Origin of the sequence: Flavobacterium sp. N1719 (genome assembly GCF_025947045.1) — a bacterium.
Taxonomy (GTDB): Bacteria; Bacteroidota; Bacteroidia; order Flavobacteriales; family Flavobacteriaceae; genus Flavobacterium; species Flavobacterium stagni.
This window is the reverse complement of record NZ_CP109993.1, coordinates 1,441,788-1,499,458: the sequence shown is the minus strand read 5'-3', so window position 1 is coordinate 1,499,458 and position 57,671 is coordinate 1,441,788. Positions and strand designations below refer to the sequence as shown.

Sequence of the window (57,671 nt, the reverse complement as noted above, 5' to 3'; positions counted from 1 at the left end):
TTCTTGTTCGTAATAGCCTTCACCAAAAACATCAATTGAAAATTGCAAATCAGATTGACGTTGCACAACTAAGCGCACTGCTTCAATCACATCTTGGATTCCTTTATCTTTTCTCAAATGGGAGGCGATAATAAATTTGCCATGAAAGTCAACTTGTGTTCGTTTCACAAACTTTTCCGTATGCAATCCATTAAAGATTACTTGAGTTCGGGATCGAATTTGTGACCCAAATTCGGCAATCATTTGTTGGCGCGAATATTCAGAAACTCCAATAAATCGATCGATAAATGAAGAATATAAGGCTCCTTTTAAACGTTTTTGCAAGCGTTTTTTCAATGGATATCCTCCAACGGGACGTGGATTGTGATCCACAACAATGAGTTGGGCACCAAACTTTTTCTTAATTGCTTTTAATGTTGGCGTACACAATTCGATGAAATGGGTAATGATTACTTCGTATTGTGGAGCTGCGTGATGCAAAAAATAGTTTTCGACATTGGTATTCCCACTGAAAAACCGGGTCAAATTTGCATAACCTTGGTGGGAACTGTCATTTGGGAAAAACCAATCAACTGCAATTTGATGTTGTTTGCAATAGGCGTCAAACTGCCAGAAAAAATAGTCCATCCCTCCTACGCGTTCGGGTAAAAGCGCATAATCACAGAGGACTGCTATTTTCGACGGTATTTGCTTAGCACCACTCATACAATTGTTGCGCCATACGGTTACTGATTCCGGCTAACGGTGTACACACTTCGATTTCAATTAGTTGTTGTCGTTCTTTGGCATCGGTTTGTGGGTGGACTAAATAGGTATTCAAAGCCGCGATTAACTCTGATTCTTGTGTAGCAATTCGGGTTGCTTTACAATCCAATACCGTTTTAATATGAGCGTATTTCAGGAATCGACTATCGTTGTACAACCCATTGGTTTCGGTTCCAAAAACCGTGTTGATCACGGGTTTTCCGAACAACATAAAATCCAAACTCATGGTAGACAACATATTAACATTGATATCGGAATGTTCAATAATAGCGCGCAAATCAAAAATATCTTCTTCCGAAGGAATGCGTTGCGACCACATTTGGTCATGACTGGAACGGGTTTGAATCCACTTGGGATTGTTCCAAATAATTTCAGGATAAGCCGAACGAATCGCTTCAAATCGCGACGGTTCTTCTGCAGGTGAAGTTCGCACTAATAATTGGGCTTCCTGTTCTAGTTTCCCGTTACGAATTGCTTCTGCAATGGTTTTAATTACCAAAGGATCGTTACCTCCAATGGATTTATCGGCACAACTAAAACAAATGATTTTTTTGGCTGGATCCAATTGGAACCGCTTCAAAAACGCCTCGCGTTCGGTTTGGTAATGGGGTAAAAAATAGGGTTCAAATTGCGGAGTTCCTACAATTTTAACGCCTTCAGGATTGGTATTGGGATAAAATTGAAGCAATTCATCTTTCATCAACTGACTCCATACTAGAAAATAGTCGAAAGTCCCCAACATTCTCCCTTTCGACGCCAAATTATCCCAACTGAAAATAAAGGAACACGTCGGGATTTTCACGCGCTGTGCTGCATATAAAAAAGGCGCCAAATACGAAGGCCGTTGGTGGGTAAAAAACACCAAATCCGGTTGGTCTTTCTTTAAAAGTTGGATATACGACTGCGTGATTTTATTTTTAGAAAAAGCCAAAAACTGTAGTTTCTCTGCAAAGAGAATGGTTCCGTTCGAACTGTAAATTCGGGATAAAATATAGAAAAACTTGACCACCAAATTCTTCAAGCTGTTGGTTTTGGGATAATTGGTGCGATTGTTATCGCTCATCCCAAAATTACTTTTGCTTTTTTCCATGTGGGCAATTTCCTTCCATTTTCTAAAAATAAAAGAAACATGACCTTCATGATACACTTCCAATTCATGCACGGTAACTTGTGGATATTGTTCAAGGGCATAAATGGAGGCGGGCAATCCTGAATAGATAATGATTTGATCAAATTGCTGAACCGCTTCTTGCATGAAATTACTCATGATGAAATTACGGTACCCAACTCCATCTGTGATGACGATTCCCAGTTTTTTCATGATTTTAATTTATGGCGAATTTTTGCGAGCAACTTTTTGCATCGCTGTTCCATAGCAAAAGTACTTTTTTTGAAAATAATGGGCGAATCCATAGGTTGGGATTTATGCTCTGGTACTTCTTTTAAAAAAGCATTGATTCGATCGGTATGTTTGGTGTTAATTCCATAACTCCGCGCATACCAGGTATGGGTTAAGATTTTTTCTCCGTTTACATAAACCGAATTAGCAATACCGTCGGGTTCTGTTGTAGATTCTAAAAACAAAAAACGATGTCCTTGCCGACGCAACCAAAAATAGAAACAATAGTATTGTTCAAACGTACTTTCAGCATCATAAGCATACGGCAATTGGGAAAGATCATCGGAGAACTCCCCTGCACGACAAAATTGGTTGTTTTGAATGGTGGCTTTATGATAAATCTTTTCAATAGCCTTAAAATTTAGGATTGAAAAGAAGGTATTAATCGCATAGGGATTGTAATTTCTGTGCGCAATGACGCCACCATCACGAACACCGCATACGGAGTAATTTTGCTTTTCCATGATTTCAATCAATGAAAAAACAGCATCGGGTTGGGTGAAAAGTACATCTTCATCCGCCATAATCAGCCATTCGATCCCTTTCCCTTTTAATTTTTGAAAAAGATAATGCAAACTGTGAATTCCGTGCATTCCATTACGGCCATCAATTATATACTTTTGAATCCCTTGTGGAAACAAAGGAGCTGATTTTTCATACAACTCAAAATTGATTACCGTAGAAAGGAGTGCAATCTTCGACTTATCCATTCTTCACCGTATTGTTTGTCAAATAATTGGACGCTTCATTATTATCCCCTTTGTAAATAAAAATCATATTGTGATAAAAATGCATGGAGGTAATATGCGCATCATAATAACTGCGTTGGTAATCGGGTATCATGAACTCGGCATGATTCAATCCGTCAATCAAAGATTTAAAATACTGATAAATCGTTCCTTCTTGATTAAAATTTTGAGATGTCCCCCCATAATGTTCCCAATAGGAAGTTTGTGTATCTTCAATCACGTAAATCCCACCTTTTTTCAATTTGGGAAATAAAAACTCAAACGACTGAATCACGTGTTCGTTGATATGACTCCCATCGTCAATTATTAAATCAAGTTCGCCGGTAGTAGCAATTACTTTTTGCAGAAAATCAAAGTCTACCTGACTTCCTTGAAAGATTTTTATACGAGATTCTTGCTGGGGTGATTTGTCATAAATATCCAAGGAAAATATTTTACCAAACGGAAAATAGGACTTCCACATTCGCAATGAATTCCCACCCGAATAGGGTGACTCATAACCGCCTACACCAATTTCAAGCAATTTTATACGTTTAAAACGATAAGGCTTAAAATGCGTCTGATAATGTGGGGTATAAAAATGTCCGCCCCATTTATCGGTTTTAAATATAATCGCCCGTCGGGTCAAATTCCCAAAAGCAAAAAAACCTAAAAAGGCTTTCCATTTGTTCTTGATTTTTTGCTTGGTTCTAAAATGAATATTTTTCTTTATTGCTTGAATCATTTGACCGAAATTCTAAAGTGATTTATGGAGTAAAAACAGACTGTTTACCCATTGCCAAATATAGAAACTATTATCATTATTTCCTTTACAATATTGGTCCCAAATCGCCAAAACTTGTTCACAATTGACAAAGTCAAATTTTGAAAATTCGTGCACATACTCCTTAAATTCAGCTTGCAAAGTTTTACCAATCCATTCTCGTTGGGGCGTTTGTAGCGCTTTTTTGGGAGCAAATACGATGGTATTATCAAATTTATCTTTAACAATTTCACGCAGCATCCATTTGGAATCGGTGCCATTGTGTTTCATGGATGCTTTTTGAGCAAATGCCAATTCGACCAAACGGTAATCCAAAAAGGGTTCCCGTAATTCAATACCATACATCATACTGATTCGGTCGTTAAAGCGTAAAGCTCTTGGGATTTTTGTATAAAACAAATCGCGGTATTGAAGATTTTGGAGCGCATTATCAAATGGAGTTCCATAATTTTCAGTGCGTTTTTGGCGCAAAAAGTCTTTATGAATGATTTCAGGATGCACCGGACTCGTAGTCACGCCTTGAATTAACGAGTTGTTCCCCGAAAAATAATAATCATATCCTGCCCAAGCTTCATCCATGCCTTGGCCATCCAAAATTACAGGGATATTTTTATTTCGCGCCTGTTCAAAAAGTAAACTGTAGGCTAAGGTGGGAAAACCACCAAAAGGTTCGTCTTGGAAATAACTAATTTTTTCAATTAATTCGGGAACAGCCCCCGGAGTAAAGAGGACTTTATTTAAATCGTAGCCTGTATTGGCAACCAAATTTTCTACCCACTCCAATTCGTCATAACGGGCATCATTACTGTAAAAAGTAAACGCATCTATTTTTTGTTCCGATGGCAAATGCGCATTCACCATGGCTAGTAAAATAGAAGAATCCAAACCGCCACTGATATTCATCCCAATGGGAACATCGGCTCTAAAGCGCAAACGAATGGCATCGTGCAACAAAGCTTCGTAGGATTCTCGTAATTCACCTTCTGATAATTGTGGAGTAGTCTGAATATTTTTTATAAAATCATACCATGACTTAGGCTCGATTTTAAAATTGGCAAGGGAAATCACCGTATAATGTCCACCCCGTAATTGTTGAATTCCGTCCCAAAACGTTTCATCGGGCATCCCGTAGGAACCTTTTAAAAAGTAAGCGGCCCAAACCGGCGTATGCATTACTTTGGGAATTCCCACATGAAACAAAGATTTTATTTCACTGGCAAAATAGAAACTTCCTTCGTGAAAACTATAGTAAAGTGGTTTGACCCCAAATCGGTCTCGAGCCAAAAACAATTCTTGTTTTACCGTATCCCAAATGGCGATACTGAACATCCCGTTCAATTTGGGAAGCATGGCTTGTCCCCATTTTTGGTAGGCCGCTAATAAGACTTCTGAATCGGAGGTTGTGGTAAATCGAAACTCAGAAAGTTCTTTTTGGAGTTCTTTGTAATTATATATTTCACCATTAAACACCATGACATACCGTTTATCGTGGCTATACATGGGTTGGTTGGCCGCCGTTGATAAATCGATTATGCTTAGTCGATTATGTCCTAGTGCTATTTGGGGTTGCACCCAAAATTGTTCTGCATCTGGACCGCGATGGCGTTGTTTTTCAAGTAATTGGGTAATCGTATTCTCTGAAGCTGCAGCTCCTAACACACCGGCAATTCCGCACATTAGCTGTTTTCTTTCAATTGTTGTATTAATTGTTCCGCTTTATCCCAATCGGACAGGGTATCAATGTTGACAAAGGTAGTTGGATTGGACAAAACAAAGCCTAATTTTTCACCAAAAAATGATCCTTTTTCAAGCCATTCGGTTCGGGTTAAATATACCGCACCATCTCGAAAATAGGCATTGGGTAACTCTTGGCGTCTTTTGATGATTTCTTTTTCGCCAGTGGCAATGTGTAACGCACCCTTTTCATCGGCTTCAAAAACCCAATGGGGATTAAATTCGTGTGGAACAGGGAGCATACTCACAACGGCATCCCAATTTTCCGATTTTAGTTTTTGAATGCATTCCGAAATCAAATGGGGCGCTCGAAATGGCGTCGTGGGTTGCAACAAACAAACGGCGTCAAAGGTTTCACCTTTTTCTTTATAAAAATCCAACGCATGTTGCACAACACCTATACTGGAAGCCGAATCTGTAGCTAATGAAGCCGGACGAATAAAGGGAATTTCTGCTCCCCATTCTTTCCCCACAGCAGCGATTTGTTCGCAATCGGTAGACAAAATTACTCTTGAAAAAAGGGAAACTTCTAAAGCCTGTTCGATTGTATACGCCAACAAGGGTTTGCCACCTAATAATTTGGTATTTTTTCCGGGTACACCTTTGGAACCACTTCGTGCCGGTATAAGGGCCAAAATGTTCATTAGTACATGATTGTTTTATGGAATTGTAAAGGTACCGTAGCTAAGGCATCGGCTATTTTCTTACCGGCATCACCTCCACCATAAACCGCTGATGAAGCGGGTCGTGGTTGTGAAATAATGGTTTGAATAGCCTGTGTAATTTCTTGTTGATCATAACGAACATCGATGACGTTGTGGCCACGGTCGCGTTTATTTTGACGGGAACCAATATTGATGACCGGAACACCCATGAAGGCGCATTCGCGAATACCCACACTGGAATTTCCGATCAATCCTTTAGAATTTTGCAACAAATTGAGAAAATCCATGCCGTCCATATTTTTGAAAAAATGGACATTATCCAACTGATTTTTCTCACGGAAACTACGAATCCCTGTTGAAGTTCCGTCAGCACCCGCATCGACATTCGGCCAAAACCACAAACAAGGAATATCCAATTGTGCCACGGCTTTCAGGGTTTCTTCGATATGTCGACGTGAATCTTGATATTCATTGGTCACAGGATGCTGCATCACCACCAAATACCCGTTGGACAAATCGGGTTGACGCCCTACTCCACCGTATTTTTGATAAGGATCAAAAGTGAGTCCTTTGTATTGTATTACTTCATTGGCCAAATCAATTGACGGACAGCCCGTATTGAAAACCATTTCCGGATTTTCTCCCAATTTAATGACACGTTCACGAGCACTTTCTGAGGCCACAAAATGGTAATCGGATAATTTAGTGATGGAATGGCGAACTTTTTCATCAATATTACCCGTCACTTCACCGCCTTGAATATGCGCCAATGGAATATTCATGTACGATGCAGAGACCGCTGTAGCCATGGTTTCAAAACGATCGGCAACGGTAACCACTATATCGGGACGCATATTGTCAAATACGGAAGATAATTCAAGAATTCCGATGCCCGTTGTTTTCGCGGCAGCGGTTAAATTTTCCCCTTCCAAAACATTAAAGACTTTTGCAGCAATGGTAAATCCGTCTTTTTCGATAAAATTCACGGCAGAACCATAACGATCCAACAGAGCGGAAGCAGCAATAATGAGTTGCAATTCCAACTGGGGATGTTCTTTAATCGCTTGTAGTAAGGATTTTACGCGACTATATGAAGGACGGGCGGTAATTACTACCGCTATTTTTCGTGTATTCATTGCAAATCTTCTTCGTTTAAGAAATCCCATTGCGGTTTATCAAAAGTAAGTTTTTTACCTAAAACCTTGTGGAAATCTTGTGCATTAATGCCATAACCCATGGGTTTTTTTGCTTCCAAATCGGCAAAAGTTAGGATATGACCTGCGGGTAAATTTTTATTAATGGCTAATGATTTTCCAAACATTTTCTTCAAATCATTGTAAGGTGTTGTATCATTTTTGTCTACAGGATGGGCCAAAGCGACTTCGATTTGTCGAATGGCGTGCACCAATTCTTGGGTTTCGTCGATGGTGAGAGACGAACCCGAGTCGGGGCCAAATTGTCGGCGATCGAATACCACATGAAATTCGACCAATGTCGCCCCCAAACTCACGGCAGCGATAGAAGTTGCTTTTTGCGCCGAATGATCGGAATACCCGACTGGTACATTGTAGCGCTCTTTCAATTCTTGAATCACGTTGAGTCCGAACCGTTCCGGTGGCGTAGGATAGGATGTTGTGCATTGCATTAAAGCAAATTCGGCTTCACGTTCTCGCAAAAAAGCAACGGTAGCATCCAAATCGGCATAACTGCTCATCCCCGAAGAGACAATTAACGGCTTTCCGGTTTGCACAATTTTTTCTAATAGCAAATGATTTAAAACTTCGCCCGAACCAATTTTGTAGCGATTTACTCCCAGGGATTCCAACCAATCAACGGCTTGGTTACTAAAAGGCGAACATAAAAATTCCAAGCCTTTTGCTTCACAGTGTGCTTTGATTCCTTGCCACTGTTCAAAAGTAAAACCCATTCGTTGCCAATAGTCGTAACGGGTAACATCTTCTTTAGAGAATTGAACCCGAAAAGGTTCGTGCGCACTACTCTCGGCTTCGGCAATATGCATTTGAAACTTAACGGCATCCACTCCGGTTGTAGCCAATGCATCAATATAGGAATAAAGTAAGCCGAGACTTCCTTCATGGGCTTGTCCAATTTCGGCAATAATATAAACGGCCTTATTTGTCATGGTTTTCGTCACTGGGTTTCCAATAGAGTTTGGTTTCAGGTAAATTAAAATAGTTTCGGTATTCTTCACGTGAAAACCGATTACTATGTTTCATCAATTTCCCAAAGTTACGGATTACATCGCTTAGTGCCTGAAAAATTGCGAGGGTTGCTTTCCAATCGCCTTTGAGCGTTCGTTTTGAAAATTGCACCCAGAACGTATAGGCCAATCGATTAGGAATAATCCGTTTGGGATAAAACAAAAAATACAAATACCAACCTGAGCGAAGACTTCTACGAATTCGCACTTGATAATCGGCATTTTTTTTACGTGCCAACAAGTCGACGCGGTGGTTGACCAATATTTCGGGGAAATAATGGACTTGTTTGTTGATTTTATAAAGGTGGTAAGACGCAAAATCTTCTTCCCCATAAAAGAAAAACCATTCAGGATAGGGCGGAATTTTATGCCAATCAGAAACGCGCCATACATGGGCACCGCCGGCAAAACTTTTTACACGATGGGGTTGTTGCTGCGTTGCAGTGGATTCAGGCTCATATTTCGCCCAAAATATTCGGAAACTAAGGACACTGCACTCGGGATGATTTTGAAAATACGTTTCTATTTTTTCCAATGGATTTTGCGTTATAAAATGCAAATCATCGTCCAAAGAAATCGCGTATTCCGCTTGGGTGGCAGCCATGAGTCGGTTACGACTGTAAATCAAACCTTGGGTCGTTTCGTTGCGTAACCGTTGAATGTTGGGATACTGTTGGGCTAAAAAATCAGTAGTCCCGTCTTCAGAAGCATCATCACAAACTAGACACTCCACATCAGGGCGTTCCAATAAATACCCAATTTTTTTTAGGGTAAAATCCAGATCTTCCTTACGGTTTTTAGTCGTAAAAAGCAGTGCAAACTTTTTCATTTTACAATTCCTGAAGGGCTACCATTTGCGCAAAAGAAGGCGAATTTTGAATAAGCTCTTGGTAATTTCCTGTCGCATCCACTTTACCATCTTTCAAAAGTACAATCGTATCCGCATGTTTAATGGTCGACAAACGGTGCGCAATAATGATGATGGTGAGTTGTCCCTTTAAATTTTCTATACTTTCTTGAATGAATTTTTCCGTTTGAGAATCCAAGGCAGAAGTGGCTTCATCCAATATTAAAATTTCAATGTTTTTATACAATTCACGGGCAATGGACAAGCGTTGACGTTGTCCACCCGACATGACCACGCCGCTATCGCCCAATAACGTATCTTCGCCGCCATCACTTTTTTGAAGGAATTCTTCCAAATCCACTTTTTTTATTGCTTCGAAAAAACGGAGCAGATTGGCCTCATTTTTCTCATCCCAAAAAGTCACATTATTGAAAAGGGTGTCGTTAAACACAACGGTTTCTTGTGCAATGAATCCGATTTTTTTCCGGAAAGAAGCCAGTTGCATTTCGCTCAAAGATTGACCATCCACAGCAACTGTCCCTGAAGAGGGCTTCAACAAACCACAAACCAAATTGACTAAGGTTGTTTTTCCCGAACCACTTTTACCGACTATAGCTACTGAATTGTTTTTGGGGATTTTTAAGTCAATTGCATCCAATATTGGTTTACCCGAAGAATACGTGAAAGAGACCTTTTCAAAAGAGATTTCCTTTTCTAACGATTGAAAAACTTCTTTGCCCGACTTTTCTGAATTGGATTTTAATTCGTTCAAAAACGTTTCATAATGATTGACAGAACCAACGTATTTTAGAAAGGCCGTCCAACTTTGCTGTACACTCATCAAACTACCAAAGGCGCGGTAAAAGAAAAGGAGAATGATAATAATGGCATTGAATTTTCCATTAAGTACATTCATTTGTATAAATATCGCCAATGCAAGAAAAAGGATAATTATCGGTTCGCGAAAAGCCATCACTTTTGCCGATGTCCTTCCTAATACAACGACTTGTTTTTCGATAGCCAGTACTTTATCATTGATTTTTGTCAAATAACGGGAAAGTAAGGCCGTTGATTTTAAGTATTTATAATTGGCCGTTTTTTGAAGTACCAATCCCGAGAGTTCGTTGTTTTGATGGGTAATCTTTAAAGACAAAGCTTCCGAACTTTTGTATAAGGATTTAAAAACCAATCGGGATAACCAGCCTCCAATAATCACAATTAAACTAAACTTTGGATTGGTCAGGAAGGATAAAAACAGATAGACAAAAACAAAAGTTAAGCTTTGAATTAGAGAGATGTATTGGGCGAAGGCGTTATTAATATTTAATATTTCCCCTGTTACACTATTTTGAATCGTACCGTAATTGACTGTTACAAACTTCGCGTATTCAACTTGAGAGATGGCTTCTAGTAATTTATAGCGAATTCTTTTCACAAAATAAGAGGTAGCCAAAACACGATAAAAGATATCAATGTAACGGAAAACCGCTTTTAAACTAAAGAAGATAATCATGATGATCAATACCGCGTTTACGGTAGGTTGCACCCCAATCCAATCAAAAAACTGAATGAAATAGGACGATTTTTGCCCTACATTTCCCGTCTCTTCACCCGATGCAATTTGAAAAAGTGGAATAAATACGGATAAACTCAGTGCGTCCACAAGACTGTAGCAAATGCTAATCATAAGAATCAACAACATCCGTATCTTTAAAATTTGATAAAAGAAATGCAGATACTTAAATTGCGATTTTAGTAATGCTTTGAGTTTGTTTCCCATCCTAGTTTATTACGCGTCAAATTTAGGAAACATATTTTGATAGTCTTATTCGAATTGTAATTTAATTACATTTACATCAAATTTCAAATATGTTTTTTTTTAAGAAAAATAAACTTCAATTGTCATCCTTGTTTGAAAACGGATACCACGACATTCACAATCATTTGTTACCGGGTGTAGATGATGGTGCTGCTGACATTACGACTACGAAGAATTTGTTTGAAAAAATGAAGCAATTGGGCATTACATCTTGTGTGATGACCCCACATATCATGTCCCAAGTATGGGAAAATACAAATACTGGGTTAACAGAAACGTTTAATTCCTTAAAAAAAGATTCCTTTTTTGAAGGGAAAAACATTCATTTGGGGGCAGAATATATGCTGGACGACCAATTTAGAAATCATTTACAGCAAGGACCTTTGTTAACTATAAAAGATGATTTTGTATTAATTGAAATGTCGTATCATCATCCGCCACTCCAACTCTTTGATTTTCTTTTTGAGATACAAGTTGAGGGCTATCGTCCTATTTTAGCACATCCTGAACGCTATAATTTCTATCACGGACGCATGGAGGATTATAAAAAACTAAAAAAAGCGGGGTGTTTATTTCAACTTAATTTACTCTCCGTTACGGGATATTATGGTTTTCCTGTTGCAAAAACCGCTGAATTGCTATTAAGTGCCGGCCTGTACGATTTCTCAGGAACGGACATTCATCATGATCGCCACTTGGATGCCTTTTCGAATCCGATTCGCATAAAAAAACAGGAGTTGTTACAACCCCTGCTTACTAATAATATGCTTTTAAAAAAATAATTTATTTTTTTCCGCCTTTGAAAAATTGTAAAACCTTATCGGTAAAGGTTATTTTTTTCTCTTCAACACCATAGCCATAACCGTAGCCGTACCCATAGCCATAGCCATAGCCATAACCGTAGCCGTAGCCATATCCGTAGCCGTAACCATAGGTGCGTTGTACCTCTGTATCATTTAACACCACCGACATATTGGGAAGTTTTCCTTCTTTGTATATCGATTCTGCAAATCGCAGCATACGTTTATCAAGGTAGTTGGCACGAATCACATAGATAAATGCATCAGCATATTTTGAAATCAAGAAGGTATCGGTTACTACACTCACAGGAGCTGTATCTACAATGATATAATCAAATTCCTGCTTTAATTCGGCAAACATATCTTCTACCTTTTTATGCATCAATAACTCAACCGGATTGGGTGGAATCACACCGGATGGCAATGCAAAAAAGTTGTCATAACCATTTATTTTAGCTAAATAATCTTTGATGTTTTCTCCCGACTTTGATAAGTAATTGGTGATTCCTTTGTTGGGAAGATTTACATAAACGTCCAACTTAGGATTTCGAATATCCATACCCACTACCAATACTTTTTTACCGGATAAAGCAATTGTTGTCGCTAAATTTATAGCAATAAATGTTTTCCCCTCTTTGGGCACAGAAGAAGTTACAAAAATTGTTTTACACGTTTTTTCGGCAACTTCCGAAAGCATAAATTCCAAATTAGTTCGGATAATTCGTATCGCTTCGGCAGAACTAGAACGGCTATTGGAACTAATAATTTCTTCATTGTTTTGTGCCTTAGGTAAATCTCCTAAGAATGGAATGGACACATTACGTTCAACATCCATGCGGGTTTTTACTTTGGTATCTAAAACAAATCGGATGAACAATACTAATATTGGAATTAACAATCCAAGAATAAAACCAATAACATAAACTAAAGAAGCTTTGATCGAGATAGGCCCTGTTGCAAAAGCCCTGTCAATAATTTTGGCCTTGGGTGAAGTTACAGCTAATGAAATTTCGGTTTCTTCACGCTTTTGCAACAAATAGAGATACAATGTTTCTTTAATTTTTTGTTGACGTGCAATTTCATTGTAAAAACGATCATTGGTAGGGAAATCATAGACTTTTCCTTGGTATAAATTCCGTTGCCCCGCCAAATCATTTTTCTTGATATTCAAATCTTTTTGATGGCTGATGATACTACTGATAATATTCATTTTCAACTCATCCAATTCTTTATCAAGCACACGAACCTTAGGGTTGTTTTCTGTTGCTGAAGTAAGCATCCCTTTGCGTAACAATTCAACCTCATTAAAACGGTTGATGTTGGCCACTAACGTGGGAGAAGCCGTAATAACGTTGGTCGGAATTAATCCGCCTTTTTTTAATTTTTTGACTTCTTGCAATAAATAATCACTGACTTTAAGTTCGGTTTCAATATCCAAAACGGATTTATTGTACTCGAGTTTCGAACTTAAACTCACTTCCGCATCGGCCTCTAAATACGTTAGTCCACGTTGTTTTTTAAATTGCTCAGCGTTGCTTTCAACACCTCCTAATTCTTTGGTGATAATTTCTAATCGTTTATTAATGAACTCTTTGGTAAACTCCGCGACTTGATTACGGTCGCGAACTGCATCTTCATTATATTGATCAATGACTGCGTTGAGATAATCAATACCGCGCTGTTGAATTAAATCATTGACCGATAAGTAAATAATATTGGTTTTTTCTTGCCCAACAACTACTAAATTCGCCATCAAAGCATTGGAAACCGATTCCAAATTATTTTTTACAATTAAAATATCATTGGTTACCCCAGAAGGCAGCGGATATTCTAATTGTAACAGATATTCACCAATGGGGCAAGCTATTTTTTGACCAAAACGGTATTTTTTTACATTGTTACGATCGGCAGTACTAATTTCGAATTCCTCTTTATTCAAAACGCGCACTAGAAGAGACAAGGGTTTTGTGTAATAATTATCGTTCTTTCTAGTGAAAACTATTTTTATGGGAGACTCATTATAAAGTTCTTTAGTGACAACTCTTCCCTGACTGAAATAGCTAATATCCAGGTCTAATTTTTTAACAACGCTTTGCGAAATTCCACGCGATTTTAAAATAACAATCTCATTTTCGATATTATTTTTTGCAGAAAAAATATTCAAATCACTGAATGCAGAGAACTCACTCGTACCCCCTTTTTTCTCATCTTTAATGAGTATAGTAGAGTTTACTCCGTAATGAATCTCTTTGTAGCGTAAAAATATAAATGCAATAGTTAAACAAATTAATACCGAAACTACAAACCATTTCCAGAAAAATAAATAGCGAAAGAGGGTATCTTTCAAATTAAATTCTTCGGATTTAACGGAAGTTGTTTCTTGGTTTGAAAGTTGATTTTGCATTAGCTTTTATCGATTTATTAAAATAAGAACTGTAGTGACCAAGGACAAAATTGATACAATTAAAGGCAAACTTGGGAAGGATGTGGCATCCACTTTCGCTTTGCGCTCTTGGACATAAATCATGTCATTTTGATCTAAGTAATAAAAAGGAGAATTTACAAAATTTGCATCTGAAATATCTACTCTATGAAAGGATTTTACACCTTGATAATCCCTAATAATTAATATGTTTTCTCTTTTTCCAAATACAGTCAAATCACCCGCTTCGCCTAAAGCATCTAATAGTGTAACACGATTGGTTTCAAAATTTTTAACGCCTGGATTGCTAACTGCACCCAAAACTGTTACTTTAAAATTTAAAATCCGAACATTGACTACAGCATCGTTTAAATAATTGGACAATTTGTCTTTCAACATCAATTTTAACTGTTCAACAGTGTAACCTGCGACCGATATTTTACCCAATACTGGAAAATCAATATTTCCATTACTATCAACAAGATAGCCAATATTAATATTATTTGTATTTGAATTATTAAAATTGGACATATTAAAAGGTTCAGCCATTTCTTTTTGCACTGACGTAACCATAATTGAAATACGATCATCTTTTTGAATGATCGGCTCATAATTTGCTGAGGAGTTTTTCATATCATATTCCCCTTGCAAATAATAATATTTTTTTGATGAGATACAGGACACTTGAGTCAGAACGACACTAAGCAAAAGAAGAAATGATAATTTTTTCATGAAATTAAATTGTGAGGTGCAAATATACTAATTAATGCTATAAAAAAAGGTTTAACTCACTGTGCTATCTAACTTTTCATAGATGGAATTCATGCTTTTAAAATCGGGAACCAAATCCTTCATTAAGGCAACCGTTTGGTTAACTTCTCCATTTTTAGCGGCATCAATTAAGCTAGCTACTTTCAAAGAGATTTCTTCAAAGTCGGCACTCGTTTCCATCGCAATCATGATTTTTTCATGATACGTAGGAAGATTCTTGGCAGAATCATTCAATAATTCCTCATACAATTTTTCACCTGGGCGCAATCCGACAATTTTTATAGCAATATCTTTTTCGGGAACATAACCGGCTAACCGAATCATTTTACGCGCTAAGTCGATAATCTTGACCGGTTTCCCCATGTCGAAAATAAAAATCTCGCCTCCTTGCCCCATCGATCCGGCTTCCAACACCAATTGACATGCTTCGGGTATTGTCATGAAATAACGGATGATTTCAGGATGGGTAATGGTAATCGGACCTCCTTCTTGAATTTGTTTAGTAAACAAAGGCACTACCGACCCATTGGAACCCAAAACATTACCAAAACGCGTAGTGATAAATCGCGTAAATCGCTCCGATTTTAATCGTTTGTGTTTAAAATGTTTGGACTGCACATACATTTCGGCGATTCGCTTACTAGCGCCCATCACGCTACTTGGATTAACTGCCTTATCCGTAGAAATCATGACAAATCGCTCCACATGATATTTATTGGACAAATCGGCTACGTTTTTAGTACCCAAGACATTCGTAAAAACCGCTTGTGATGGATTAATTTCCATTAAAGGAACATGCTTGTAGGCAGCTGCATGGTACACCACATTGGGTTTGTAAATATTAAATAAGTACTCCATGTACTGAATATCACGAACATCTCCGATGATATCCACGATTTCTACATCGTTATATTGTGCAATTTCTAAGGATAAAGCATGTAAAGGAGTTTCTGCTTGATCCAATAAAAGAATACGTTGGGGCTTAAAGTGAATGACTTGGCGAACAATCTCGCTACCAATCGATCCTGCAGCACCCGTTACCAATATGGTTTTGCCATGTAAATTTTCAGAAATCAAACGGGTATCTAAGGAAATGGGTTTGCGTTCTAACAAATCATGAATTTCAAAATTTTTGATTTTTTTCGAAATTTCTTTTTGGTCGTCCCAATCTGAAACGACGGGCAATGTATACACTTTAAACCCGTATTCAATGCACTCATCTACGATAATCGACCGTTCTTCTTTGGTCAACGATCGGTCAGCTATGATTAAAGCAGTAGCGGATTTTGAACGCAATAAAACAGGAATACTCTTTTTGATTTGGAAAATGGGTAAATTCAAAATTCGCTTGGTGAAATTTTGATTATCCTTGTCTATAAATCCAAGTACTTTAAAGCGTCCTGGATTTTCAGACATGAGAGCACTAGCTACAGCCGTAGCGTTGGCATCTGTCCCATAAATGATTGCGGTAGTTTTGTTTTCATCAGAATTGGAACTAAAAAGTTTATCAAAGACCTGCTTTACAACCAATCGGAAGAAAAACAAAAAACTAAACGAGAGTACCGCATTGATAAACGCTCCAGTTGTCAAATATACTTTTGACTTGGTAAAAACAATAACAATAAAGTTAAAAACCAATATAGCCACAAAAGTGGAAAACTGAGAGAAAAATAATTTTAATGCGTCAATGAGAGAGGAATGACGAATGATTCCGGAGTAGGTACGGTATAACCAAAAGAAAAACACATTGATGGTTACGTAAAACAATGAGGCAAACCACAAATGTTCGTCAGGGACATACGATAATCGCAAACCTTTGAACAGAAAATAAGTAAAAATTCCTGAAATTAAAACAATACAAACATCAAACAACAAGATGAGCCAACGGGGCAAATAACCCAAATTTCGAAAGCTGAATCCCGTATTAATATCGCTAAACGCGCTTAATAAAACGGAAATAAAATTATGTCTATCCTGTCCCTTCAATTCAGTAGAATTACTTGAGGTAAATTTAGGTATTTTTATTTCTTAAAAAAAACTTAAATCGAATTTATTACCGCGGCAATGCGTTCTCTATCACTATCAGATAGATTAGACCCTGAGGGTAAACACAATCCGTTTAAAAATAAATTTTCTGCTACATTTCCACCATAATAAGGCAAACCCTCAAAAACGGGCTGTAAATGCATGGGTTTCCATAGGGGCCGACTTTCAATATTCTCTGCTTCAAAACGCAGTCGTAATTGTTCACTTGTGATTCCGTTTCGCACCTCTGAATTTACAGTAATTGCTGACAACCAATGGTTGGAAAAATATTCAGAATTGGGTTCCGTAAACAAAGTTATTCCATCATTTTCTTTAAACAATTCATTATAAAATGCATGCATTTCTCGGCGTAGTTGAATGTGTTTATCCAAAACTTCCATTTGTCCACGCCCGATTCCTGCACAAATATTACTTAATCGATAATTGTATCCAATGGCACTGTGTTGGTAATGAGGAGCAGCATCACGTGCTTGAGTGGCTAGGAAAACGATTTTCTCTTTTGTTGCCTGATTACCCGTAACCAATGCTCCTCCGCCAGAAGTAGTTATTATTTTATTCCCATTGAATGATAAAACACCAAAGGCTCCAATTGTTCCACATTTTTGGCCTTTATAATGACTTCCCAATGCTTCTGCACTGTCTTCAATAAGCGAAATTTCATATTTATTGGCAATGGCCATAACCGCATCGACTTGAAACGGCATACCGTACAAATGAACTGCAATAATCGCTTTCGGTTTTTTACCTTTGGCAATTCGGTCTTTAACTGCTTCTTCGAGTGCATTCGGGCAAATATTCCATGTCTCAGGTTCTGAATCCACAAAAATTGGTGTCGCACCTTGATAAACTATCGGATTGGCAGAAGCTGAAAAAGTCATGGATTGGCAAATTACCTCATCGCCTGGCCCTACCCCTAATTGAATTAAAGCCAAGTGCAAAGCAGCTGTCCCCGAACTCAAGGCCGCAACATATTTTTCACCTCCTAAATACTGCTCTAAATCCGATTCAAATCCGGTCACATTTGGACCCAAGGGTGCAACCCAATTGGTATCAAATGCTTCTTGTACATACTTTTGTTCATTGCCGCCCATATGTGGGGAAGACAACCAAATTTTAGATTTATTCATGAGGTTGATTGTATTTTATTATTTTTCCTGGATTCCCAACGACCACTGCATAATCGGGGATATCTTTAATGATTACAGCGCCGGCGCCTATTGTACACCATTTTCCAATTTTTATACCTTGAATGACACAAGCTCCAATACCCACATGTGTACCTTCACCAACCGTTACATTTCCGGCTAATGCTACCCCTGGAGAGATATGCACAAAATCTCCAATTTGTGATTCATGGTCAATTAATGCTCCTGTATTAATAATACTGTGTTTTCCAACTATTACATCCGGATTTAATACCGCACCCGCCATAATTACAGAACCTTCTCCAATTTGAACCGAATGAGCAAGTACTGCCTTGGGATGCACCGCTTGTTGAAATGGAAGTTGGTATTTTTGGGCTAAAAGGGCTCTTACTTTGTTATTTCCTATGGATAAAATCAATTGGCTATGTTGGAAATCAACTTCTGGAGTTGGTCGAACAGGTACGCCAGCAATTTCATCCACCTTGGGATGATCATCACAAATTACGGCAACCGAAATTCCATTCGTTTTTAAAATATCGAGTACCACTCTTCCGTGCCCGCTTGCGCCAAAAAGTATAACTTTAGTTTCCATTGAACGGTTCTATTGTGCTGGAATCGGCAGCGTTAATCCCTTCACTTTTCACCACTTTTAATAGTGTTTTGAAAAGTATTTTTAAATCTACAAGAAATGAAATATGGTCAACGTACCACACATCATATTCAAACTTTTTATCCCATGAAATGGCATTTCGTCCGTTAACTTGCGCCCAACCAGTGATACCGGGTTTGACCTCATGTCTTCGATTTTGAAAATCATTATACAAATGCAAATAATGGGTCAATAAAGGTCTTGGACCTATTAAACTCATGTCACCCTTGAGAACATTGATTAATTGTGGGATTTCGTCTAAAGACGTTTTACGGACAAAAGCCCCAATGCGTGTTAGACGATCGGCATCCGGTAATAAATTTCCATGCGCATCTTTTTTATCATTCATTGTTTTAAATTTAATGATGGTAAAAATTTTCCCGTTTTTTCCCGGTCTACGTTGCTTAAAAAAGGGTTTACCTTGGTTGGCAATGGTCAAAAACAAAGTGACCAAAAGCAATAGGGGTGAGGCAAGCAACAAACCAAATATTGCACAACAAAAATCAAGTAAAGGTTTGACTACTGATTTATACATTTCTTTCTTTTTCACATTGTTCGTAAAAGGCTGCTGTTGCATTCCAAACCAATTCATGGGTGAATTTTGATACAATCTCTTTTCGAGCCTTTTGTGCCATAGCTGGTTGCATTTCGTGTACTTCACAAAATTTTGCCATGGCCAAAGATAAGGCTTTTCCATTTTTTGAAGGCACTATCCATCCATTTTCATCCGGTATAATCACTTCATTACAACCTGGAATATCCGTAACAATACACGGCAATTCCATAGCACCAGCTTGCAATACTACATTGGGAAATCCTTCGCGATAGCTCGGCAACACTAAACAATCCGCCATTTTTAAAAAAGGGCGCACATCCGATTGGTAACCCATCTGGTGAATATTGGGATGGTTTTGGATTACATCTAATAGCGCCACGGGCAACGGGTCCAAGTCAGATTCTAAAGGCCCTACCAAAACCAATTGTATCGTTTTGTTATTGGCATAAAGTTCCTCAAATGCTTCCACCAATTCAACAATCCCTTTATCCTTTACCAAACGGCCCACAAAAACAAATACCGTCGCAGATGACGCTATTCCATATTTTTCTCGTAGGCTTACTTTATCTTCTTTAATCGCTGAACTACTAAAAAAGTCAACATCGATACCGTTTACATTACCGTGCGCTAGAATTGTAATTGGTTTAGTTGTAACAGAATGCTGCACCAACAACTCTTTCACCCCATTTCCTTCTGCGATAATGTGTGTAGCAAATCGACAAATAAACGCATCCATCATCTTCAACAACGTGAACATGAATCCGCTTCGGTAGGGGAAAATGAGTCCGGTAAACGTATGAATACGAATGGGAACACCGGCCAACCAAGCAGCCGTCATGGTTAACAAACCAGCTTTCGGTGTAATAGAATGCACCAACGTTGGTTTTTCTTTTCGTAAAACAAAAAACAATGTAATCAAAGAAACAAAATCGTGAAAGGGTCGGATCGCCCTTTGCATAGTCACTGGAATGACACGAACTTGTTCGCGAGCAGCAACTGTTTTTAAATGGTCGTCTTCCCCAGCAATAGCAATCACTTCATGTTTTTTGGCCAAAAAAGACAACTGCCCTTTCAGTAAAAGATCCAAAGACAAAGCTACGGTTGCTGTTCGTATGATTTTCACGATTTACTATTTTGTTTTTTTCCAATGATACATTTGATATACAATAAAAGCGAAACCGCGCACTCCAACAATGGAGAGCAATACTTTAGCCATTTTAGCTCTTCCAGTTGGGTCATAATTTAAAATGGAACGAGCATTTTGAAGTCGCGGAAGTAATAGAGCTTTTTTTGAAGCTTCCAAAGGAGCAAATGACACAAAAGCTGTAAAATATTGGGTAGCGAGATACTGCAATAACGCTTGCTTTTCAGGGAGATTTGACGATTCCAAATTTGCTTGCCATGTTTCAATGGCGTACAAAATCCCTTCTACATTTTTATAATCCGCAGTAGTTGTTACCGAACCGGGTCTATTTTTTCTGTAAATATAGAATGCATCATTCACGGTTTCAACGGATTTCGCATGCACTAAAACATGGATAATCCAGTCGATATCTTCTGCTTTAATTCCTATTTTAAAATTGATGGCATTATCTACCAGTAGCCTTCTTCGTGTTGCCATGATCCATGCAGCTCCCGGAAAATTATGTGTTGCCATAAGCGAATCTAACCGTTCCGCTTTCGTTTGTGTAGCCGACCATTGGGGATAATTCCCGCGGGTCATCACTTTGGTTTGTGTGGATTCATAAAAATCATGGGTTCCATATACTACCACATCGGCTTGTGTTTGAAGAATTTTATCATGAACTGCGGCCAAACCGGTAGTTCCTTCCCAATAATCATCACTATCGACAAAAAGAATATAGTCGCCTTTGGCCAGTTGAACCCCTACATTACGGGCATCGGATGCACCGCCGTTGGTTTTATGAATCGCTACAATTCGCGCATCATTTTGAGCCAACGTATCACAAAGTTGGGGTGAAGCATCGGGTGATCCATCATCAACCAAGATTATTTCAAAATCGGTAAACGACTGTTGTTGAATCGACTCCACACACTTTGGAAGATAATCCTCAACATTATAAACCGGAATGATTATGGAAAAAAAAGGCACTTTAGCGTGTTTTGAATTGGATATAAAAATACAACAGTATTCCGAACGGTATAGCGAAAAAGGTGGTTAATTTCCGCGGTGAGGCAGCAATTGCTTTCCAATTTTTGGCAAACAAACAACTGCTGACATAATGAATTGCATTTTTAAACACAAACCCATAGGATGCTTTGGGCAAGGTCATATTGAGTTTCCGCATGGCTGCAAAGCTATTCGGACTATTGACATACTGATGAAAAATATTCCTTGACATGCCTGTGTCGGCATATTCAACAAAGCACAAATTTTCATTTAATACAAGTAATGGATAGTGTATATCAATTTGCAAATACAAATAAATGGGATTAAAATTTTTCTCCCCATTAAATGTTGGCATGGGTGGAATCGCCTTTAACAACTCCGTGCGATGTACCATTTTAGTATCTCCCACATAGCCGTATTTATCGGTAAGTTCGATGATATGCACACTTTTCACAGGAGGCAAATCTCCGCCAATGGCACCTCCCCCTTTGTAAAAATCCAAACCTATAATTCCTGCATATTCATCACTCCCTTCTGATTTCCAAAAATCAATGATGAGTTCCACGGCATTATCGGGTGGGTAATCATCGGAATCAATGCAAACGGCTAATTCTGTTTCCAAAAGGGCGATAGCCGAATTGTAAGCGGTATGCAATCCTCCATTTTCTTTATAAATATAATCCATGGAAATCCGATTCTCTTCCATCCATTCCTCAACCAATTCTTGGGTAGTATCGGTCGAACCGTCATCAACTATAAGCCAATGAAAATCGGAAGACGTTTGACGCAACAAACTGTCATAAATATCTTTAAGACAATAGGCACGATTATACGTTGGAGTAAAAAGGGTCAATGTTTTCATTATTGATTCTTTTTAAGGATGTTTTGAATTGCGGCCAACATCAAGAGTACGCCAATTACGCAGCGCCATTTGGCCAAAATAAAAAATACTTTCCAATGCAAGGGCAAAAAGGAGTACTTCAAATCAGCGTAGGCTTTTCTGTAAAGCGGTTCATTGAGTAATGCTTTTATTGCAGCATAGCGCGCTGTAAATCCGTTGGGATTGAGTTGTTCGTTTAACCCCAATCCAATTAGACTGAGTGCTACACGATTATAAAAAGCCGTTTCAAAAATTTGGTTTTTATTTTGGGTGTAGGGTCGTATTTTTTCATACAACGTACTCCACTGCATTTTTAAGTGGGCTTTGTACGTATTGGTCAGCGAATGCAAATTGTACTTACGGTATTGGTACAAGGGTTCGTCCAAAATAAATACGGATTTTGCCTGTTCTAAATATTGAATATTAAATAAGGCATCTTCTGTTCCAATCAATTTGGTACTGGTAAATTGCAAGTGATGTTCCGTTATAATTTCAGAGCGGTACAATTTCCCCCAAGCGGTAACCATGCTGTCTGCCTGACTTGGATCGCTAAGTTCTTCATTGACTAAACCAATAATGCGGCGTTGTAGTTGAGACGCTTCCCATGATCCCGACATCCCAAACTTACGGGGTAACTGTGTTGTTTTATACACCCGGTTATAACTACAAAGCACGGCATCGTGGTGGTTGGCATTAAGTAGTAATTGTTGCAAATAATTGGGAGCTAAATAATCATCGCCGTCGATAAAAGTTACCCATGGCGTTCTTACTTCAGCAATTCCCACATTTCGGGTTTCTGAAAGTCCTTTATTGGATTGGTGAATGGCCTGAAATCGGGCATCTTTCGCGGCAAATTGATCGATGATTTTAGGAGTAGCGTCAGTTGCGCCATCATTGATCGCTAAAACTTTAAAATGGGTATACGTTTGATTGGCGATACTCTGAAGACACTCTTCTAAAAAGGCTTCAACATTGTAACAAGCGACGATTATGGTGATGGCTTCCATGTATCAATTATTTCAGCTTATAAGTACGATTTCCAACAAATAGGTAAAGGTAAAATAAGCAATACATACTGCGGCAATTATTCGGTTTTGATTGTCAAAATATTTCACCTTTAAAAAAGGATAAATGATTACGACCCCCAACATGAACCACGATAAATAAGCAAAACGATTGGAATAATTCGCTTTAATTACAATCACCCAAAAGGCATTGGCAATCAAATACATACTTAAAATACGGTGGTAAAATTTATCTTCAAATTTTTTCTTGAATACAAAATACCATCCAACAAACACGCCCACAGCACTGTATAAAAGGAAGTCCCAACGGAAACCTACTTTTAATTTCACCCCTTCTGAAGCTTGGTTAAAATCATCCAAATAAACGGTAACCCTATCCTGTTCAACGATACCCAAACTTAAAAACAAATTGGTGAAAAATCCGCCCAACAATAAGGACAAAGGAATACAAGCCAACCAAAAGTAAAAATACGCTTTGGGATTGTTGTACATCATCACAATAAAATAAGCCGCTACGGGTATGATTAATGATTTATGAATGTACATAGAAAGAATCACAATGAAAATCGCTAGAAACCGATTGGATCTTGAACAACCGTATAAAAATATACTGGTGGCAATACCGTTGCGAATACCGTTTGTTCCATAGGACCAAAACGAAAAAGAGATCATTAACATCACAAAGGCAAAAGCCCAATATTCCTGAAATATTTTCTTAGAAAAGGCATATAACGGCAAGACATACAACACGCAACAGGCGAAGAAAAACAGGTAAACATCTCCAATCCTTGACATGAAATACATGAAATACTCAAATACAACGTCCTTTTTAAATGTCATTCCAAAACCATTTTTCAAATTTTGAAATTGGATGTTGTAAATTAACATGTCCCCAAATCGGTAGGAAATTGGGCGCAACCCCATGAAAAGTAAAACATAAACCAAGAAAACAAATCCAAATGCACTCCCTGGACGCAATGAAGATTTGGTTTCAAGGGTTGACATACTTGCATAAATTGCAAAAAATACCGTTAGAACTAACAGTACATTGTAGTAAACCGAGACATAATTTTGTATTGGTATGAGTGTTCCCAATCGTTTGCAATTTGGTGTAAAAATACCTTTTTTACTTGGGTGGAAAGCATTTTTTCATGACAAATTTGTAAAATGCAGGATAAATTTTTCGCTCTAAAACGAATGAAAATCCCAAACAACCCCCAAAATAAATAAGGAGTTGTAATCCATATGGCCACCCAAAGGAATCTAAATAATGGGCCTGTGTAATTAAAAAATAATGGGAAATGTACAACACAAAAGAGATTGAGGCAATGGACTGAAACGGGGCAAAAGTATACTGGAAGCCGATCCATTTCAACTTTTTCCAAAGTAATGCTACTCCCGTAATCCCAATTGTAAATACAAAATGCCGCCACTCTAAAATAGGATGTTTCCCCAATACGACTCCCAAATTTACTTTTAATGTTGCCCATTGATTTACAATAGGAAAAGTAAGAATAACCGCAATGCAAGTTAAGACTAAAAACAAAGATTTTAGGGTTTGAAATGAAAGGGGTTGCCCTTTTAGATACAACATTGACATTTCGACACCCATCCACCAAATCGTCAAATACATCACTTCACGATTGAGAAAATTGGGGTAATAGATATAGGTAAGCGCTCCCACTATTCCTAAACCATAAACGACGGTATTGCGAATTTTGGGTTGAAAACGGTATAGCACAAAATAAATCATATAAAACCACCACTCGTAGGACAACGACCATAAGGGATCATTGTCTAAAAAGGGCCCGGTAATCACATTAGGTTTGGTGTGGTAATTGTCCTGAAGCATGGCTAAATTACCCCATAAATGTTTCCATTGAACAAATACCCATTGCCCTTTTTGGTAAGACAACATCAAATAATGCAGGATAAAAACAATAAGTAGTGGGAAATAAATTCGGATGAATCGTTTGGTAAAAAACAAGCTGAATCGTTTGTCTTTTGCCTTTTCAAAAGAATACGAAATGACAAAACCCGATAAAATAAAGAAAAGAATTACCGCTTCTTGTCCGAAGCGAAACAAAAAGGAAAAATTGATTCCGCCAATCACTAAACCCGACGCAAAAAGATGATGAAACACCACATATAAAGCTGCAAAACCGCGTATAGCCTCTAATTTTTCTAGTTTCTTCCCCATAGTCTATTTATTGCCAATCTTCGTTAATATAAGCTAATGCCACCGTTTCCAAATCAAATTTGGACAACAATTCCGCTTGATGCAATTTCAGTTGTTCCCGGTAATCCGAATGATGTTGCAACACTTCCGCTAAAGCTAATGCAAAATCGGATTCTTCTTTAGTATATGCGTCTTCTTGCGGGATATCCAATGTACCTTTAAAGAAATTGGGAGTGATGAGTCCGGACTCCGTAGCAATCCAATGAGACGCCTCAAGCGGTGGTTCAATCGCCATCAATTCAATGATACCCGCAGTACAATTAGACGAAACAATCGGGGTTTGCGTAGCGATGGCTTCCACTATGACATTGGGAGTTCCTTCATAATAGGATGATAAAGCCAGTACTGTCGCTCGATGCACGTATTGAAACGGATTGCTTTTTCGACCCAAAAATACAACTGCATCTTGGCATGCATATTTCTGAATCAACGCTTCACACTTGGCTACAACAGTCTCATTTCCATCACCAATAAAAACCAATTTCACATCGGCAAAGGCTTCGTTTTGACGTAATAATGCAAACGCTTTAATCAAATGCCAAGGAGCTTTTTGAACCGACATCCGACCCACAAAGACAATCGTTCGGTGTTGAAAGAGAACATGCTCGTCCTGAATTTGCAACTCCTCTTGCATTAACGCTTGAATTTTGGGGATATCGTGGGGATTGTAGATGACTTGCAAATTTTCAGGAAAACGGTATTCGCAATTTTCCAATAAATCTTTTTTGATGGCTTCGCTGATACAAACTACTTTTTGGAACCGACGGTAAATGGATTTAAATGCTTGTTTAAATACTTTATTTAAAAATGAAGTGGCCGTAAACTCAACACTCTTTAAAGCGTGGATGCCTGCAATTTTATATTCATCGGTAAACGAAACGGCACTAAACACATTGGCCATATCGCCATAGGAAAGGGTATAGTCGATTTTATGTTTTTTGATCAACTTACGAAGCATAAAAGGGATTCTTAGGTAAAACCAAAAACGAGCAGCCGTGGAATATTCGTAAAAATCTTTGGTAGACAACACGATTTCATCGGGACCAAAATGAATAATATCCGATGGTAATCCAATAATTTTTACGGCGATAACCCGGTATCCCATTTTACGGTACGCCTCATACTGATACGCGGCCAAACGCTCCATCCCACCTACACTACCGTAGGGCATAAACAAGAGAATATTTTTCATCGTTGTACCGTATTAAATAGTTCGTTCCATTGTGCCATAACGATTTCCGGTTGATACCGTTTTACATTTTCTCTCGCCAATGCTCCCATTTGCTTCCGCATGCTTTCGTCTTGAATTAACGAACAAATCGCTGTGGAAAAAGCTTGTGTATCGCCATTGGGAATCAACAGTCCATCTTGACCTTGTTGGATTATATCGGAAGGGCCGTAATGGCAATCGTAGGAAATACAAGGCACACCACAAGCCATAGCTTCGGTCAACACCATTCCAAATCCTTCAAAACGCGAAGAAAATAAAAAGATGGACGCTTTTAAATATTCTTCTTGAATGGATTTTGTAGGTTGATGAAAAAAGACGGAATCACTTATTTTTAATTGTTGTGCCAAACGGATTAACGATTGGTCTTCTTCGTATTTTCCATAAATATGGAGTTCCCAATCGGAGTATTGTGCTTGCACTGTTTTCCACGAGTCCAAAAGGCGATCAAATCCTTTTTGATAGCCGTGTTTGCCTACAGCGATACAACGTTTTGCTGATAAATCAGCAGTATTTTCGGGATAAAAAGTGAGACAATTTGGAATCACAACGGTATTTTTTAAATCCCATTCTTCCAAATTCCCAGCGGTCAATACCACAAAGCGATCAAAAGAGGCACCCAATCGATTCATGACTTGGTGTTTTATTTTGACCAATGTGCGTTGCAAAAACGACATGTTCGCATGAAATTCGATTTCTTTGGAAACATGGCGTTCGTAAATAATTGGAATAGTTTTGGAAATAAATTGCGGAATCGCAAATCCTTTTAACCCATCATCACAAACCAAAATCACCTGGGGATTAATTTGTCCCACAAGCTGCTGAATCTGTTTTTTGTAATGTAAAAAATAGGTCACTGGATTACCCGAAACGGTAATGGAATGAAACTGAACAGCAGTATTAAAATCATAAAACGGATCCAAATGACCATCATTTAAAACTAAAATATGCACTTCATGACCAAAATTTTCAATGAAGAAATTGGTCTTTAAAGCCAAAATACGCTCAAGACCTCCCGCTCCATTTATACCATTGGTGATGTATAACAGTTTCATTGTTTTTATTTTTTTTACGGTTGAGCAATTGCTCGTGGGGGAAATAATTGCTGCATTACTTTTGCATTAAACAACGTGACACCCGCTTGGTTCATATGATTGGAATCATAAAAATGCAAATGATCTTCCAACGCTACTCGTCCATTAAAGTTATAGTATTCCCCTTGCGCTTTGATTTTATTTTCAAAGTAGGGCAAATTGGTATACGACTGATAAAGCGCTTTTGTGACTGGGGCGAAAACAAGTAGCAAACGTATTTTCTTTTGTTTCACCAATTGAATGATTTCTTGAAAAGCCGCCCATTGCTTGGGATCAATTTTTAGGGTATTTTTCGGCAATTGGTTCGCCGTATAAGTTCCTTGTATGCGTTGCACATATCCACCCTCAACATAAGTATCTTCTTTTTTATGCTTTGGTTCTGTGATAGCCACGGGATGCAAGAGTTGATCCATGTAGGCATACACTAACGTATTGGCTACTTTAGCATGTTTCATTTGGCAAGCCATTGCAAAGGAAAGCATGTCATTTTGATCATTGGCTATAATGTCAAGTGAAGATTCAACGCCATCAATTGAAAATGTTGTGGGATACACTTCATAAAGTAATGTGCCCACTTTTTTATTTTTCAAATACCGTTTTAACAAGAGTAAAGTCTGGGTTGGCGTTTGAGCACTCGAACCGAGATTGAACATTTGGTAACCATTCGCCTTGAATATTCGGGGATCAAATCCGCGGTAAGCATGGGACGAACCTACGACCAATACATCTAAATTCGATTGTTTTTTTATGTCTTGCAAGCGGGTATTGGTAAATCCATAGGTTCCTTTGGTATATTTTAAATTGGGTTTAAAGGATTGAGGTGCAAAAGTTCCTACTGTAAACAACAACAACAAATACACACCACTACACAGCACCGAAAACCAACCTATTTTTATTAAAAATAATCTCATAGTGACCTAAATTAAAATTGAAAATAGATAAATGGTGTTTCTTCCGTCTTCATAAACATTCCGATTAAGAAAATTAGGGTGGCATAAAACACCCATCGCACCGGTTGTTTCCAGCGTTCCCCCAATCGTTGAAGGGCAAACTGCTGTTCTCTTCCCAACCATTCAATACTTATAAAAAACAAAATAAGTACCGGTAAGGCCCACCCTACAGTGGATAAGGTAAAATCAAGGGCTTGAATGTAAGCGGCTTTAGACAACAAGCCTTTGACCATATTTTGCACATAAATCCATGCCGCAGTAACCGATTCTGCTCTGAAAAAAATCCATGCAAAAACGGTCAATCCATACGTAATTAAAACAGCAAAAAACTCCCGAATAGTCGGAAAAAGTTTCCCTTGCGCTACGGTATTCAGATTGGATCTATTGGTTTCAAATACAATGGAAGGCATAATATAAAGTGCATTGAGCAATCCCCAAATGATGAACGTCCAATTGGCGCCATGCCAAAAACCGCTGACCAAAAAAATGATAAAGGTATTTCTAACTTTTTTGGACATACCGCCTTTACTTCCCCCTAACGGGATGTACAAATAATCGCGAAACCAAGTGGATAATGAAATATGCCATCTGCGCCAAAATTCAGCGATATCTCTCGAAAAATAGGGGAATGCAAAATTGCGCAACAAATCAAATCCAAATAATCGGGCAACACCGAGAGCAATATCCGAATATCCTGAAAAATCGCCGTAAATCTGCAACGAGAAAAACACCGCTCCCATGACTAATTTTAATCCCTCTTGATGGGCAGCATCGTTAAACATGAGATTAGCTAGAGTAGCACAATTATCTGCGATGACCATTTTTTTGAACAATCCCCAGAGTATCTGTCGGAGTCCGAGCACCGCATTGCCATACTCAAAAACCCGTACACGTTGTATTTGGGGCAACAAATGCGTTGCCCGTTCGATGGGTCCTGCCACTAATAAAGGGAAGAAACTTACGAATACCGAATAATCGATAAAATTGCGTTCCGGTTGGATTCGGTCGTAATAAATATCAATTACATAGGACAATCCGTGAAAGGTATAAAAAGAAATCCCGACGGGTAAAATGATATTCAACGTCCAATAATCGACATGGATTCCCCACAAACCAATAGCATCTGCAAATGAGGAAATGAAAAAATTATAGTATTTAAAAAATCCCAAAAACCCTAAATTCACGCCGATACTCAACCAAAACCAAAAGCGCTTCCACGATTTAGTCTTTGCATCAAACATGGCTAATCCCGTACTGTAATCGAGAAAAGTTGAGAACATTAATAAAAACAAAAAACGGTAGTCCCAGCAGGCATAGAAGAAGTAACTCACAACCAACAGCAATATATTCTGACCTTTTAATTGTTTGTGAAAAACAAACCAATACAGGACAAAAACAATGGGTAAAAAGACCGCAAAACTTAAAGAATTAAATAACATAGCTCTTTAGGGGTTATTCTTTTGTTTGATACTTAATGTGGGCCTGCATTCGCAAAGCAAAACCTTGGGTAAATGGGAGCAATTCAAAGGTTTGAGCATGTATCCCAATCGCTTTGGTGTCCCCTTGTGAAAAATCAATAGCGCCGTTGCGAAGCGTTACGGATTGTAAATATTTTTTTGCTTTTTGTAAAGCTTCGTTTGTTTTTTGATTTTGTAAAACATACGGTAAAGCGCTAAGTACCCACCCCAAAACGGCTGTCGTAGAAGAATCTTTTCGGGAACTTTCATCAAAAATGAGCCATCCCCAACTCCCATCTGCATTTTGAAATTTAAGCACTGAATCCACAAAACGTTGTATTTTCTCTTCCAGTTTAGAATGGCAAGGATGGTTTTGAGGCAGTGCCAAATACATATCCATGAGTCCGTAGGCATACCAAGCTAATCCTCTGCCCCAACCGAACAACCCAACCGGTAATTGAGTCGTCGTTTGGTAAGTATGACAAGGTAAGAACTCTTGAGCCATCATGCCGTGTTGATGGAAACTTTCAATTTGTTGGTAGGCCAATTCAATGGCTTCTGGTTTGTTAAATTTCAATCCATAATGGGTCAAAAAAGGACAAATGAATCCTAAAGTATCAACATACCGATAATTTGGCATGTGCTTTTTATAGGCTATCAAACCATCCGCTCCTTTTAAAGTTTGAATCAAGGCATAGGTTTCCTCAAATGCGGGTAGGAATTTTTCGGGAAATTCTCTCCCATGGATACGGATAACGGCATGCGACATCATTACCCAATCCATTTCTTTGGGTTTGATTTTCCATGTTCCGTCTGCATTAAACATTCCCTGTATGGAATTTCGAACCTCAACACGTAATTCGTTATTCTTAGTAGCTTCAGCTAGATCGATTAAACCGATGTATAAAGCCGCTTTTTGCCAAATTTGAATCGTACTGCGTTTGTAGTTTCCACGAAGCATATCCCAAAGTAACAATCGCGAATTATCCGTTAATTTCGTTACCGGCATATTTTTCAACCAGGATTGCGCTCGGATTTGAATCGCTTGCTGCCATCGTTGATCATTGGAATACCTCCCTATTTTTATCCGACTTTGCCAAATATTGAAGTGTACCCAAGCATCTACACCCACAAAGAGCAAGACAAAACCAAGTAATGCTAAAAACAAACCCAACCACATACCTTAATTAATTTTCATTTTGTTTATGATCCAAAGTAAGTAATGTTCCTTTGTGAGCAATTTGAACTATTTTCTCAACTTCACCCTCGGTAGTCATTTCTTCCAATGCCAACTGTTGCCTTAGTGTTGTTGTAATCGCTTTATTTTCTACAAAAAATTGAATAGCATTGGCAATCGCTTTACCGTCCATTTCAACAATCCAACCGGTTTGTTGGTGAATAATTTGATCTTTTACTGTGGAAAAATTGGTCACAATAATGGGTTTGCCTAAAATTTTAGCTTCATCAATGGCGACCGATTTTCCTTCGTATTTTGAAGTATGTACATAAAAATCACATTGTTCTAAATACGGATACGGATTTTCCAATAACCCCAAAAGGAAGACCTGTTCTGTCAATTGTAAATGCAAAATTTGTTGCCGCAATTCCTCTCGCATCGGGCCGTCCCCAATAATATACCATTTAAATGCCAAGCCGCTATCTTTCAATTGTGCTGCAGCATCCAATAGCAAATCAAAGCCTTTTAAAGGAACTAAGCGTCCAATGGTTACTAAATCCAAAGCACTTTTTGTAAATGCTATGGGTTCTTTGGCTAACTGATGGATTAATTGAACAGCTGTAATATTTTTGAGCAAAATAAACTTGTTGGAAATTGAAGTAAAGTTACGCTGTAAAACGGCAACACATTGTTCTGAAATGGTGGCTATATACGTAAACTTTTCAAAGTAATGCAAATCCCTATGGGGATCTAATCCCAAAGCTTCATAATCACTATGAATCATGCCCAATTTATAGTGGGCACTGACTTTTTCAATACAATAATTGTTAGGAGCATTTTCTAAAAATCCCACTGCCAAATCATAGTGCCCTTTTAATTTAGGCAACGAAGCACTGATGTATTTCCACGTTTTTTGCTCGCGAATTCCGGGATGACTTTCACTTTTATAGACCTTTGTAAAAGCAATACGATTCCAAATTATTGGCCATTTTAAAGAGACAAATGCCTTTAATATTGCCTTTAAAAAAGACATGTCAAAATAACTATATGCGGAGGGAGCTTCCAAAAGGTTGACTGTTTTCGGAACTTGTTTTAAAAACAACCCTTCTTTTCGAAACAGCAACAAATCAACCTCAAACTGTGCATAATCCAAGGTTTGAAGCAACGACACTAATGCTTTTTCTGCACCACCACAGTGCAAATTATTCATCACAAAAAGAAGTCGTTTTTTATCCATGGGCTTCAATAAGTTGGTATAAATGGTCAATTTCTGACTCAGTTCCTAAAGATAGCGTTTTCAATTGATTTTGAACCTGTTCACAAAGGGAGGCATCCTGACTCACTTTTAGGAGTAAATGGGCAATACTTTCACCCTCCATGTCCGCAATAAAACCCGTAACATTGGGTTCGATTTGATCTAAAGCAGAGGAAAAAGCGGTAACCACAACGGGCTTCTGTAGAATTTTAGCTTCTTCTATAGCCATAGATTTGCCTTCATAACGGGAAGGTTGTACATATACCGTGGCGCGTTTAACATACGGATAGGGATTTTGTCGAACCCCTAACAAAAACACATAATCTTCTAATTGATGGGTTTTTATTTGCATCTTTAAACGTTCGCGTTCTACACCATCACCTAAAATAAGCCATTTAAAAGTCAGTCCTTTTTCGACAAGTAGCTTTGCTGCTTCAATGGCGAGGTCCAAACCTTTTTCCGGACTTAATCGCGCAATGGTTACAAAAGTAGTTGGAGTAGCAAAAAGTGAATCATCTTCACATTCTTGAGCAGCGAGTTGCCCAATCAAACTTGGGGAAACAATATTGTAAATCAATTGAAAACGATCTTTCAAATGGGGGAAATTGTTTTGCAAATCTGCTACACACTCAGGCGAAACGCCAATCACAGCCTTAAACTGTTCAAAATAAGGTGCATCCCATGTCGCGTCCATTCCCGAATTGGAATACGTGGTATGAATCCATCCAATTTTAGTCGTTGCTTGAACACAATCCACAGCAAAATAATTGGACGTTTTTTCTAAAAACCCAATGGCAGCATCATATTTTTTGGGCAATATTGTGATGAATGCCCGCATGTGTTTCCAGTTTTTTTGTTCAGCAACCGCTTCATTTTTCTCGATCCGACTGGTTAAAAAGAAAGCGATACGATGAAACACTAAACGAAATTGGAACCGCAAAGCGAAATAAAGACAGGAAGAAAAAAGTCCGCGACTAAATTGCTGAAAGTTGGGATTTAATGTAACAAAATTCACTTGTTTCGGCACTAAGGCTGCAAAAACACCGCCTGATTTAAACAGTACCAAATCCACTGAATACTTTTGATAATCTATTGTATTCAACAGGTTGACGAGGCTCTTTTCAGCGCCACCAGCCTCCAAAGACGGAATGATGAATACTAGATTTTTTTTCATTATTTCCCTAAAAGTTCAAATAAATAATCGACTGCTTTTTGCGACATTTTTTTAATTTCCGGAATTCTTACGGCTAAAAGGGATTTCAAATCCTGTTCGTCGCGTTTCATTTCTTCAAACTTGGCCACCAATTTATCCCGATCCGAAATCTCTTCCAGATTCAATACCAAACGCTCTTCACCAAAAATGTCTTTAGCAATTCCTTTGGACTTCACACTGTAACCGAGCACCATCGTTGGGACTTGAGTAGAATAGGCCGCGATTGTCGCATGGGTTCGTGCTCCAATAAAGAAACGCATTCGGGAAATATATCCTTTGTATTGAATGGCATTCAAATCATTGGGCAACAACAAAACCCGTCCAGTGGATTTGAAAATTTCATAAAACTCGGATAAACATTCGTAGTCATCATTCCCAGGCTCGATCACATGCGGAGTTAAAGCAACGGTCATAGTTGTAGTATCCAAAATATGTTGGACCAAATCCAAAGCGGCTTGTTTGGATGCTGGATTTTTACGAATCACCAACGGACTCGTATTGAAACCGATGGTATTTCCTTCAAGCCAACCTTCTGGCAAGGGTAATTCTTCCTTGTCCATAGTAAAAGCGCTGTCTGCACAAAGTTTCACATTGGGAATACCATTTTTTTGCAAGGTTTCAAAAGTGAGTGACTCACGAACCAACAGTAAATCGAATTGTTTGAGATCTTCAATTTTTGCTGGCGATAAATCTTCTTGACCAATAGAGGCTCCCCACAAAATGAGTTTTTTATTGGCCGCTTTTATACAACGATCCGTTTCATAAATCCCAGGTTGTTCCCCATAACAATAGTTATCTCCGCCGATTGACAATACAACATCATAGTGCGGCGCTTTTGAAATAACATCACGGTGCACGACGCGGTAAGCGTAATTTTCATTGCGAAATAATTTTAGTGAAATTAAATTCATCAAACCATGCCATGAAAACTTTTTTATGGTATAATAACGCTCTTGATGAATGGCATCTAAAAGTGGAATTACTTTATCCGAATTGGGATTCAAAGAGGATAAATCAACTCTTGCGTCAGGATGACTTTTTTTAATTAAGGCAACTGTTGAACGCACTATAGCTTCGCATCCGCGATTCAAACTTCCTCCGTGAAAAAATAGCAATATTTTCATGTATTTTTATTTTGTAAAATAATAGTGGTTTCTAAAATTACTGTAAAAGGTTAATCCCAAAACTACGAATAAGCGATTCTTACGGATACTTTGCAACAATTGTTTTCGATATCCAAAAGTTTCTTGTTCTAGTTCAACTCCATAGACTTTGAATACTTCTTTAACGCGCGAATGCTTCATAATTGCTCGCACTTTTTGCACACGCTTCAACCAAGAAACCGCGGCATTAGGACGTAAATAAATATGAATTAAATCGTATAGCGTATTTATCAAACGGTGCGATTTGTAGCGCTGAATTAAACGGCTATCCAAAGGCAACTGGGCATAATTTTGATGGTCAAACTCGTAATTATCCAAAGCAATTTTCAAATAATCTTTAGACAAAAAATTCCGAGAAGCGCTACCAATCACGGCGCGATAGCAATACCCTGTATGCTTCGTAAACACAACTGTATTTGTCAAAGAAAAAGCCTTTAGACAAAACAAAGCATCTTCACCATTGGTCATTCCTGCCGGAAATTGAATCCGATTGTCCTGAATTAACTGTTTGTCAAACAATTTGACACAACAGGAATTAAGGGAATCGTTTGTGAGAAAAATAGGGAGAATATTTTGTTGTATTTCCTCTTTTAAAACCAACCTGTTCGTAACGTAAACGGACTCATTTTCGACCCATTTTCCTTCAATTTCAGATTTAAAATTGGCGACAACAATTGATGTTTTATACTGAATTGCACTTTGATATAAATGTTCCAAATAATCCTTTTCAACAAAATCATCGGCATCTACAAAAGTGATATACTCCCCTTTGGCATGAAGAATACCGGTATTTCTTGCAACGGCTACCCCTTGATTGGTTTGGTGAAACAAGTGAATTCGTGGGTCTTTTTTACCATATTCCTCCACAATCATTTCACTTCCATCGGTAGAACCATCATTGACTACTAGCAATTCAAATGCAGTCAAAGTCTGTGCTAATAGTGAATCTAAACACTGATTGACAAAGGGTTTTACATTGTAAAGCGGAATAATTACCGATACTGATATTGATTGATTCATGCAAATCGTACTCCACATCACATCCTGTGACTGTGTCACTTTTGCAATGTTTTTATAGTGTGTTATTCGTCGTAAAAATAGGAAATACTCCCCAATTTCACACCGCATAAACGAGAATACTTTAGCGAGTTTTTATATATTTTTTAACAAATCTCCACTTCAAAAAATTAACGAAGTGCTTTTTGTTTCCAAGCGCTTAGTTTTCGAAACAAATGGTGTTTGAATTGCAAAACCGTATGATAACTTGCAAACACGCTGTAGGACGCACCGAAGTAGGAGTAAATTTTGGCCACTTCTTTAGCCACCTTCTCTAATTGATGATCACGAATAAATTGTTTTACACGATAGTAGCGGTTTTTGTCCAACGTGTCCAATAATCCCCATTCTACTTGGCGTTGTAAAAAGAGAACTTTCAAGTTAAAAAAGTAGGAAATGCTTGCTGGAGAAGCTATTGTAAAATGCTTTTGTTCAAATTCGATAAAGGCTTCGATAGCCAACATACAACCTTTAAATGCATTTTCATTTCCAACTAAACTCCGAGACGAAGTTTCCCGTTGAAGGTATTTGTAATACTTCAAATTGCTATAACTACAGCGTTGTGCCAAAGATTGCACCATGGCATTGAACACGGTATCTTGTCCTCGGGTGATTCCTTTTACAAAACGAATGGAACCGATTAAATCACGTCGGTACAAGGTCGCTGGAAAAGTGCGTCTTGGGTGTATTAATCCGCTACTGACCACGCCTTCTTCACCACAATTTTCATAATGACTGAGGAAATTCCCAGCTTCATCATACAAATCCAAGCTCAAGTAAAGAATATCCAATTGCTTTTCTTGAGCGATTTGGAGTAAGGGCGGAATAGAATATTCAAAAACGGCATCATCGGGATCGACAAAAAGAATAAATTCGCCCTTAGCTCGATCGAGCCCTTTATTGCGTGCCACAGAAACTCCTTGATTTTCCTGATCAATAAAAATGAGATTCGGATGATTGGGAAGATACGATTCAATAATTTCTTTGGAATTATCGGGAGAACCGTCATTAATTACAATCACCTCATAAGTCGCCACATCCATACCTTGTTCCAATACACTATCCAAACATTTGGCCAGGTATTCTTCCACTTTATAAACAGGAATGATGATGGATAAAAGCACTTTTGACATCGTTATTCAGCAATTGACAAATCCAACACTATACTCTCTTGGTACACTTTTGCATCGACAGGATCAAGTGTTAAATCCATCACAGAAGTTGATGTTTCCACACTGAATCGTCCTTTGATGGAGACTTTTTCGGTTGCGTTTGCTTTCATCCACATGTATTCCAAATCCAAGTTACCAATATCCACGGCCCAGTAACCTTCTATTGCTAATTCATGGCACAATATCGTGGCTGTCGGACCCAATGAGAACAAAAACAACACCTCGTCTTTTGAAAAATTCAACAGTGCATTTTTAATGGTATCGATACTTTCAAAAGCATTCATGTGGGGTCCGATGATTCGCTTCACTGACAATGCATTATCTAACAAATCATTAGCGATACCAAAGCGCGTAAATTTTCCTTCAACAACAACCACATGTTTTTGATTCCAAATCGTTTTGATTTGTTGAAAAAGCTCCGGTGATTTAGTTTTATCGTGGAAATTCATGTAAATACGCGTCATGTTCGAATTTCCATAGGTATAATTGGTGTCAAAACAGCGTGCCAATCGCTGTCCGTATTTGTATACAAAAGATTTCCAATGCACCTCAGTAGAGCGTCTACACTCGGATTGATCCACTAATGTATCGGGCAAACAAGCTAAAAATCGGGGATCTCTACAATCCAATACGGCTTGCAATCGCTGTGCAATTTCATTGGACAAGCGTTGGTACGACACATCACGTTCTTCGATAAGTAATAAAAAATCGGCATCCCCCAAACGACTGACCGACTTTCGTTCCTTCACAATGGCGGCCAATGTTTGCTCGAGGGTCATAATTTGGTATTTTGGAAATTTCCGACGAACATTCCAAGTACGCAGCAACCAGTAATAATAATAGAATTCTCGAACCAATGCATTCATTACTTTTCCTTTTTAAAGTTGTCGCTCTTTTTGCAAAAACCGCAAGTCTATTTTTTTTATCTTATTTCGAAGCGGAATTTCGATAAATCGATAACTGACCATCGATAGAAGTAAAAGTACGGCTAGTTTTATTCCGAATGCCAGCAATTGATTGTCGATGGGCATAGGTTTCAAATAATAAAACACCGGTAGTTGGTAAATGTAAACACCATAACTGATTTCGCCCAAATACACCAACTTGGGGTGTAAAAACCACTGTGTAATCCGACCCGTATTTAAGGAAATAAAAAGAATTAACGGCACTAACAAAACGGCAAATAATCCATTGTGATAATTCATTCCCATAGGATATTTCAAAGCCAAAGCGATGAGAACCACCAAACTTAAAACGATCCAATCGTAATTTTTACGAGAAGAATCCCCTTGTCTTAGGAACCATAACCCTGCTAAATTCCCGACTAAAAACTCATTTAAATGAAATAAGGGATGATAGAACAGCAATTCATGACTGGGAGTAAATTCGCCTTTATAATATGGATGCTGAATCATATAATGGAAAAACAATTGAGAAAACACCCAGAACAATACTATTCCGATAAAAATTGCTTTTCGATAATTCGGTTTGGAATAGCCGTAATTGAATAACAGTGGAAATAGAAAGTAAAACAACATTTCTACGGAAACCGACCAACCCGGAAAATTATACCGCATAACCCATCCCGGCATCCACGATTGCAGCATGGTTGCATTGGCAATGAGCGTATAATCAATCGGATAATTGATCATAATGCAAATGGGGAAATAAAACAAAAATCCGAGAAGATATACCGGATAAATTCGGGCTATACGATTTTTATAATAATCCAAGGGAGCCACCTTTTGACTTCTTCCGTAGGAGATAATCATGATAAAACCCGAAAGGATGTAAAAATAACTCACTCCGATGTTGGCATGTTTTACCAAAAAACTGACTTCATCGGCATTGAATGGAAAAATGCGTTTTCCAAAATGATAGATTACAATAGCAACTGCGGCTAAAAAACGTGTAAATGTGAGTTGATCTATCCGCATGTTTAGAGATTATGAATACTGTACTTGATAATCCACAAGCACTTTACTATGCAATGCGGGAACTCGTTTTCCGGTATTGTAAAAATCGCCTTCTGACACTTCAAAAGTGATGGCGTTTTGCACCCAATCGGACAAATCTTTATTGACCGTCATGTACACTGTAATAAAATAGATACCTTCATTTAGAACCAATCGATCCATTGAGAACGTTACTACATTTCCCACGCGATTGGGCGTTTCTTTCATTAAAGTCGTACTCATCCATAAGATGCGCTGTCCGATTTGATCGTCGATGCGAACATCAAATTCGATATCTGCAAAATTTACTTGTTGGTTATTCGCCAAAACAAATTCCATGGTAAAGGGTTGTCCCGACTGTGGTTTTGTTTCACGAGTTGCGCCAAAAACATTGATTTCGGCAAATTTCACGACACCAGAACCTTTACGTTCTTTAGTCTCTAATAAATTAATAGAATCGGTATTGCGTTTCAAATAATGCTGAATGGATTCTTCCACATTCCCAACAAATTCAGTAGTTCCATTGGAAAGTACGATTCCTTTATTACATAGATTTTGAACGGCTGACATGTTATGACTCACAAAAAGTACGGTTCTTCCCTCCTCCTTACTTACGTCACCCATTTTACCGAGACACTTTTTCTGAAATTCAGCATCTCCAACCGCTAATACTTCATCGACAATTAGAATTTCTGATTCTAAATGAGCAGCTACAGCAAAGGCCAAACGCACATACATTCCTGAAGAGTACCGTTTTACAGGCGTATCAATGTAGCGTTCCACGCCCGAAAAAGCGACAATTTCATCAAATTTACGGTCAATTTCAGTTTTACGCATCCCCAGAATTGCTCCATTAAGGTAGATGTTTTCTCGACCGGTCATTTCGGGATTAAATCCTGTTCCCACTTCTAATAGTGAGGCGATACGACCGTTCACTTTAAAACTTCCTGTGGTGGGTTTGGTAACTTTACTTAATAGTTTGAGCAACGTACTTTTTCCGGCTCCATTTCGACCAATAATACCTACGGCATCACCTTGTTCAATCTCAAAATTGATATCTTTTAATGACCATACATACTGACTGTTTCCCGACGTTGTTCGGTCATTGGTATCTCCGATTTTTAAATAAGGATCTCCTTTTCCTCGAAGTTTACTAATCATTCGATTCAAGTCATGGGACAAGGTACCTGTTCCGACTTCACCTAAACGGTATTGCTTTGAAATATTTTCCGCTAAAATTGCAATGTTTTTCATACTCCCATCCATTAAACCGTATCCATAAAATCTTTTTCAACCTTATTAAATATAATAACCCCTATTATAAATAATACACTGATTAATGCTGTACTGGTCAGAATATCACTGGTTTCAAAAGTTCCAGAGCCCAAATACCCGTATCGAAAACATTCAAAAATTCCACTCAGCGGATTGAGCTTTATAATCCATTTTAGTCGTTCGGGCATAGCTGAAATGGGATAAACTACAGGTGTTGCATACATAAATAGCTGTATACCAAACGTCAATAAAAAAGTAAGATCTTTGTATTTTGTGGTTAATGATGAAAAAATCATCCCAATACCAAGTGCAAACAAAGCCATTAAAAGGATTAGAAACGGCGTGGCTAATATCCAAATCGTAGGGTGGATTGACTCTTCAACATACGTGTAATATAAAACAACGATGATAAAGAGTGTGAACTGCACTAAAAACTTCATTAATCCAGAAAAAACAATGGATAAAGGCATAATTAATCGTGGAAAATAGACTTTCCCGAATACGCTTGCATTGTCTTTAAACACGGTTGAAATTTTAGTAAGACTTTCAGAAAAGTAATTCCAAATCGTGATACCTGAAAGGAAAAATGCGATTTGTGGTACGTTATTGATATCAATCTTTGCGATTTGACCAAAGAGGATGATGTATACCAACATCGTTAACAATGGTTGAATAAAAAACCAAATAGGCCCCAAAATGGTTTGTTTGTAAAAAGTAATAAAATCCCTTTTTACCAGAAGAAATAACAAATCGCGGTACCTCCAAACTTCCGCTAAATTAACGGAAAACAAAGAACTTTTAGATTGAATTATTTCGGTCCATGGTTGCTTAGTTTGTTGCATTGTACCTATTTCAATTATTGTTTAGAGTTGACATTATCTGCAAAATACGATTTTTTTTGTTCGAACAAAACTATAAAAAATAGTCGGGTGATGTATTAAGACAGTGTTATGTGAATTGGGAATTTCAATCCTTTTGAAAGCCTCATTGCAATTCAGGGTTCAAATTAATCATTTAATTTGGTTTACTCACCAATTAAATAAATTATTGATATTGTTGTGAATAGTACTTTTGGTAGGCGCCTGAAGTTACATTCTGTAACCATTCGCCATTGGCCAAAAACCATTCTACGGTTTGTTCCAATCCTTCTTCAAAAGTAACGGAGGGTTTCCATCCCAATTCGGTATTAATTTTTGTCGCATCAATAGCATAGCGCAAATCATGTCCCGGACGATCTTTTACAAAAGTGATCAATTGTTCCGATTCTCCTTCAGTGCGATTTAATTTACGATCCATAATGCGGCAAAGTAAGCGAACTAAGTCGATGTTTTGCCATTCATTAAATCCGCCAATATTATACGTTTCATGATTTTTACCTTCATGAAAAACTAAATCAATGGCTCGGGCATGATCGATAACATACAACCAATCCCGTGTATATTTACCATCACCATATATAGGCAAAGGTTTATTTTCAATAATATTATGAATACACAACGGAATCAATTTCTCAGGAAAATGATTCGGTCCGTAGTTGTTGGAACAATTGGTTATAACGTAGGGCAAGCCATAGGTTTCACCATAGGCACGCACAAAATGATCAGAACTTGCTTTAGAGGCAGAATACGGTGAATTGGGATCATACGCAGTAGACTCGGTAAAAAATCCCGTTTCTCCTAAAGAACCATACACTTCGTCTGTGGACACATGATAAAATCGTTTGCCCTCAAAATTTCCGCTCCAACTCGCTTTTGCTGCATTCAACAAGGTCATAGTTCCGATTACATTTGTTCGAACAAAAGCCAAAGGATCGGCAATAGAACGATCCACATGGGATTCGGCGGCTAAGTGGATTACTCCGTCAAATTGGTGTTCGGTAAATAGATTTTGAATAAAATGTGCATCCGTAATATCGCCTTTTACAAAGGAATAATTGGGGGCCTTTTCTATATCTTTTATATTTTCTAGATTTCCCGCATAGGTAAGTGCGTCCAAATTAAAAATATGGTAATTGGGATATTGTGTCACCATGCGACGAACTACGTGTGAGCCAATAAAACCTGCACCTCCAGTGATTAGTATCTTCTTCATCTTATAATTTCCCATCAATGGGGCAAGTTAATACTCCTTTAACATCGTAAACCACCGATTTTTCATTTTTGAAAATATCCAAATTGAGATCTAAAAATTCTTTATGTGCTACCGCTAATACAACGGAATCAAATTTTTCATTGGGGATTTGGTTGATGGTTTCTAAACCGTATTCGTGCATCACTTCCGCTGGATTGGCCCAAGGATCATAAATGGTCACTTGAATGCCGTAATCCATTAATGCATTTACTACGTCTACAATTTTGGTATTACGAACATCGGGACAATTTTCTTTAAACGTTATTCCTAACATCAATAATTTAGAATTGACAACCGGAATTCGTTTCTTAATTAACAATTTAATAATTCGAGAAGCCACATATTCTCCCATACTATCATTTAAGCGTCTTCCGGCTAAAATAATTTCAGGATGATATCCGGTTTCTTGTGCTTTTTGCGCCAAATAATACGGATCGACACCGATACAATGTCCGCCCACCAATCCCGGTTTAAAATTCAAGAAATTCCATTTGGTTCCCGCAGCCGCTAATACAGCTTGCGTATCAATATCTAATAAATTAAAGATTTTAGCCAATTCATTGACAAAAGCAATATTGATATCACGTTGTGCATTTTCAATTACTTTAGCGGCCTCTGCTACTTTGATGGATGGTGCTAAATGCGTTCCCGCAATAATTACGGATTTGTATAATTCATCGACTTTCTGACCAATTTCGGGTGTAGAACCCGATGTGATTTTTAATATTTTTTCAACGGTATGTTCTTTGTCTCCAGGGTTAATACGCTCGGGTGAATAGCCTGCATAAAAATCTTCATTGAATTTTAATCCGCTCACGCGTTCCAAAACAGGCACACATTCTTCTTCTGTGAGTCCGGGATATACTGTGGATTCATAAATCACAATATCCCCTTTCTTTAGGACTTTCCCAACTGTTTCACTGGATTTGTACAAAGGAGTTAAATCAGGGCGGTTATTTTTATCAACGGGTGTAGGAACCGTCACAATATAATAATTACACAATGCCAAATCATCCAGTGAAGTAGAACAAAACAATCCTTGTTCACCGGGTTGACTCACCAGTACTTCTTGTAACAGCTCAGAATTAATTTCTAGGGTAAAATCAGTCCCTTTATTTAATTCATCTACCCTTTTTTGGTTGATATCAAAACCAATAACGGGATACTTTGTAGCAAACAAACGTGCTAATGGTAAACCCACGTAACCTAGTCCAATAACTCCTATTTTTTTTTCCATACCTTGACTATTAAGAACCGATTCCTTGGTAGAGGAATCCAATTTCTTTCATTTTATCTGCATCTAATAAATTTCTTCCATCAAAAACAAATGCTGGCTTTAACATCGCATCGTAAATTCGTTGCCAATCATACGATTTGAACTCGTCCCATTCCGTCAAAATTGCAATAGCATGCGCATTTTTACAGGCTTCATAGGGGTCATTGCAAGACTCAATTGCTTTATCATTTTCTTCAGGCAAACGCGTTTCTAGATAATTTAAATCACTTTGTATTTGTCGTGCCGATACTTTTGGATCATAAACCGCTATTTGCGCTTGTTCATTGAGCAAATCGTCAGCTACGTAAATGGCTGCTGATTCACGGGTATCGTTGGTATCTTTTTTGAAAGCCCAACCTAAGAATGTTATTTTCTTTCCTGAAACGGTATTGTAAAGCGTTGCCACTATTTTACGCGCAAAACGATTCTTTTGGTGGTCGTTCATGATGATAACCTGCTCCCAGTAATCGGCCACTTCTTGCAAGCCAAACGATTTAGCGATATACACTAAATTAAGAATGTCTTTTTGGAAACAAGATCCTCCAAATCCAACAGAGGCTTTTAAAAATTTTGGACCAATACGACTGTCCATACCGATCGCTTTGGCTACTTCATTGACATTGGCACCTGTTTTTTCACACAATTCTGAAATGGCATTGATGGAAGAAACACGTTGCGCTAAGAAGGCGTTCGCTGTTAACTTTGACAACTCCGAAGACCACAAATTGGTCGTTAAAATTTGTTGGGAAGGTACCCAATTCGCATACACTTCAACTAATTTCTGAATCGCAATTTGTCCGGCTTCATCCGTTCCACCGCCAATTAACACGCGGTCTGGCGCTAAAAGATCTTCCACTGCTGTACCCTCAGCTAAAAATTCAGGGTTGGATAAAATTTGAAATTGAACCCCATTACCCGTATTGTCAAGAATATTTTTTATGGCTTCAGCGGTACGAACTGGCAATGTCGATTTTTCAACGACAATCTTATCTGTGGTAGCCACACGAGCAATCTGACGTGCACACAATTCAATATATTTTAAATCTGCAGCCATCCCCTTACCAGCTCCATAGGTTTTGGTAGGTGTATTTACAGAAATAAAAATCATTTGTGCCTCATCAATTGCCTCATCTACTTGGGTAGAAAAAAATAAATTCTTCCCTCTAGCTTGTGCTACAATTTCACTTAATCCGGGTTCATAAACGGGAATGTTTTCAACGTTTGGATCATTCCAACGTGCAATACGTTCTTCATTTAGATCCACCACTGTGACTTTAATATGTGGACATTTATGAGCGATGACTGCCATTGTAGGTCCGCCAACATACCCTGCGCCAATACAACAAATAGATGTAATACTCATTATTTATTTGGTTAAGTTGTTCCAATACCAATCTACTGCTTCTTTTAATCCGTCAGCAAAGGGGTATTTGGGATTATAATTTAATAAGCGTTTTGCTTTTTCAATACTTGCTTTTGAATGTGGAATATCTCCATTGCGATTGGGACCGTAGGTAATTTCCACATGCTGAATTTCTGGATTGTATTTACTGAGGTATTGTTTCAGTAAATCTACCATTTCATTTAATGTAATTTGATCCCCAACAGCCGTATTAAAAACGGTATTGATGGCTTCACTATTTTCTGTAAACATGGCCAATTCATTCATTTGAACCACATTGTCAATATAGGTGAAATCTCGTGAATAACTTCCGTCACCATTAATTACTGGCGATTCCTTGTGCATCAATTGCATGACAAATTTTGGAATAACTGCCGCGTATGCTCCTTGCGGATCTTGTCGTTTCCCAAAAACATTGAAATAGCGTAACCCAATGGTTTCTATACCGTATGTTTTTGAAAAAATTTCCGCATACAATTCGTTCACATATTTTGTGATGGCATAAGGTGACAAAGGTTTCCCAATTTCTTCTTCAACTTTGGGTAGTACTTTAGAATCGCCATAGGTTGAAGAACTTGCGGCATAAACAAATCGTTTTACACCGGCATCACGTGCAGCCACCAACATATTTAAAAATCCGGATACATTCACATCATTAGAAGTAATCGGATCGTTAATGGAACGCGGCACCGAACCCAAGGCTGCTTGATGCAACACATACGTTGCCCCTTGCACCACTTCCTGACATGTAGCTAAATTTCGGATATCCCCTTCAACGAACTTGAATTTTTCATGCGTGATAAAGGCATCCATGTTTTTCTTATGTCCGGTAGCAAAATTATCAAGACCGACCACATGAAATCCATTAGCCAAGAAATATTCTGCTAAATTGGAACCGATAAATCCGGCTACACCGGTTACAACAATAGTTGTAGTGGTTTTGTTTTGCATGAAACTATTTCTTTTGTAAACCTTTCTTTATGAAATCTCTAATTTTATCCCAAAATGTAATCGGTGCATCTTCTTCATGATAGCCATTGGAATAATTTCCATAGCCATAACCGTAACCATAGCCATAGCCATAACCTGTACCGTATTTGGCTTTATTTTCAAAACCATTCAATACGATACTCACATTGGACAATTCATCACGTTGAACCCGGTTGTTGATCAAACTCACCATTTCCTTTTTTGTGAAATTTTGTCGCATAATATACAACGTTACATCCGCAAAAGGTGCTAACTCAATCGCATCGGTTACTAGTCCCACCGGTGGAGTATCTAAAATAATGTAATCGTATCGTAATTTTAATTCCTCAATAAACTCGCGCATTGTTTCTCCCATAATCAACTCCGAGGGATTGGGCGGTATCGGACCAGAAGTAATGACATCTAAATAAGGAATTTTGGTCTTTTGAACAATCTCATCCAACGAATTTTCACCAATTAGGTAATTGACAATTCCTACCTTATTTTTTAGATTAAAATCATCAAAAATCTTAGGCTTTCGTAAATCCAAACCAACAATTACCGTCTTTTTCTCACTGATTGCAAATACTGTAGCAATGTTGATAGAACAAAACGTTTTTCCTTCACCCGATACCGTAGAAGTCAACATCAATGTTTTACTGCCTTCCTTATTTTGCTTTTTGTATAAAAACTGCAACGAGGAACGTAAAGCTCTAAAAGACTCTGATAATGCGGACTTGGGCTTTTCAAAAACAGCCAAATTGGACGATGTATGTTTAACACCAATAACACCTATCAATGGAATATTGGTTAACGAACTAATATCTTCCGCGTTTTGAATGGCATTATTGATAAAGAAAATTAAAAATACAATGAGCAACGGAATCAATAATCCCACAAACAAGGCAATCACATAATTCACCCCAGTACGAGGACCAATCAAACCACCGCCAATATCTTTGGCGGGATCAATAAATTGAACGTCGGAAAGATTTGCCGCTTTTACAATTTGCGCTTCGTTTCTTTTCTGCAAATAGGCATCAATAACACTATTACTTAAATTAAATTTTCGGGTAATTCGTAAATAATCCTGACTCTCTTCGGGTAATTTTTCAATCTTCCCTTCGGATTGTTGAATTTTACGGTTAATCTGATTGGATTCAGTTTCTATCGCTACTTTGGCCGCGGCTACATTTTCCAGTAAAACACGCTTTACAGCCGCAATTTCATTATCAATGTTGTTAAACATCAATTCGCTTTTTACCGAATAGGCCATTTCGGAACGACGTACTGATAAAGCAATTAACTGTGCTACATTATTGATAATATTGGGTTCATCAATTCCTGCTACCGATGGAGCTGGTAGCTTGGAATAATCTTTACTATTTTTCAAATAGGAATTTAACGCATTGAAATAATTGATTTTGCGCGTAACAGCATCCCGAGCCAAATCCAATTCCTGAATTTGTAACTGATAGGTTTCGCCTCGCTTTTCAATTTCTAATACATTTCTGCCTTTACTAAAATCTTTTAAATCATTATTCGCTTCCTTTAAATTTTGCTCCATTAGCGTAAGCGTCGTATCGATATATTTAATGGTATTTTCAGCAAATAAATTTTTACTCTCCAATTGTTTTTTCATCAACATACGAACCGTCTCGTTCAAATAATCAACGATACGTGCCTTATTCGTTCCCTGCAATGACAATTTGATTATCGACCCTGCCTTTTCATCAATCGAAACTTTTACATTTCGATATTGCGTGACGACATCATCAAAATTATTGAGCTTCACAATATATTTTTGACCCACATAATTTCCAGGCAAATCTTTGATATCCAGCGTCCAACTCAAAAAAGGAAGGTTAACTTTTTGCCCTACTTTGAATCGTTTTTTATAATCTCCCGAAACCACCGATTGCGTTGATTTCACATTGGTACTGTAATTAATTAACGGAACTGAGTTGGAGCTAAAATGAGTAGTTAATTCGTATTCGTTCGGACTCACAAATCGGATGTTCATGGGATTTCCTAACATCTGATCTTTGGTTTTATCTAAATGAACTAAAAATGGCGTATAACCGTAAACATCCTCTGTAAAATACTTTTCTTCTTTAAGATAATCCACATAGAATGATAATTTATCAATCACCAATTCATTGTGGGACCTTGATTTCAAAGTGGTGGCGATAGTCTGCACCTGATCGGATGTGCCACCCCAATTGAAAATCAAACTGGTATTGTTGGTAAAAAGTGGATTCTCTTGTTCTTTTACGGCTAAAGTCGTTTCTAACGAATAAATCTTTTGCTTGCGAATATTCACCTGATAAGCCACGAAAAGTGAAAGGGCTAACCCCAGTACAAACCAACGCCAATAACTTCCCGTTTTAATCAAAAAAGCCTTAAAATCAAAGCTGTTCTGTTTTTCAAAAAAAGCAAAATCTTTAATATCTAACATCTTAGCTTAGTTTTTTAGAATTAAAAAAATGGTCGTAACCAAAGACAAGGCAGTGATAATGGTAGCCAAAGATTCTTTTCCTGTCCCGCCAGTTCCCCATGATTTTTGTTTCAATGGCTTCACATAAATTAAGTCATTGGGTTGCAAGAAAAATACGGGGGAGTAAATGGCATTCGCGTCCGTTAAATCAATACTGTACGTTTTAATACCTCCCGGAAATTGACGCAAAACCTTGACATCTTTGCGATCACCCGTAATTGTAACGTCCCCGACATTGGCCAGCGCTTCTAAAATATTAACGCGATCTTGGTATAAAACCTTAGAGCCCGGGCTGTTCACTTCGCCATTGGCTGCATAACGAAAACCAGCTAATTTTACACTAACAAATAATTGAGCTTCTTTTTTGAAATAATCACTCAACAATTTAGTCTCTACTTTAATTCGTGCTTCTTCTACCGTATTTCCTAGCACATTGATTTCTCCCAAAACGGGCAAGCGAATGTTTCCATGATCATCTACGGTATAGCCATTGAAATACACATTTTCAACTGTTGGGGAAACAGTCGATTTGTTGGAATTGAATATTTCTACCAATTTTTCATCAACCGTTTTTATATTCACAGTAACGACATCATTCACCTGAAGACGATAGGGCTTGGCCGCTTCTATAACTTGATTTTCAATTTTTGGGGATTTATTTTGTAGATACGTTAAATCTTGCGTTGATACACAGGAAGTCAACATCAATAACAAGAAGACGGAAAACGTCAGCAGTTTGGTTTTCATCAAATTTGTTTTAGCCAACAAAGATAGTTTTTCAAACGTAAAATCAAAAGTGAAGCCCTAGTTTTATCTAATTATTTTTAAGGGAATTTTCAAAAGGAATTCGGTGTAAAATACTACGTCCAAGCGTGACCTCATCAGCGTATTCCAACTCATCGCCCACCGCAATTCCGCGAGCAATGGTGGAGGTTTTAACACTAAAATCTTTGATTTGTTTGTAGATGTAAAAATTGGTGGTATCGCCTTCCATGGTCGAACTCAACGCAAAGATCAATTCTTCCACTGCTCCCGCTTGCACTTTTTGCACTAATGAAGCGATATTCAACTGACTCGGCCCTACCCCATCAATGGGTGAAATTTTGCCGCCCAACACATGGTAAATGCCTTTGAATTGGTTAGTATTTTCAATCGCCATTACATCGCGCACATCTTCGACTACACAAATAATTTGATGATTCCGGGCCGGATTACTGCAAATTTCACATACGGCAACATCAGCAATATTATGGCAACTTTGACAGAATTTAATCTCGTCGCGCATTTCGGTCAATGCCCCAGCTAAAAAATGGGTGTGCTCCGCAGGCTGTTTCAATAAATGCAATACCAATCGCAAAGCGGTTCGCTTCCCAATTCCCGGCAATTGCGCCATTTCATTTACCGCTTTTTCTAATAATTTTGACGAAAATTCCATGCCACAAAAGTACATAATTTGAAAAACGCATCATTATTTTTGTACATTTCGACACTAAAAAATTCTATTATGAGTCCGATCCTGATTCTTTCCATCATTCTCGTTTACTTTGGAATTCTCATCTTTATCTCCAATGTGGTGAGCAAAAAAGGTACTGACAACGACACCTTTTTCAAAGCCAACAAGAACTCCAAATGGTATCTCGTAGCCTTTGGAATGATTGGAACCGCACTTTCAGGTGTGACCTTTATCTCCGTTCCCGGTGCCGTTGGAAATCCGGAAACACAGTTTTCCTACTTTCAATTTGTGCTTGGAAATGCGATCGGATTTTTAATCATTGCTACTGTACTTCTTCCGTTGTACTACCGCATGAACCTGACCTCAATATACAGCTATATCGAACAACGTTTGGGAACCATCAGCTACAAAACGGCCGCTTCCATCTTTTTGATTAGTCGTACCATTGGGTCGGCGTTCCGACTTTATTTGGTGGTTTTGGTGCTGCAACGGTATGTGTTCGACGCGTTTCAAGTGCCGTTTGCAGCGACGGTTTTGATTTCGCTCGGACTCATTTTCGCCTACACTTACCGCGGCGGATTGAAAACAATTATTATTACCGATACGCTACAGACATTTTTCCTAGTAACCTCTGTTTTTCTTACCATTTACTTCATTTGCAGCAGCCTGAATTTCAGTCCGATCCAAGCTTTTGAAGCCGTAAAAAACAGCAGTTATTCGAAAATCTTTTTCTTCGAAGATTACCTTAAAGGCAATTTCGTTTGGAAACAAATTGTAGGCGGCATCTTTGTAACCATTGCCATGGTAGGCTTGGATCAAGATTTGATGCAAAAAAACTTGAGTTGTGCTAACATTAAAGAAGCGCAAAAAAACATGTTCACCTTCACCGGAATATTCGTCATCATCAATTTATTTTTCTTGAGTGTGGGCGCTTTATTGTATTTGTACGCGGATCAAAATGGCATCGAAGTACCAAAAGTAAACGATGTAGCACGAACCGATTTGTTATTCCCAGAAATCGCGTTTCATCATCTCGAAATCATTCCGGCGGTAACGTTTTTGCTCGGACTCACCGCAGCGACTTTTGCCACTACTGACAGTGCTCTAACGGCTTTAACCACTTCGTATTGTGTGGATTTCTTGCAAATGGACAAAGTAGAAAACAACAAAAGAACACCTGAAGAAATGGTGAAATTGCGCCATAAAGTACATTTGGGGTTTTCCTTTTTATTGTTCCTTGTGATCTTGTTGTTTAATGCACTTAATGATGATTCGGTAGTGAAAATGATCTTTAAAGTAGCTAGTTATACCTACGGCCCACTTTTAGGCTTGTACGGATTTGGATTATTTATGAAAACAAAAACCGTTCGCGACCAGTGGGTTCCCGTGGTTTGTATCCTTGCGCCATTATTGTGCTGGATAATGACCACGTACTCGAAAGATTGGTTTGGCGACTATCAATTTGACAACGAACTTATCCTTGTCAATGGTTTATTGACCTTCCTAGGATTATTAATGATCAGCAAACCTGCGGTTACAGAAACCCGATTTTAATATTGGTTCGTAGCCAAAAGCACTAAGGTACAGGCTACCTCAACCTGAATTTGATGGTGGATTAACTGAGCATAAAAAGCCGGATTCTCTGTTCCTGGATTGAAAATAACACGGCGTGGTTGCAACCCAATAATGTAGTCGTAATAGGCTTGCTGATGCGTCGGATTCAAATATAAGGTCACCGTGTCGATATCCGTCAACTCGGGCAAACCCGTTTGAATAGAAACTCCAGGAACAACCTCTTCTTTACGCCCAATAGCAACTACTTCATGCTGGTGTTTTTGCAAACGCAGTAAGGCTTGGTAACTGTATCGACCGGGATTGGATGACGCGCCTAGAATTAAGGTTTTCATAAGTAACGGTTAATTTTTCCATACAAAAATACAACTAAAAGATCGTTCCCTTACCTTTGTCCCATGAGCGAATTCATTTTCTTACTAGCGGCCTTATTTTCGGTACTCAACCCCATCGGCACTGTTCCTATTTTTGTGGCTTTGACCCAAGATTATACCAAGGGCGAGCGTTCTACAGTATCCATGTGGACCGCCATCAATGTCTTTTTAATTTTAATCATCTCCTTTTTTGTAGGACAATATGTGCTTACCTTCTTTGGTATTACGATTCCGGCTTTACGTATTGCAGGCGGAATTATCATAGCAAGTTCGGGATTTGGTTTACTCAACGGAAAATTCAGCCGCAACAAAGGATTGGACAAAAAAGCCGAAGAAGAGGCGCAACAACGCGACAGCATTGCACTCACACCCTTGGCGATGCCCATGTTGGCCGGACCCGGTTCCATTTCACTTTTAATTGCGTATTACCAAGAACACCACAGTACCAACGATATTATTGCATCATGTCTAGCTATTCTGGCGGTTGCCTTGTTGATTTTTATTATTTTACGCAGTGCACACTATCTGGCCAAATATTTAGGGGCTTCAGGAATTGTGGCGATTTCCCGAATTGTCGGTTTTTTAACCATTGCCATCGGTATTCAATATATCATCAGTGCGATTTCCAGTATTATCAAAGATTTTAATTTTTAACCTATGCGAAATTTTATTTTCATGCTTTTTGTTGCTCTCGGACTTGTGAATTGTTCTTCATCCCTAAAGTCCCATTTAAAAAATAGTCGGGAAATGGAAGAATTAGTGACCATCATGCAAGGGCACTACACTTCTGAAAAGCAGGCCGCAGCTGACAAAGATTATTTCAATATTTCGTTGCGCATGACACCCATTTGGAAAAATAAAGGAAACTATTTATTTGTAGAACAAGCGCTGTATGACAAACAAGACAAACCGTATCGTGTTCGTATTTACAAACTAACCCAACAAGGCGACCAATTTATCAGTCAAATCTACACCCTTAAAGACGAAAAAGCATGGATTGGAAAATGGGCCACTCCAGAAGCCTATGATCAATTAACAGAAAATGATCTCGAATTAAAATCGGGTTGTGAAGTTATGCTCACCCGATCAGGCAAAAACCAATTCCAAGGAGCAACGGGGGACAAAACTTGTCCTAGCGAATTACGAGGCGCGAGTTGGGCGAATTCAAAGGTAACCGTCACGGAAAATAGTATTTTATCCTGGGATCAAGGATTTGATAAAGACGGCAAACAAGTTTGGGGCGCCACAAAAGGTGGGTATGAATTCATCAAACGCTAAATAAAAAATCCCAATTTCAAATGAAATTGGGATTTTTTTATTGTTGGTTTTGTCCTTTAGTTTTTCGGTAAAAAGACTTCCGCCATCATACAGCGGGCACTTCCACCCCCACAAGCTTCAATCGTATCCAAACTTGAATGCAGAATGGTAACGTGCTGTTCGATTTGTGCAATCTGCTTTTTGGTCAAAGCTTGATAGGCCGACGAACTCATTACCAAATAGCGTTTGCCATCTGCCCCTTTCACTTCGAGCATGTTTCCGGCAAAATTATTCACTTGCTCTTCGGTAATTAAAATGATGTCTTTTTCATCACTGCGCAACGAGTCCAAGACCATTTTTCGTTCTTTTTTATCATCAATACAATCCGGGCAAATTACGGCAAATGTATCGCCAATACACATCATCACATTGGTATGGTAAATGAGTTTTCGCTCACCACCCACCGTTTGAAATGCCTCAAAAATCACTGGAGTGTATTCGAAATCTTCACAGAATTCAATCATTAATTCTTCGTCGGCACGCGGAGACAATGCACAATAGGCTTTGCCGTTTTGGCGATCGAGTAACAAACTTCCGGTTCCTTCCAGAAAAATATTGTCTTCTTCTGCCGAAGTATAATCCATGATGTCGTTCACCACGAATCCTTTTTCTTCCAAGATATCCAAAATATCTTCGCGGCGCTCGGCACGACGGTTTTCGGCAAACATCGGATACAATACTACATCTCCCGTTTCATGAAAAGAAATCCAATTGTTCGGAAAAATACTGTCGGGCGTATTGGGCTCTAGGGTATCCTCAACCACAATCACATCAACCCCAGCCATCCGCAATTTTTGCACAAAAGCATCAAATTCTTCCTGCGCTTTTGCATTCACCGTTTCGGGCGATAAGCCGTCCAAAACTTTTTGGTAATAATTGTTCACCGCCGTTTGTTCGTTCATTCGAAACGCCACGGGACGAATCATTACAATGGAGTTAGTCGTTTGATTCATAGTGTATATTTTAGGGCTTCCCCGGATTTAAATTTAGATTTTAGAGTTTAGATTTTAGAATTTAGAATTTAGAATTTAGCCCCGAAACTTTGGGAGGAATTTAAAATATTGTAATTTAAAATTTCTCTCGGGCGTGCCCTTCGGGCCGGGCTATCCGCGGTGCACGGCACCTTGCTTCTATCCCTCACGCAAAGGTGCACCGCAACTTAATCCCGGATTAAAGGCAGGGTCGAACAACGCAACAAGCCTTCTTGCTTAGCGATTTCTGCATACGGGATTTCTTCTACAGTAAATCCTTTGCTACGCAACCAGGTATTCAATCGGGTGAAATTGCGTTCGGATACCACAACATCTTCTGCAATAGAAAACACATTGGAATTCATGTGGTACATTTCATCCCGCGTGATGTGGAATAAATTTTCTTTCCCAAACATTTTCAACAAAAAGACATAATCGGCTTCTTCGCGAAACCCACTTTTGTAAATGATGCCTTTGTCTTTCCCCACCGGTTGAAAACAGCAATCCAAATGCAAGGCATTGTCGCGGGCTTCTAATTTGGATTTCACCAAGTCAAAAGCTCTCACTTTTTTATGGGGAAACAGACTTTGAATATACTCGACACCTTGTAAGTTGGTACGGGCCGTAATATAATCTTTGTAATCAGAGCCTTTGTAGGTTCCAATAAAAATATAATCGTTCCAAGGCATCACATCACCACCTTCAATATGTACTTCTTCGGGTGGACGTTGCACTTTATTGGGATCCATTTGATCAATAATGTATTGAATAGCCTCCAATTCGCGTTCGCGATCGGGTAAAATATTCGCTTTGATAAAGGTATCTTCAATCACAAAACCGATGTCACGGGAAAAAATTTGGTTGTAATTTTCTATGATTTCAGGACGGTATACTTGAACGCCATACTTTTGAAATACGGCATGAAACGCTTCCATTTCATTGACCATATCAGCCTCTACAGGATAGGTTCCGGCTAAAATATGTTCCAACGATTTGGGATCATAGGCTTCTTCGGCTGTCGGTGTTGGTCCGTTACTTTTTGCGGTTCCCAACACCACGGCCCTCAAGCGTGACGTTTCATTTTTAATATTTAATTGTAGCATAAATTGGTTGTTGGCTTTGGACAAATATAAAAAAGCTCCGCCGAACGGCGAAGCTTTGTTAGTAAGTAACGTATAGGTTTAATTTTTTATTAACTTCTCGGAAATCACATCGCCGTTGGCAAGGCTTATCGTGATGATGTATACACCATTAACATAAGCGCTTACATCTACTTTGTGACGTGCAGATGCTGTTACATATTGTTGCATCACAATTTTTCCGTCTATAGTTGTAATTGTAAATCCATTAAATTCCCCTTCATCTACTGCAATCTCAACTTCATTGTGAGCAGGATTAGGCACCAAGGTGAATCCGTTGCCAATACGCACTAAATTGATCTCTTCAGGAATCAGATCTACAGCAGTTGTTTCTTCTTCTGGTTTGGTTTCATAGGGTGATGTTTTATACAAATAATTACCACTACACCCTTCGGGATACGCTGCAAAATGCGAACCGGTCATGGCTTCAAAACCGGGCAACAATTCCACAAAGTTACCGGCATGGTAAACCACACCATTTCCAACACCATTATTCCCTTGAAAAATTACATTGGAAGCCCGAATCCAATCCGAACGCTCTTTTTGTTTATTAGCTAAAGGTCCGTTATTGCTGGTATCATCAGCGGGAGAAACCAAGGTTAAAGTGGGTAAACAACAGTTTTGAAAAGTAACATCGGGTCCGACAGCTGCTGATTCATCGGCAATCGTATAATAAAACGTGCCGGCGGGACAATTCACGCTAAACGTCGCTTCAATATGAAACTCAAAATTGCCTTGTGGATTGGTTCCAAAAATATTGGGCGGCAAGGTAAAACAGAAATTCCCTCCTGATTGTGTTGTAGGTGCATTAACCGTTCCTACTACGGTATTCCCTTGCATTACTTGCAATACCAAAGTACTTAAAGTAGCGTTCATCGGCGGACTATACGTTCCACAAACTTGAATAGGATCAGTTGGAGTGCTCGTTGGGCAATTCAATTGTAGTGGATTAATGTTTAAAGCACCTAAGGTTGGCGCACCACAAATAATACCACATACATTATCGATATAAACCGTACCAAAGTGTGCCGAAGGTTGACAATCACTCACCGACAATTCTAAAATACCAGGTTGACCAATCAACTCACCTACATTTAATCGAGCACATACCCAACCTGTGTATAATATTCGACGATTATTATTTACATTAATTCGATTAAACAAACAGTTATTGGGATTCGCGATAATACAAAATTCATCCACCACATTTCCATTTACATCCTTCACACGTGCGCGAAAATAGGGCTGAATATCTTGTTCGTGATCAGGTTTATTGTCCATAATCAACGAAAAATTAAAATCCAGTGTAGCTTCGTTAATGACCGGAAAATAGCGTGAAACAGTCGATAAATCGGACGAGCCCATACCGCCTGTGTTGTTTAATTTGATACAGCGCGTGCCTCCATTATTATTTAAAGTGGGCACATTAACACCAAATCCTGCTAAAACGGGATCGAACTGTTGGTAATTGGCTGCATTACTATCAATTAATGTCGCGCGTGAATTAAAATTATTTACCGTTGGCGTCAACACATTGGTTGTGGTTAAAGCTGTAGGTGTAGCACACGATTGGAAGAAAGCAGTTCCCGATTGCGGCTGTGGATGCAAATCCGTCCAAAAAGTATACCCTGCTGTGCCGACTTCAAAATCCCCGTTTACACAGGTTTGTTGCGCGCTTACCGGAATACTTCCCGCTCGGAAATACGCTGTTTTTTCTGGAAATTTAGTAAAAAACAACTTGCGTAATTCGTTGCGTTTAGCTGCAATTAATGCTTTTTCAATTTCAGCATCGGTAAAATCCTCGTGCGTTCTGAGCTCTTGGATGGTTTGCTCAGAAGTGATTTTTGACAACCGATATTTGGTAAAATTGGCTTCTACAAATTGTTCTACCTCACGTTCAATGCTAGTAGCCATTTGTATTCTTTTATTTTCATCGTCCAAGTATTCTTG

At 38.4% G+C, this 57,671-nt stretch carries 51 protein-coding genes (2 of these 51 cut by a window edge); 4 read left to right on the top strand and 47 right to left on the bottom strand.

Annotated elements, in window-relative coordinates:
* The 10 genes in view from OLM45_RS06345 to OLM45_RS06300 are tightly spaced (at most 12 nt apart) and all read right to left on the bottom strand, a layout consistent with a single transcriptional unit that may run on beyond the window.
* Positions 1–705: the 5' portion of a glycosyltransferase family 4 protein gene (locus tag OLM45_RS06345; protein WP_264512869.1), read on the bottom strand. 384 nt of this gene lie to the left of the window's left edge; only the first 705 of its 1,089 coding nucleotides appear in the window; it begins with the start codon at positions 703–705; its stop codon lies off the left edge, out of view.
* Entirely contained in the window at positions 692–2,086 is a 1,395-nt protein-coding gene (locus OLM45_RS06340; protein WP_264512866.1) for a hypothetical protein, read from the bottom strand. Before OLM45_RS06340 ends, OLM45_RS06345 begins: the two co-directional genes overlap by 14 nt.
* Complete coding sequence (locus OLM45_RS06335) at positions 2,083–2,874, bottom strand: hypothetical protein (protein WP_264512864.1); 792 nt, start codon at positions 2,872–2,874, stop codon at positions 2,083–2,085. The genes OLM45_RS06340 and OLM45_RS06335 overlap by 4 nt, the downstream gene beginning before the upstream one ends.
* Positions 2,867–3,637 (bottom strand): class I SAM-dependent methyltransferase, encoded by a 771-nt coding sequence (locus OLM45_RS06330; RefSeq protein ID WP_264512862.1) that lies wholly within the window; start codon positions 3,635–3,637, stop codon positions 2,867–2,869. The genes OLM45_RS06335 and OLM45_RS06330 overlap by 8 nt, the downstream gene beginning before the upstream one ends.
* A gap of 12 nt (positions 3,638–3,649) precedes the next feature.
* The gene (gene asnB / locus OLM45_RS06325; protein WP_264512860.1) at positions 3,650–5,353 is read right to left on the bottom strand and encodes an asparagine synthase (glutamine-hydrolyzing); all 1,704 of its coding nucleotides are present in this window, start codon (positions 5,351–5,353) and stop codon (positions 3,650–3,652) included.
* Positions 5,353–6,054, bottom strand: a complete 702-nt coding sequence (locus OLM45_RS06320; RefSeq protein WP_264512857.1) for a cytidylyltransferase domain-containing protein — start codon at positions 6,052–6,054, stop codon at positions 5,353–5,355. The genes asnB and OLM45_RS06320 overlap by 1 nt, the downstream gene beginning before the upstream one ends.
* Positions 6,054–7,211, bottom strand: a complete 1,158-nt coding sequence (gene neuC / locus OLM45_RS06315; protein WP_264512855.1) for a UDP-N-acetylglucosamine 2-epimerase — start codon at positions 7,209–7,211, stop codon at positions 6,054–6,056. Before neuC ends, OLM45_RS06320 begins: the two co-directional genes overlap by 1 nt.
* A complete protein-coding gene (locus OLM45_RS06310) occupies positions 7,208–8,218 on the bottom strand; it encodes an N-acetylneuraminate synthase family protein (protein ID WP_264512853.1) in 1,011 nt (336 codons plus the stop codon). The genes neuC and OLM45_RS06310 overlap by 4 nt, the downstream gene beginning before the upstream one ends.
* The gene (locus OLM45_RS06305; protein ID WP_264512851.1) at positions 8,208–9,125 is read right to left on the bottom strand and encodes a glycosyltransferase family 2 protein; all 918 of its coding nucleotides are present in this window, start codon (positions 9,123–9,125) and stop codon (positions 8,208–8,210) included. The genes OLM45_RS06310 and OLM45_RS06305 overlap by 11 nt, the downstream gene beginning before the upstream one ends.
* A gap of 1 nt (position 9,126) precedes the next feature.
* The gene (locus OLM45_RS06300) at positions 9,127–10,845 is read right to left on the bottom strand and encodes an ABC transporter ATP-binding protein (RefSeq protein ID WP_264512849.1); all 1,719 of its coding nucleotides are present in this window, start codon (positions 10,843–10,845) and stop codon (positions 9,127–9,129) included.
* Between the two features lie 167 nt (positions 10,846–11,012).
* Here OLM45_RS06300 and OLM45_RS06295 point away from each other — a divergent pair, with 167 nt between their 5' ends.
* On the top strand, positions 11,013–11,744 hold the full coding sequence (locus OLM45_RS06295) for a tyrosine-protein phosphatase (RefSeq protein WP_264512847.1): 732 nt from the start codon (positions 11,013–11,015) through the stop codon (positions 11,742–11,744).
* 1 nt (position 11,745) lies between these two features.
* On the opposite strand, the gene OLM45_RS06290 is transcribed toward OLM45_RS06295, so the two are convergent.
* The 33 genes from OLM45_RS06290 to recR all read right to left on the bottom strand — a co-directional run bounded on the left by OLM45_RS06290 (position 11,746) and on the right by recR (position 50,330).
* Complete coding sequence (locus OLM45_RS06290; RefSeq protein ID WP_264512845.1) at positions 11,746–14,166, bottom strand: GumC family protein; 2,421 nt, start codon at positions 14,164–14,166, stop codon at positions 11,746–11,748.
* 6 nt (positions 14,167–14,172) lie between these two features.
* On the bottom strand, positions 14,173–14,916 hold the full coding sequence (locus OLM45_RS06285; protein WP_264512843.1) for a polysaccharide biosynthesis/export family protein: 744 nt from the start codon (positions 14,914–14,916) through the stop codon (positions 14,173–14,175).
* Positions 14,917–14,967: 51 nt separating this feature from the next.
* Entirely contained in the window at positions 14,968–16,848 is a 1,881-nt protein-coding gene (locus tag OLM45_RS06280; protein WP_319799986.1) for a nucleoside-diphosphate sugar epimerase/dehydratase, read from the bottom strand.
* A gap of 146 nt (positions 16,849–16,994) precedes the next feature.
* Positions 16,995–18,128, bottom strand: a complete 1,134-nt coding sequence (locus OLM45_RS06275; RefSeq protein ID WP_264512839.1) for a DegT/DnrJ/EryC1/StrS family aminotransferase — start codon at positions 18,126–18,128, stop codon at positions 16,995–16,997.
* Positions 18,121–18,738, bottom strand: a complete 618-nt coding sequence (locus OLM45_RS06270; RefSeq protein WP_264512837.1) for an acetyltransferase — start codon at positions 18,736–18,738, stop codon at positions 18,121–18,123. The genes OLM45_RS06275 and OLM45_RS06270 overlap by 8 nt, the downstream gene beginning before the upstream one ends.
* Entirely contained in the window at positions 18,728–19,330 is a 603-nt protein-coding gene (locus OLM45_RS06265; protein ID WP_264512835.1) for a sugar transferase, read from the bottom strand. The genes OLM45_RS06270 and OLM45_RS06265 overlap by 11 nt, the downstream gene beginning before the upstream one ends.
* Positions 19,323–20,474: a glycosyltransferase family 4 protein gene (locus tag OLM45_RS06260; RefSeq protein WP_264512833.1), complete on the bottom strand. Its 1,152-nt coding sequence runs from the start codon at positions 20,472–20,474 to the stop codon at positions 19,323–19,325. Before OLM45_RS06260 ends, OLM45_RS06265 begins: the two co-directional genes overlap by 8 nt.
* Positions 20,475–20,480: 6 nt before the next feature.
* On the bottom strand, positions 20,481–21,464 hold the full coding sequence (locus OLM45_RS06255; protein WP_264512832.1) for a glycosyltransferase family 2 protein: 984 nt from the start codon (positions 21,462–21,464) through the stop codon (positions 20,481–20,483).
* A gap of 1 nt (position 21,465) precedes the next feature.
* The gene (locus OLM45_RS06250) at positions 21,466–22,344 is read right to left on the bottom strand and encodes a glycosyltransferase family 2 protein (protein WP_264512830.1); all 879 of its coding nucleotides are present in this window, start codon (positions 22,342–22,344) and stop codon (positions 21,466–21,468) included.
* Positions 22,344–23,369 (bottom strand): glycosyltransferase family 2 protein, encoded by a 1,026-nt coding sequence (locus OLM45_RS06245; RefSeq protein WP_264512828.1) that lies wholly within the window; start codon positions 23,367–23,369, stop codon positions 22,344–22,346. The genes OLM45_RS06250 and OLM45_RS06245 overlap by 1 nt, the downstream gene beginning before the upstream one ends.
* A gap of 12 nt (positions 23,370–23,381) precedes the next feature.
* On the bottom strand, positions 23,382–24,392 hold the full coding sequence (locus OLM45_RS06240) for an EpsG family protein (RefSeq protein WP_264512826.1): 1,011 nt from the start codon (positions 24,390–24,392) through the stop codon (positions 23,382–23,384).
* A 121-nt stretch (positions 24,393–24,513) separates the two neighbouring features.
* Positions 24,514–25,587 (bottom strand): acyltransferase family protein, encoded by a 1,074-nt coding sequence (locus OLM45_RS06235; protein WP_264512824.1) that lies wholly within the window; start codon positions 25,585–25,587, stop codon positions 24,514–24,516.
* Positions 25,588–25,594: 7 nt separating this feature from the next.
* Entirely contained in the window at positions 25,595–26,818 is a 1,224-nt protein-coding gene (locus tag OLM45_RS06230; protein WP_264512822.1) for a glycosyltransferase, read from the bottom strand.
* Positions 26,815–27,909: a glycosyltransferase family 4 protein gene (locus OLM45_RS06225; RefSeq protein WP_264512820.1), complete on the bottom strand. Its 1,095-nt coding sequence runs from the start codon at positions 27,907–27,909 to the stop codon at positions 26,815–26,817. The genes OLM45_RS06230 and OLM45_RS06225 overlap by 4 nt, the downstream gene beginning before the upstream one ends.
* A 14-nt stretch (positions 27,910–27,923) precedes the next feature.
* Entirely contained in the window at positions 27,924–28,859 is a 936-nt protein-coding gene (locus OLM45_RS06220) for a hypothetical protein (RefSeq protein WP_264512818.1), read from the bottom strand.
* 11 nt (positions 28,860–28,870) lie between these two features.
* Complete coding sequence (locus OLM45_RS06215; protein WP_264512816.1) at positions 28,871–30,337, bottom strand: MBOAT family O-acyltransferase; 1,467 nt, start codon at positions 30,335–30,337, stop codon at positions 28,871–28,873.
* Between the two features lie 13 nt (positions 30,338–30,350).
* A complete protein-coding gene (locus tag OLM45_RS06210; protein ID WP_264512814.1) occupies positions 30,351–31,535 on the bottom strand; it encodes a glycoside hydrolase family 88 protein in 1,185 nt (394 codons plus the stop codon).
* 7 nt (positions 31,536–31,542) lie between these two features.
* Positions 31,543–32,769: a glycosyltransferase gene (locus OLM45_RS06205; RefSeq protein ID WP_264512812.1), complete on the bottom strand. Its 1,227-nt coding sequence runs from the start codon at positions 32,767–32,769 to the stop codon at positions 31,543–31,545.
* The gene (locus tag OLM45_RS06200) at positions 32,762–33,961 is read right to left on the bottom strand and encodes a glycosyltransferase (protein ID WP_264512810.1); all 1,200 of its coding nucleotides are present in this window, start codon (positions 33,959–33,961) and stop codon (positions 32,762–32,764) included. Before OLM45_RS06200 ends, OLM45_RS06205 begins: the two co-directional genes overlap by 8 nt.
* Positions 33,961–35,124 (bottom strand): polysaccharide pyruvyl transferase family protein, encoded by a 1,164-nt coding sequence (locus OLM45_RS06195; protein WP_264512808.1) that lies wholly within the window; start codon positions 35,122–35,124, stop codon positions 33,961–33,963. The genes OLM45_RS06200 and OLM45_RS06195 overlap by 1 nt, the downstream gene beginning before the upstream one ends.
* A 6-nt stretch (positions 35,125–35,130) precedes the next feature.
* Positions 35,131–36,222, bottom strand: coding sequence for a glycosyltransferase family 2 protein (locus OLM45_RS06190; protein WP_264512806.1), 1,092 nt, complete (start codon positions 36,220–36,222; stop codon positions 35,131–35,133).
* Positions 36,223–36,350: 128 nt separating this feature from the next.
* On the bottom strand, positions 36,351–37,352 hold the full coding sequence (locus OLM45_RS06185; protein ID WP_264512804.1) for a glycosyltransferase: 1,002 nt from the start codon (positions 37,350–37,352) through the stop codon (positions 36,351–36,353).
* A gap of 2 nt (positions 37,353–37,354) precedes the next feature.
* Complete coding sequence (locus OLM45_RS06180; RefSeq protein ID WP_264512802.1) at positions 37,355–38,257, bottom strand: GT-D fold domain-containing glycosyltransferase; 903 nt, start codon at positions 38,255–38,257, stop codon at positions 37,355–37,357.
* A gap of 12 nt (positions 38,258–38,269) precedes the next feature.
* Positions 38,270–39,328 carry an acyltransferase family protein gene (locus OLM45_RS06175; RefSeq protein WP_264512800.1) on the bottom strand — a complete coding sequence of 353 codons (1,059 nt, stop codon included), beginning with the start codon at positions 39,326–39,328 and terminating at the stop codon, positions 38,270–38,272.
* A gap of 9 nt (positions 39,329–39,337) precedes the next feature.
* A complete protein-coding gene (locus OLM45_RS06170; RefSeq protein ID WP_264512798.1) occupies positions 39,338–40,600 on the bottom strand; it encodes an ABC transporter ATP-binding protein in 1,263 nt (420 codons plus the stop codon).
* A gap of 11 nt (positions 40,601–40,611) precedes the next feature.
* A complete protein-coding gene (locus tag OLM45_RS06165) occupies positions 40,612–41,463 on the bottom strand; it encodes an ABC transporter permease (protein ID WP_264512796.1) in 852 nt (283 codons plus the stop codon).
* A 202-nt stretch (positions 41,464–41,665) separates the two neighbouring features.
* Complete coding sequence (rfbB, locus tag OLM45_RS06160; protein WP_264512794.1) at positions 41,666–42,712, bottom strand: dTDP-glucose 4,6-dehydratase; 1,047 nt, start codon at positions 42,710–42,712, stop codon at positions 41,666–41,668.
* Between the two features lies 1 nt (position 42,713).
* Positions 42,714–43,988, bottom strand: a complete 1,275-nt coding sequence (locus OLM45_RS06155) for a nucleotide sugar dehydrogenase (protein WP_264512792.1) — start codon at positions 43,986–43,988, stop codon at positions 42,714–42,716.
* Between the two features lie 10 nt (positions 43,989–43,998).
* Positions 43,999–45,390: a UDP-glucose 6-dehydrogenase gene (locus OLM45_RS06150; RefSeq protein ID WP_264512790.1), complete on the bottom strand. Its 1,392-nt coding sequence runs from the start codon at positions 45,388–45,390 to the stop codon at positions 43,999–44,001.
* Between the two features lie 3 nt (positions 45,391–45,393).
* Positions 45,394–46,380: an SDR family oxidoreductase gene (locus tag OLM45_RS06145; RefSeq protein ID WP_264512788.1), complete on the bottom strand. Its 987-nt coding sequence runs from the start codon at positions 46,378–46,380 to the stop codon at positions 45,394–45,396.
* Between the two features lie 4 nt (positions 46,381–46,384).
* On the bottom strand, positions 46,385–48,856 hold the full coding sequence (locus OLM45_RS06140; protein WP_264512786.1) for a polysaccharide biosynthesis tyrosine autokinase: 2,472 nt from the start codon (positions 48,854–48,856) through the stop codon (positions 46,385–46,387).
* Between the two features lie 6 nt (positions 48,857–48,862).
* Positions 48,863–49,642, bottom strand: a complete 780-nt coding sequence (locus OLM45_RS06135) for a polysaccharide biosynthesis/export family protein (RefSeq protein ID WP_129461871.1) — start codon at positions 49,640–49,642, stop codon at positions 48,863–48,865.
* A 67-nt stretch (positions 49,643–49,709) separates the two neighbouring features.
* On the bottom strand, positions 49,710–50,330 hold the full coding sequence (gene recR / locus OLM45_RS06130) for a recombination mediator RecR (RefSeq protein WP_264512784.1): 621 nt from the start codon (positions 50,328–50,330) through the stop codon (positions 49,710–49,712).
* A gap of 69 nt (positions 50,331–50,399) precedes the next feature.
* On the opposite strand from recR, the gene OLM45_RS06125 reads away from it, so the two are divergent.
* Positions 50,400–51,902, top strand: a complete 1,503-nt coding sequence (locus OLM45_RS06125) for a sodium:solute symporter (RefSeq protein WP_264512782.1) — start codon at positions 50,400–50,402, stop codon at positions 51,900–51,902.
* Here OLM45_RS06125 and OLM45_RS06120 read toward each other — a convergent pair.
* Complete coding sequence (locus OLM45_RS06120) at positions 51,899–52,255, bottom strand: CoA-binding protein (protein WP_264512780.1); 357 nt, start codon at positions 52,253–52,255, stop codon at positions 51,899–51,901. The two genes, OLM45_RS06125 and OLM45_RS06120, sit on opposite strands and share 4 nt — an antisense overlap.
* Before the next feature lie 63 nt (positions 52,256–52,318).
* Here OLM45_RS06120 and OLM45_RS06115 point away from each other — a divergent pair, with 63 nt between their 5' ends.
* Positions 52,319–52,948 carry a MarC family NAAT transporter gene (locus tag OLM45_RS06115; RefSeq protein WP_264512779.1) on the top strand — a complete coding sequence of 210 codons (630 nt, stop codon included), beginning with the start codon at positions 52,319–52,321 and terminating at the stop codon, positions 52,946–52,948.
* Positions 52,949–52,951: 3 nt separating this feature from the next.
* On the top strand, positions 52,952–53,572 hold the full coding sequence (locus OLM45_RS06110) for a chromophore lyase CpcT/CpeT (RefSeq protein ID WP_264512777.1): 621 nt from the start codon (positions 52,952–52,954) through the stop codon (positions 53,570–53,572).
* 56 nt (positions 53,573–53,628) lie between these two features.
* On the opposite strand, the gene ctlX is transcribed toward OLM45_RS06110, so the two are convergent.
* The 3 genes from ctlX to OLM45_RS06095 all read right to left on the bottom strand — a co-directional run.
* Complete coding sequence (ctlX, locus tag OLM45_RS06105) at positions 53,629–54,564, bottom strand: citrulline utilization hydrolase CtlX (protein ID WP_264512775.1); 936 nt, start codon at positions 54,562–54,564, stop codon at positions 53,629–53,631.
* A gap of 206 nt (positions 54,565–54,770) precedes the next feature.
* On the bottom strand, positions 54,771–55,685 hold the full coding sequence (locus tag OLM45_RS06100; protein ID WP_264512774.1) for a dimethylarginine dimethylaminohydrolase family protein: 915 nt from the start codon (positions 55,683–55,685) through the stop codon (positions 54,771–54,773).
* Positions 55,686–55,763: 78 nt separating this feature from the next.
* A protein-coding gene (locus tag OLM45_RS06095; RefSeq protein WP_264512772.1) for a T9SS type A sorting domain-containing protein crosses the window boundary here: on the bottom strand, positions 55,764–57,671 show its 3' portion. 72 nt of this gene lie beyond the right edge of the window; the window shows 1,908 of its 1,980 coding nt (coding positions 73–1,980); the start codon falls outside the window, past its right edge; its stop codon occupies positions 55,764–55,766.

Coding starts and splice junctions, on each gene's coding strand:
- neuC (WP_264512855.1), bottom strand. CDS start 7,211: ATGAATACACGAAAAATAGCGGTAGTAATTACCGCCCGTCCTTCATAT.
- OLM45_RS06150 (WP_264512790.1), bottom strand. CDS start 45,390: ATGAGTATTACATCTATTTGTTGTATTGGCGCAGGGTATGTTGGCGGA.
- OLM45_RS06265 (WP_264512835.1), bottom strand. CDS start 19,330: ATGTATAAATCAGTAGTCAAACCTTTACTTGATTTTTGTTGTGCAATA.
- OLM45_RS06205 (WP_264512812.1), bottom strand. CDS start 32,769: ATGGATAAAAAACGACTTCTTTTTGTGATGAATAATTTGCACTGTGGT.
- OLM45_RS06175 (WP_264512800.1), bottom strand. CDS start 39,328: ATGCGGATAGATCAACTCACATTTACACGTTTTTTAGCCGCAGTTGCT.
- recR (WP_264512784.1), bottom strand. CDS start 50,330: ATGGAATTTTCGTCAAAATTATTAGAAAAAGCGGTAAATGAAATGGCG.
- OLM45_RS06210 (WP_264512814.1), bottom strand. CDS start 31,535: ATGTGGTTGGGTTTGTTTTTAGCATTACTTGGTTTTGTCTTGCTCTTT.
- OLM45_RS06180 (WP_264512802.1), bottom strand. CDS start 38,257: ATGAATGCATTGGTTCGAGAATTCTATTATTATTACTGGTTGCTGCGT.
- OLM45_RS06120 (WP_264512780.1), bottom strand. CDS start 52,255: ATGAAAACCTTAATTCTAGGCGCGTCATCCAATCCCGGTCGATACAGT.
- OLM45_RS06165 (WP_264512796.1), bottom strand. CDS start 41,463: ATGCAACAAACTAAGCAACCATGGACCGAAATAATTCAATCTAAAAGT.
- OLM45_RS06155 (WP_264512792.1), bottom strand. CDS start 43,988: ATGGAAAAAAAAATAGGAGTTATTGGACTAGGTTACGTGGGTTTACCA.
- rfbB (WP_264512794.1), bottom strand. CDS start 42,712: ATGAAGAAGATACTAATCACTGGAGGTGCAGGTTTTATTGGCTCACAC.
- OLM45_RS06110 (WP_264512777.1), top strand. CDS start 52,952: ATGCGAAATTTTATTTTCATGCTTTTTGTTGCTCTCGGACTTGTGAAT.
- OLM45_RS06215 (WP_264512816.1), bottom strand. CDS start 30,337: ATGTTATTTAATTCTTTAAGTTTTGCGGTCTTTTTACCCATTGTTTTT.
- OLM45_RS06250 (WP_264512830.1), bottom strand. CDS start 22,344: ATGAAAACATTGACCCTTTTTACTCCAACGTATAATCGTGCCTATTGT.
- OLM45_RS06240 (WP_264512826.1), bottom strand. CDS start 24,392: ATGTCAACCCTTGAAACCAAATCTTCATTGCGTCCAGGGAGTGCATTT.
- OLM45_RS06220 (WP_264512818.1), bottom strand. CDS start 28,859: ATGAGATTATTTTTAATAAAAATAGGTTGGTTTTCGGTGCTGTGTAGT.
- OLM45_RS06170 (WP_264512798.1), bottom strand. CDS start 40,600: ATGAAAAACATTGCAATTTTAGCGGAAAATATTTCAAAGCAATACCGT.
- OLM45_RS06310 (WP_264512853.1), bottom strand. CDS start 8,218: ATGACAAATAAGGCCGTTTATATTATTGCCGAAATTGGACAAGCCCAT.
- OLM45_RS06145 (WP_264512788.1), bottom strand. CDS start 46,380: ATGCAAAACAAAACCACTACAACTATTGTTGTAACCGGTGTAGCCGGA.
- OLM45_RS06195 (WP_264512808.1), bottom strand. CDS start 35,124: ATGAAAATATTGCTATTTTTTCACGGAGGAAGTTTGAATCGCGGATGC.
- OLM45_RS06305 (WP_264512851.1), bottom strand. CDS start 9,125: ATGAAAAAGTTTGCACTGCTTTTTACGACTAAAAACCGTAAGGAAGAT.
- OLM45_RS06235 (WP_264512824.1), bottom strand. CDS start 25,587: ATGGGGAAGAAACTAGAAAAATTAGAGGCTATACGCGGTTTTGCAGCT.
- OLM45_RS06200 (WP_264512810.1), bottom strand. CDS start 33,961: ATGAAAAAAAATCTAGTATTCATCATTCCGTCTTTGGAGGCTGGTGGC.
- OLM45_RS06230 (WP_264512822.1), bottom strand. CDS start 26,818: ATGAAAAATATTCTCTTGTTTATGCCCTACGGTAGTGTAGGTGGGATG.
- OLM45_RS06300 (WP_264512849.1), bottom strand. CDS start 10,845: ATGTTGTTGATTCTTATGATTAGCATTTGCTACAGTCTTGTGGACGCA.
- OLM45_RS06320 (WP_264512857.1), bottom strand. CDS start 6,054: ATGAACATTTTGGCCCTTATACCGGCACGAAGTGGTTCCAAAGGTGTA.
- OLM45_RS06335 (WP_264512864.1), bottom strand. CDS start 2,874: ATGGATAAGTCGAAGATTGCACTCCTTTCTACGGTAATCAATTTTGAG.
- OLM45_RS06270 (WP_264512837.1), bottom strand. CDS start 18,738: ATGGAAACTAAAGTTATACTTTTTGGCGCAAGCGGGCACGGAAGAGTG.
- OLM45_RS06275 (WP_264512839.1), bottom strand. CDS start 18,128: ATGAATAAATCTAAAATTTGGTTGTCTTCCCCACATATGGGCGGCAAT.
- OLM45_RS06100 (WP_264512774.1), bottom strand. CDS start 55,685: ATGCTACAATTAAATATTAAAAATGAAACGTCACGCTTGAGGGCCGTG.
- OLM45_RS06340 (WP_264512866.1), bottom strand. CDS start 2,086: ATGAAAAAACTGGGAATCGTCATCACAGATGGAGTTGGGTACCGTAAT.
- OLM45_RS06285 (WP_264512843.1), bottom strand. CDS start 14,916: ATGAAAAAATTATCATTTCTTCTTTTGCTTAGTGTCGTTCTGACTCAA.
- OLM45_RS06135 (WP_129461871.1), bottom strand. CDS start 49,642: ATGAAAACCAAACTGCTGACGTTTTCCGTCTTCTTGTTATTGATGTTG.
- OLM45_RS06125 (WP_264512782.1), top strand. CDS start 50,400: ATGAGTCCGATCCTGATTCTTTCCATCATTCTCGTTTACTTTGGAATT.
- OLM45_RS06115 (WP_264512779.1), top strand. CDS start 52,319: ATGAGCGAATTCATTTTCTTACTAGCGGCCTTATTTTCGGTACTCAAC.
- OLM45_RS06140 (WP_264512786.1), bottom strand. CDS start 48,856: ATGTTAGATATTAAAGATTTTGCTTTTTTTGAAAAACAGAACAGCTTT.
- asnB (WP_264512860.1), bottom strand. CDS start 5,353: ATGTGCGGAATTGCCGGTGTGTTAGGAGCTGCAGCTTCAGAGAATACG.
- OLM45_RS06185 (WP_264512804.1), bottom strand. CDS start 37,352: ATGTCAAAAGTGCTTTTATCCATCATCATTCCTGTTTATAAAGTGGAA.
- OLM45_RS06330 (WP_264512862.1), bottom strand. CDS start 3,637: ATGATTCAAGCAATAAAGAAAAATATTCATTTTAGAACCAAGCAAAAA.
- OLM45_RS06290 (WP_264512845.1), bottom strand. CDS start 14,166: ATGCAAAATCAACTTTCAAACCAAGAAACAACTTCCGTTAAATCCGAA.
- OLM45_RS06225 (WP_264512820.1), bottom strand. CDS start 27,909: ATGAAACTGTTATACATCACCAATGGTATAAATGGAGCGGGAGGTCTT.
- OLM45_RS06245 (WP_264512828.1), bottom strand. CDS start 23,369: ATGGAAGCCATCACCATAATCGTCGCTTGTTACAATGTTGAAGCCTTT.
- ctlX (WP_264512775.1), bottom strand. CDS start 54,564: ATGAATCAAACGACTAACTCCATTGTAATGATTCGTCCCGTGGCGTTT.
- OLM45_RS06295 (WP_264512847.1), top strand. CDS start 11,013: ATGTTTTTTTTTAAGAAAAATAAACTTCAATTGTCATCCTTGTTTGAA.